The sequence below is a fragment of the Agrococcus sp. UYP33 genome, assembly GCF_054060915.1.
Map to the genome: position 1 here is coordinate 1,445,557 of NZ_JBSSDR010000001.1, position 57,671 is coordinate 1,503,227.

Annotated in this window: 53 protein-coding genes (1 of these 53 running past the window's edge); 50 read left to right on the forward strand and 3 right to left on the reverse strand. The window is 72.7% G+C overall.

All coding sequences use genetic code 11. The annotated features are described in order from the left end of the window. The 28 genes from rpoC to ACVWW9_RS07265 form a co-directional block, all read left to right on the forward strand. Positions 1 to 3,004: the 3' portion of a DNA-directed RNA polymerase subunit beta' gene (rpoC, locus tag ACVWW9_RS07130; RefSeq protein ID WP_354256584.1), read on the forward strand. The gene continues 884 nt to the left of window position 1, outside the view; only the last 3,004 of its 3,888 coding nucleotides appear in the window; its start codon lies off the left edge, out of view; it ends in the stop codon at positions 3,002 to 3,004. 167 nt (positions 3,005 to 3,171) lie between these two features. Continuing rightward, on the forward strand, positions 3,172 to 4,758 hold the full coding sequence (locus ACVWW9_RS07135; RefSeq protein ID WP_456514951.1) for a hypothetical protein: 1,587 nt from the start codon (positions 3,172 to 3,174) through the stop codon (positions 4,756 to 4,758). 172 nt (positions 4,759 to 4,930) lie between these two features. Beyond that, a complete protein-coding gene (locus ACVWW9_RS07140) occupies positions 4,931 to 11,014 on the forward strand; it encodes an Ig-like domain-containing protein (RefSeq protein WP_456514952.1) in 6,084 nt (2,027 codons plus the stop codon). A gap of 43 nt (positions 11,015 to 11,057) precedes the next feature. Then, positions 11,058 to 12,026, forward strand: coding sequence for an AAA family ATPase (locus tag ACVWW9_RS07145; RefSeq protein WP_456515413.1), 969 nt, complete (start codon positions 11,058 to 11,060; stop codon positions 12,024 to 12,026). Further along, positions 12,023 to 13,423, forward strand: a complete 1,401-nt coding sequence (locus ACVWW9_RS07150) for a DUF58 domain-containing protein (protein ID WP_456514953.1) — start codon at positions 12,023 to 12,025, stop codon at positions 13,421 to 13,423. The genes ACVWW9_RS07145 and ACVWW9_RS07150 overlap by 4 nt, the downstream gene beginning before the upstream one ends. Then, positions 13,420 to 15,735, forward strand: a complete 2,316-nt coding sequence (locus ACVWW9_RS07155; protein ID WP_456514954.1) for a transglutaminase family protein — start codon at positions 13,420 to 13,422, stop codon at positions 15,733 to 15,735. Before ACVWW9_RS07150 ends, ACVWW9_RS07155 begins: the two co-directional genes overlap by 4 nt. Beyond that, positions 15,732 to 17,282, forward strand: coding sequence for an RDD family protein (locus tag ACVWW9_RS07160; protein ID WP_456514955.1), 1,551 nt, complete (start codon positions 15,732 to 15,734; stop codon positions 17,280 to 17,282). Before ACVWW9_RS07155 ends, ACVWW9_RS07160 begins: the two co-directional genes overlap by 4 nt. Next, positions 17,279 to 18,106, forward strand: coding sequence for a PP2C family protein-serine/threonine phosphatase (locus tag ACVWW9_RS07165; protein WP_354256567.1), 828 nt, complete (start codon positions 17,279 to 17,281; stop codon positions 18,104 to 18,106). The genes ACVWW9_RS07160 and ACVWW9_RS07165 overlap by 4 nt, the downstream gene beginning before the upstream one ends. Then, positions 18,103 to 19,605, forward strand: coding sequence for an FHA domain-containing protein (locus ACVWW9_RS07170; RefSeq protein WP_456514956.1), 1,503 nt, complete (start codon positions 18,103 to 18,105; stop codon positions 19,603 to 19,605). Before ACVWW9_RS07165 ends, ACVWW9_RS07170 begins: the two co-directional genes overlap by 4 nt. Beyond that, positions 19,602 to 21,107, forward strand: a complete 1,506-nt coding sequence (locus ACVWW9_RS07175) for a serine/threonine-protein kinase (RefSeq protein ID WP_456514957.1) — start codon at positions 19,602 to 19,604, stop codon at positions 21,105 to 21,107. Before ACVWW9_RS07170 ends, ACVWW9_RS07175 begins: the two co-directional genes overlap by 4 nt. Then, positions 21,100 to 21,828 carry an FHA domain-containing protein gene (locus ACVWW9_RS07180; RefSeq protein ID WP_425453410.1) on the forward strand — a complete coding sequence of 243 codons (729 nt, stop codon included), beginning with the start codon at positions 21,100 to 21,102 and terminating at the stop codon, positions 21,826 to 21,828. The genes ACVWW9_RS07175 and ACVWW9_RS07180 overlap by 8 nt, the downstream gene beginning before the upstream one ends. Positions 21,829 to 21,838: 10 nt before the next feature. Then, positions 21,839 to 26,410, forward strand: a complete 4,572-nt coding sequence (locus tag ACVWW9_RS07185) for an FtsK/SpoIIIE domain-containing protein (protein WP_456514958.1) — start codon at positions 21,839 to 21,841, stop codon at positions 26,408 to 26,410. A 70-nt stretch (positions 26,411 to 26,480) separates the two neighbouring features. After that, a complete protein-coding gene (locus ACVWW9_RS07190) occupies positions 26,481 to 26,768 on the forward strand; it encodes a WXG100 family type VII secretion target (protein ID WP_123697022.1) in 288 nt (95 codons plus the stop codon). A 163-nt stretch (positions 26,769 to 26,931) separates the two neighbouring features. Then, entirely contained in the window at positions 26,932 to 27,219 is a 288-nt protein-coding gene (locus ACVWW9_RS07195) for a WXG100 family type VII secretion target (protein WP_123697022.1), read from the forward strand. A 168-nt stretch (positions 27,220 to 27,387) separates the two neighbouring features. Next, on the forward strand, positions 27,388 to 27,696 hold the full coding sequence (locus ACVWW9_RS07200; RefSeq protein ID WP_354256555.1) for a hypothetical protein: 309 nt from the start codon (positions 27,388 to 27,390) through the stop codon (positions 27,694 to 27,696). Positions 27,697 to 27,717: 21 nt separating this feature from the next. Then, positions 27,718 to 28,938, forward strand: coding sequence for a hypothetical protein (locus ACVWW9_RS07205; RefSeq protein WP_354256552.1), 1,221 nt, complete (start codon positions 27,718 to 27,720; stop codon positions 28,936 to 28,938). 43 nt (positions 28,939 to 28,981) lie between these two features. Beyond that, a complete protein-coding gene (locus ACVWW9_RS07210; RefSeq protein ID WP_456514959.1) occupies positions 28,982 to 29,587 on the forward strand; it encodes a hypothetical protein in 606 nt (201 codons plus the stop codon). Beyond that, positions 29,584 to 30,375, forward strand: coding sequence for a hypothetical protein (locus tag ACVWW9_RS07215; RefSeq protein ID WP_456514960.1), 792 nt, complete (start codon positions 29,584 to 29,586; stop codon positions 30,373 to 30,375). Before ACVWW9_RS07210 ends, ACVWW9_RS07215 begins: the two co-directional genes overlap by 4 nt. After that, positions 30,372 to 30,992, forward strand: a complete 621-nt coding sequence (locus ACVWW9_RS07220) for a hypothetical protein (protein ID WP_456514961.1) — start codon at positions 30,372 to 30,374, stop codon at positions 30,990 to 30,992. The genes ACVWW9_RS07215 and ACVWW9_RS07220 overlap by 4 nt, the downstream gene beginning before the upstream one ends. Positions 30,993 to 31,249: 257 nt before the next feature. Then, complete coding sequence (rpsL, locus tag ACVWW9_RS07225) at positions 31,250 to 31,624, forward strand: 30S ribosomal protein S12 (protein ID WP_021010916.1); 375 nt, start codon at positions 31,250 to 31,252, stop codon at positions 31,622 to 31,624. Further along, positions 31,624 to 32,094 carry a 30S ribosomal protein S7 gene (gene rpsG / locus ACVWW9_RS07230; protein WP_123697027.1) on the forward strand — a complete coding sequence of 157 codons (471 nt, stop codon included), beginning with the start codon at positions 31,624 to 31,626 and terminating at the stop codon, positions 32,092 to 32,094. The genes rpsL and rpsG overlap by 1 nt, the downstream gene beginning before the upstream one ends. Positions 32,095 to 32,185: 91 nt before the next feature. Continuing rightward, the gene (gene fusA, locus ACVWW9_RS07235) at positions 32,186 to 34,300 is read left to right on the forward strand and encodes an elongation factor G (RefSeq protein ID WP_123697028.1); all 2,115 of its coding nucleotides are present in this window, start codon (positions 32,186 to 32,188) and stop codon (positions 34,298 to 34,300) included. A gap of 150 nt (positions 34,301 to 34,450) precedes the next feature. Next, entirely contained in the window at positions 34,451 to 35,644 is a 1,194-nt protein-coding gene (gene tuf / locus ACVWW9_RS07240; protein WP_123697029.1) for an elongation factor Tu, read from the forward strand. 88 nt (positions 35,645 to 35,732) lie between these two features. Then, on the forward strand, positions 35,733 to 36,497 hold the full coding sequence (locus ACVWW9_RS07245) for a hypothetical protein (protein WP_456514962.1): 765 nt from the start codon (positions 35,733 to 35,735) through the stop codon (positions 36,495 to 36,497). A 48-nt stretch (positions 36,498 to 36,545) separates the two neighbouring features. Further along, positions 36,546 to 36,971: a DUF1801 domain-containing protein gene (locus ACVWW9_RS07250; RefSeq protein WP_354256535.1), complete on the forward strand. Its 426-nt coding sequence runs from the start codon at positions 36,546 to 36,548 to the stop codon at positions 36,969 to 36,971. A 68-nt stretch (positions 36,972 to 37,039) separates the two neighbouring features. After that, complete coding sequence (locus ACVWW9_RS07255) at positions 37,040 to 37,606, forward strand: dTDP-4-dehydrorhamnose 3,5-epimerase family protein (protein WP_456514963.1); 567 nt, start codon at positions 37,040 to 37,042, stop codon at positions 37,604 to 37,606. Next, positions 37,599 to 37,829, forward strand: coding sequence for an SCO4848 family membrane protein (locus ACVWW9_RS07260; protein WP_456514964.1), 231 nt, complete (start codon positions 37,599 to 37,601; stop codon positions 37,827 to 37,829). The genes ACVWW9_RS07255 and ACVWW9_RS07260 overlap by 8 nt, the downstream gene beginning before the upstream one ends. 103 nt (positions 37,830 to 37,932) lie before the next feature. Then, positions 37,933 to 38,595, forward strand: a complete 663-nt coding sequence (locus ACVWW9_RS07265) for a hypothetical protein (RefSeq protein WP_456514965.1) — start codon at positions 37,933 to 37,935, stop codon at positions 38,593 to 38,595. A gap of 18 nt (positions 38,596 to 38,613) precedes the next feature. On the opposite strand, the gene ACVWW9_RS07270 is transcribed toward ACVWW9_RS07265, so the two are convergent. Further along, entirely contained in the window at positions 38,614 to 39,525 is a 912-nt protein-coding gene (locus ACVWW9_RS07270) for a LysR family transcriptional regulator (RefSeq protein WP_456514966.1), read from the reverse strand. Between the two features lie 70 nt (positions 39,526 to 39,595). Between ACVWW9_RS07270 and ACVWW9_RS07275 the strand changes: the two genes are divergently transcribed. Continuing rightward, a complete protein-coding gene (locus ACVWW9_RS07275) occupies positions 39,596 to 40,828 on the forward strand; it encodes an MFS transporter (RefSeq protein ID WP_456514967.1) in 1,233 nt (410 codons plus the stop codon). Here ACVWW9_RS07275 and ACVWW9_RS07280 read toward each other — a convergent pair. Then, the gene (locus ACVWW9_RS07280; RefSeq protein ID WP_456514968.1) at positions 40,825 to 41,646 is read right to left on the reverse strand and encodes an IclR family transcriptional regulator; all 822 of its coding nucleotides are present in this window, start codon (positions 41,644 to 41,646) and stop codon (positions 40,825 to 40,827) included. The genes ACVWW9_RS07275 and ACVWW9_RS07280 overlap by 4 nt on opposite strands. Positions 41,647 to 41,772: 126 nt before the next feature. Between ACVWW9_RS07280 and hutH the strand changes: the two genes are divergently transcribed. From hutH to ACVWW9_RS07310, 6 genes are all read left to right on the forward strand, one after another. Next, complete coding sequence (gene hutH, locus ACVWW9_RS07285) at positions 41,773 to 43,416, forward strand: histidine ammonia-lyase (RefSeq protein WP_456514969.1); 1,644 nt, start codon at positions 41,773 to 41,775, stop codon at positions 43,414 to 43,416. Beyond that, positions 43,416 to 45,074 carry a urocanate hydratase gene (hutU, locus tag ACVWW9_RS07290; RefSeq protein ID WP_456514970.1) on the forward strand — a complete coding sequence of 553 codons (1,659 nt, stop codon included), beginning with the start codon at positions 43,416 to 43,418 and terminating at the stop codon, positions 45,072 to 45,074. The genes hutH and hutU overlap by 1 nt, the downstream gene beginning before the upstream one ends. 12 nt (positions 45,075 to 45,086) lie before the next feature. Then, on the forward strand, positions 45,087 to 46,289 hold the full coding sequence (gene hutI, locus ACVWW9_RS07295; protein ID WP_456514971.1) for an imidazolonepropionase: 1,203 nt from the start codon (positions 45,087 to 45,089) through the stop codon (positions 46,287 to 46,289). Positions 46,290 to 46,353: 64 nt separating this feature from the next. Then, positions 46,354 to 47,499: a type III polyketide synthase gene (locus ACVWW9_RS07300; RefSeq protein ID WP_456514972.1), complete on the forward strand. Its 1,146-nt coding sequence runs from the start codon at positions 46,354 to 46,356 to the stop codon at positions 47,497 to 47,499. Between the two features lie 11 nt (positions 47,500 to 47,510). Beyond that, positions 47,511 to 48,242 carry a methyltransferase domain-containing protein gene (locus ACVWW9_RS07305; RefSeq protein WP_456514973.1) on the forward strand — a complete coding sequence of 244 codons (732 nt, stop codon included), beginning with the start codon at positions 47,511 to 47,513 and terminating at the stop codon, positions 48,240 to 48,242. Further along, positions 48,239 to 49,354, forward strand: coding sequence for an FAD-dependent oxidoreductase (locus ACVWW9_RS07310; RefSeq protein ID WP_456514974.1), 1,116 nt, complete (start codon positions 48,239 to 48,241; stop codon positions 49,352 to 49,354). Before ACVWW9_RS07305 ends, ACVWW9_RS07310 begins: the two co-directional genes overlap by 4 nt. Here the strand turns inward: ACVWW9_RS07310 and ACVWW9_RS07315 are convergent. Beyond that, positions 49,335 to 50,306, reverse strand: coding sequence for an arginase family protein (locus ACVWW9_RS07315; protein WP_456514975.1), 972 nt, complete (start codon positions 50,304 to 50,306; stop codon positions 49,335 to 49,337). The two genes, ACVWW9_RS07310 and ACVWW9_RS07315, sit on opposite strands and share 20 nt — an antisense overlap. A gap of 135 nt (positions 50,307 to 50,441) precedes the next feature. On the opposite strand from ACVWW9_RS07315, the gene ACVWW9_RS07320 reads away from it, so the two are divergent. The 15 genes from ACVWW9_RS07320 (at position 50,442) to rplE (ending at position 57,670) form a co-directional block, all read left to right on the forward strand. Beyond that, positions 50,442 to 50,699, forward strand: coding sequence for an Rv0909 family putative TA system antitoxin (locus ACVWW9_RS07320; protein ID WP_123697043.1), 258 nt, complete (start codon positions 50,442 to 50,444; stop codon positions 50,697 to 50,699). A 390-nt stretch (positions 50,700 to 51,089) separates the two neighbouring features. After that, positions 51,090 to 51,398 (forward strand): 30S ribosomal protein S10, encoded by a 309-nt coding sequence (gene rpsJ, locus ACVWW9_RS07325; RefSeq protein WP_021010896.1) that lies wholly within the window; start codon positions 51,090 to 51,092, stop codon positions 51,396 to 51,398. Between the two features lie 8 nt (positions 51,399 to 51,406). Further along, positions 51,407 to 52,057 (forward strand): 50S ribosomal protein L3, encoded by a 651-nt coding sequence (gene rplC / locus ACVWW9_RS07330; protein ID WP_354256492.1) that lies wholly within the window; start codon positions 51,407 to 51,409, stop codon positions 52,055 to 52,057. Between the two features lie 2 nt (positions 52,058 to 52,059). Further along, positions 52,060 to 52,734: a 50S ribosomal protein L4 gene (gene rplD / locus ACVWW9_RS07335; protein WP_354256489.1), complete on the forward strand. Its 675-nt coding sequence runs from the start codon at positions 52,060 to 52,062 to the stop codon at positions 52,732 to 52,734. Then, positions 52,731 to 53,030, forward strand: a complete 300-nt coding sequence (gene rplW / locus ACVWW9_RS07340; RefSeq protein WP_123697046.1) for a 50S ribosomal protein L23 — start codon at positions 52,731 to 52,733, stop codon at positions 53,028 to 53,030. Before rplD ends, rplW begins: the two co-directional genes overlap by 4 nt. A 19-nt stretch (positions 53,031 to 53,049) precedes the next feature. After that, positions 53,050 to 53,889: a 50S ribosomal protein L2 gene (rplB, locus tag ACVWW9_RS07345; protein ID WP_123697047.1), complete on the forward strand. Its 840-nt coding sequence runs from the start codon at positions 53,050 to 53,052 to the stop codon at positions 53,887 to 53,889. A gap of 12 nt (positions 53,890 to 53,901) precedes the next feature. Next, positions 53,902 to 54,183 (forward strand): 30S ribosomal protein S19, encoded by a 282-nt coding sequence (gene rpsS / locus ACVWW9_RS07350; RefSeq protein WP_123697048.1) that lies wholly within the window; start codon positions 53,902 to 53,904, stop codon positions 54,181 to 54,183. Between the two features lie 25 nt (positions 54,184 to 54,208). Continuing rightward, positions 54,209 to 54,577: a 50S ribosomal protein L22 gene (gene rplV / locus ACVWW9_RS07355; protein ID WP_123697049.1), complete on the forward strand. Its 369-nt coding sequence runs from the start codon at positions 54,209 to 54,211 to the stop codon at positions 54,575 to 54,577. Beyond that, positions 54,577 to 55,299 carry a 30S ribosomal protein S3 gene (gene rpsC, locus ACVWW9_RS07360; protein ID WP_123697050.1) on the forward strand — a complete coding sequence of 241 codons (723 nt, stop codon included), beginning with the start codon at positions 54,577 to 54,579 and terminating at the stop codon, positions 55,297 to 55,299. Before rplV ends, rpsC begins: the two co-directional genes overlap by 1 nt. Positions 55,300 to 55,302: 3 nt before the next feature. Next, on the forward strand, positions 55,303 to 55,722 hold the full coding sequence (gene rplP / locus ACVWW9_RS07365; RefSeq protein ID WP_123697051.1) for a 50S ribosomal protein L16: 420 nt from the start codon (positions 55,303 to 55,305) through the stop codon (positions 55,720 to 55,722). Then, entirely contained in the window at positions 55,722 to 56,057 is a 336-nt protein-coding gene (gene rpmC / locus ACVWW9_RS07370) for a 50S ribosomal protein L29 (RefSeq protein ID WP_123697052.1), read from the forward strand. The genes rplP and rpmC overlap by 1 nt, the downstream gene beginning before the upstream one ends. Further along, complete coding sequence (rpsQ, locus tag ACVWW9_RS07375; protein WP_123697053.1) at positions 56,057 to 56,341, forward strand: 30S ribosomal protein S17; 285 nt, start codon at positions 56,057 to 56,059, stop codon at positions 56,339 to 56,341. Before rpmC ends, rpsQ begins: the two co-directional genes overlap by 1 nt. Before the next feature lie 26 nt (positions 56,342 to 56,367). After that, the gene (gene rplN, locus ACVWW9_RS07380) at positions 56,368 to 56,736 is read left to right on the forward strand and encodes a 50S ribosomal protein L14 (protein ID WP_123697054.1); all 369 of its coding nucleotides are present in this window, start codon (positions 56,368 to 56,370) and stop codon (positions 56,734 to 56,736) included. Between the two features lie 3 nt (positions 56,737 to 56,739). Beyond that, on the forward strand, positions 56,740 to 57,111 hold the full coding sequence (gene rplX, locus ACVWW9_RS07385; protein ID WP_123697055.1) for a 50S ribosomal protein L24: 372 nt from the start codon (positions 56,740 to 56,742) through the stop codon (positions 57,109 to 57,111). Next, positions 57,104 to 57,670, forward strand: a complete 567-nt coding sequence (gene rplE / locus ACVWW9_RS07390) for a 50S ribosomal protein L5 (RefSeq protein WP_456514976.1) — start codon at positions 57,104 to 57,106, stop codon at positions 57,668 to 57,670. Before rplX ends, rplE begins: the two co-directional genes overlap by 8 nt. Position 57,671 lies beyond the last annotated feature (1 nt).

Genomic DNA, 57,671 nt, shown 5'->3' on the forward strand with positions numbered 1-57,671 from the left:
CCTCAAGGTCGTGAACTCGTTCCTGCAGACGGGCAACAGCCCGGCCGCGATGGTGCTCGACGTCGTCCCGGTCATCCCGCCGGAGCTGCGCCCGATGGTGCAGCTCGACGGTGGCCGCTTCGCGACGAGCGACCTGAACGACCTCTACCGCCGCGTCATCAACCGCAACAACCGACTCCGCCGCCTGCTCGACCTCGGTGCTCCCGAGATCATCGTGAACAACGAGAAGCGCATGCTGCAGGAGGCGGTCGACGCCCTGTTCGACAACGGCCGCCGCGGCCGTCCCGTCACGGGCACCGGCAACCGCGCGCTGAAGTCGCTCTCCGACATGCTCAAGGGCAAGCAGGGCCGGTTCCGCCAGAACCTGCTCGGCAAGCGCGTCGACTACTCGGGCCGCTCGGTCATCGTGGTCGGCCCGCAGCTGCAGCTGCACCAGTGCGGCCTGCCGAAGCAGATGGCGCTCGAGCTGTTCAAGCCGTTCGTCATCAAGCGCCTCATCGACCTGGGCCACTCGCAGAACATCAAGCACGCGAAGCGCATGGTCGAGCGGTCGAAGCCGCAGGTCTGGGACGTGCTCGAGGAGATCATCCGCGAGCGCCCCGTGCTGCTGAACCGCGCGCCCACGCTGCACCGCCTCGGCATCCAGGCCTTCGAGCCGCTGCTCGTCGAGGGCAAGGCCATCCAGCTGCACCCGCTCGTGTGCTCGGCGTTCAACGCCGACTTCGACGGCGACCAGATGGCTGTCCACCTGCCGCTGTCGGTCGAGGCGCAGGCCGAGGCCCGCGTGCTCATGCTCGCGTCGAACAACATCCTGAAGCCGTCCGACGGCCGTCCGGTGACCCTGCCGACCCACGAGATCGTCTCGGGCCTGCACCACCTGACGACCCTCAAGCCGGAGGGTGTCGGCAAGGGCCGTGCGTTCTCGTCGGTCGCCGAGGCGATCATGGCGATGGACCAGCACTCGCTCGACCTGGGTGCCCCCGTGCGGATCCGTCTGCACGGCCTGGTCTTCCGCGACCAGGACCGCCCCGAGGGCTTCGTCGACGGCGAGCCGTTCCTGCACGAGACGACCCTGGGTCGCGCGCTCTTCAACGAGCTGCTGCCCGCGGACTTCCCGTTCGTGGCGGAGGTCGCGGCGAAGCCGGTCATCTCGCTCATCGTGAACGCGCTCGCAGAGCGCTACCCGAAGACCGTGGTGGCGGCGACGCTCGACAAGATCAAGGACGCCGGCTTCTACTGGGCCACGCGCTCCGGCATCACCGTCGCGCTCTCGGACGTCATCACGCCGGCCCGCAAGGGCGAGATCGTGGCGGCCGCCGAGGCCTCGGCGAGCAAGGTCCAGGGCAAGTTCGAGAAGGGCCTCATCACCGACTCGGAGCGTCGCACCGACCTCACCGAGCTGTGGACCAAGGCCACGAACGAGGTGCAGAAGGCCACGCAGGAGGCGTTCGACGAGAACAACTCCATCTACCGCATGGTCACCGCCGGCGCGAACGGCAACTGGATCCAGGTGCGCAACATCACCGGCATGCGCGGTCTCGTGACCAACCCGAAGGGCGAGGTCATCCCGCGTCCGATCATCTCCTCGTACCGCGAGGGCCTGACCGTGGCGGAGTACTTCATCGCCACGCACGGTGCCCGCAAGGGCTCGGCCGACACGGCGCTCCGCACGGCCGACTCCGGCTACCTGACGCGTCGCCTCGTCGACGTGTCGCAGGACGTCATCATCCGTGAGGACGACTGCGGCACCGAGCGCGGCCTCGAGGTGCCGATCGCCGAGGTCATCGACGGCCAGCTGACGCTGCACGAGAACGTGGAGTCGGCGGTCTACGCCCGCAACCTCGCGGTCGACGTCGTGGCGTCGGATGGCACCGTGCTCGCCACGGGCGGCTCCGACATCGGCGACCGCGAGATCCGCGCGTTCGTCGAGGCCGGCATCGAGCAGGTCAAGGTCCGCTCGGTCCTGACGTGCGAGTCCGCGGTCGGCGTCTGCGCCCACTGCTACGGCCGCTCGCTCGCGACCGGCAAGCTCGTGGACATCGGCGAGGCGGTCGGCATCATCGCCGCCCAGTCGATCGGCGAGCCCGGCACGCAGCTCACGATGCGCACGTTCCACACCGGCGGCTCCGTCGGCGCGAGCGACATCACGCAGGGTCTGCCCCGCGTGACGGAGCTCTTCGAGGCTCGCACCCCGAAGAACTCCTCGCCCATCGCCGAGGCCGCTGGTCGAGTGCGCATCGAGGAGGACGAGAAGTCGAAGCGCATCGTGCTCACGCCCGATGACGGCGACGAGGAGTTCGCCTACCCGGTGCTCCGCCGCGCGACCCTCGAGGTCGCCGACGGCGATCGCGTCGAGCAGGGCCAGCAGCTGCAGGTCGGCTCGGTGGACCCCAAGGAGGTGCTGCGCGTGCGCGGCGTCCGCGAGGTGCAGAAGCACCTGGTCTCGGGCGTCCAGGACGTGTACCGCTCGCAGGGTGTGCCGATCCACGACAAGCACATCGAGGTCATCGTCCGCCAGATGCTCCGCAAGGTCACGGTCGTCGACCACGGCGAGACGAGCCTGCTGCCCGGTGAGCTGGTCGACCGCTCGAAGTACAACGAGATCAACCGTGCCGCGCTGACCGAGGGCCTCAAGACCGCCTCGGCGCGCCAGGAGGTCATGGGCATCACGAAGGCGTCGCTCGCGACGGAGTCGTGGCTGTCGGCCGCCTCCTTCCAGGAGACGACCAAGGTGCTCACCGAGGCGGCTCTGGCCGGCAAGCGCGACCCGCTGCTCGGCCTCAAGGAGAACGTCATCATCGGCAAGCTCATCCCCGCGGGCACCGGCCTGTCGCGCTACCGCGACGTCACGGTCGAGGCCACCGAGGAGGCGAAGGCGGAGCGGTACCCGAACCGCCTGTTCGCCGACGCGGGCAGCGTCGACGAGGCCGACCTGTCGTACCTCGACTTCGACGCCTTCACCGGCGGCGAGCTGGGCGAGCAGGAGCCGGGGCAGTACGTCTAGGCAGCACCGCACGACCTGAGGTCAGCGAAGGGCCGCACCCGCGAGGGTGCGGCCCTTCCGCGTGCCGCCAATCGCGTCCCCCGGCGGTGCGCCGCCCGCCGACGCCGTCGACGTCCCCCTACAATCGGCCGACGACGCGGCACCGTGCCGCCGCAGGAGGTAGGACCATGAGCGACGAGCAGCCGACGTCCTGGCGCGACCGCTTCTTCGGCAGCGGCCCTGCGCCCGAGCGGGCGACGGAGCCCACGGGCCAGGATGCAGGAGCCGGTCACGTGGCCAACCCGGCCGGGCACGACGACGCGCCCGCCGAGGACACCAGCACCCAGCCGCTCCGCGCCGCGGACGGCGGAGCGCACGACGCCGAGATCGCATCGACCTCGGTCGACGAGCACGACGACCACCAGCCGCTCGTCGAGCACCAGGGCGACGCCCGCGCCGCCGACAGCCCCATCGAGCCCACCGTCATCGCGCCCTCGACCCTCCGCGGACCGTCGCACTCGGCGGCCCACCCCGACGACACCGCACGCGTGCAGCCCCAGGGCGACGCGGCGACGAGCTCGCTCGAGCGTCCGGAGATCGCGCAGGTCCACCACGCGGACGAGCCGAGCGCCGACGTCACGCACGCCGAGGACGCGCCCACCGAGGCCATCGCCACGGATCCTGTCGCGACCGAGCCGCCCGCGCTCGTCGAGCCGCGCCGCCCGTCCTTCGGCCTGCGCCGCCAGAGCGGCCACGATGCCGACGCCGGCCTCGGCGCCACCGAGCACGGCGCCACCGACCACGACGTCACCGACCGCGGCGTCACCGACCGCGGCACCACGGACCGCGGCACCACCGACCCCGCTGCCGTCGCCTCGCTCGCGGGCCTCGCCGCGGCGGGCGGCGCAGCCGCGGGCGGCGCGACCGCCGCCCGCCCGCGCGAGGAGCGCGAGTTCGTCGAGCCGGAGCCGACGCAGGCCATCGACCAGCAGCCGCGCGACGAGCGGCTCGGCGATCGCAGCGACGACGCCACGCGCCCGATCGGCACGCGGGGCACCGACGGCGATGCCGCGGGCGACACCCGCGTGCTCGAGGCGCAGGAGCCGGCGACCGAGACCCGCCCGCAGCGCTTCGGCATCGTGCGCGACGACACGCCCGCCGCGCTCGGCGCCGACGACAGCACCGTCGCGGCCCCCGCGGCCGCCGGCACGCCGGTCGTGCTCGTCGAGGAGCCCGTGCCGCCGCGCCGCAAGGGCGCGCGCGCCGTCGGCTTCGCCGTCGCGCTGCTCGCGACGCTCATCTTCGCGATCCTGTTCGCGGCCGCCTTCTTCGCCGTCGGCTACCTCTTCGACCGCGCGTTCGACGCGACCGAAACGCTGCAGACGCTCTGGCTGCTGCCCTCGTACCTGCTGCCGGTCATCGTGTTCTTCCTCGGCTACTGGCTGCTGACGCTCATCGTGAACCGCGCCGGCTGGTGGGCGCACGTGCTCGGCGGCTTCATCGTCGCGCTGCTCGTGTACGTCGCGCACCTGGCGGGCGCCTACATGGAGACGCAGGGCGGCTGGGCGGGCTACACCGCGCTGCCTGGCATCGACGCGCGGGCGCTCAGCGAGCTCCTGCTCGCGCCGCTCTCGGTGCTGGCGTTCGTGCTGGCCCGCGAGGTGCCGATCTGGGTCGGCGGCATCGTCGCCCGGCGCGGCCGCAAGGCTCGCGAGCACAACCGCCAGGCCATGGACGACTTCAACGCGGAGAACGCCGACCGGCTCTCGCGCTGAGCCGCTCGCGGGACGGGATCCCGCCTCGTGACACGCTCCGCGTGCAAGAGTCGCAGAAGTTCATGCGGCGCATCGATGCTCCGGACACCTCTCGTCTGACAGACTGTGCGCGAGCCTGTGCGCACCCCAGCGCCGGCTCTGGATCTCGGGTCACGACGAGAGGGAGAGCAGCTTGCTCCGGTGGGTCACGCGCCATCGCAAGTCGACGGCAGCCGGTGCGCTCGTCACGGCGGTCTCCGTCGCGCTCGGGATCATCGCGTTCACGTACGACGGCTTCACGACCACCGACGTCGACCTCAACGACGGCGGCGTGTGGGTCACGAAGCAGGACTCCCAGCAGCTCGGCCGGATCAACGTGCAGGCGGAGGAGCTCGACGCCGGCCTGATCTCGCCGACCGCAGACTTCGACGTGCTGCAGGACGACACCGCGGTCCTCCTCCACAACCGCGAGGCGTCGTCGGTCATGATCGTCGACCCGGTGCAGGTCGTCACCGGTGCCGTCGTGCAGCTGCCGCCGCAGGGCGAGATCGCGCTGAACGGCGGCACCGTCGTCATCGTCGACCCGGCCGACGGCGACCTGTGGGCGATGCCCTTCGCCGACATCGGCGGCTACTCGGCCGAGAGCACCGAACCGCTGCTCGAGCTCGGCGAGGGCGCGGCCGCGACCGTCGACCGCGACGGCACCGTGCACGCGGTCTCGCCGCGCGACGGCCAGCAGCTGTCGATCGCCGTGCTCGAGGAGGGCGGCCTCGGCGAGCCGACCGTGCGCGACCGCGGCGAGCTCGCCGGCATGCAGGACCCGGTCGTCAGCGCCGTGGGCAGCGAGGCGGTCGTGCTCGACACCGCCACCTCCACGCTCCTCGTGCCGGGCGGCGCCGTCGAGGCGCCGGCGGACGCGAAGCTGCAGCTCGTCGGCGACGCCTCCGACCGCGTGATCCTCGCGACGCCGACGTCGCTCATCCGCCAGCCGCTCGGCGGCGGCGAGGCCGAGGTGCAGCAGCGCCAGGGCGGCGGCGAGGCCGTCGAGCCCGTGCAGCTGGGCGGCTGCGTCTACGCGGTGTGGCCGGGCAGCTCGACCTTCCTGCGCGACTGCGCGGACGACGCGCGCGACCTCGACCAGCCGGTCGACGGCATGGACGGCTCTCCGGTCGCGTTCCGCATCAACCGCGACCAGGTCGTGCTCAACCAGTTCGTGCAGGGCAACTCGTGGCTGCTCGCCGACACCCTCGTGCTCGTCGACAACTGGCAGGACCTCGTGCCGCCGCAGTCGGAGGAGCAGAGCGACGAGGAGGACTCCGAGTCGACCGAGGACCTGCTCACCAACCAGCCGCCGCCCATCAACGAGGAGAACACCGACCCGATCGCGAACGACGACGACTTCGGCGCGCGCACGGGTCGCTCGACGATGCTGCCGGTGCTCTGGAACGACTCCGACCCGGACGGCGACGTGCTCACCGCGCGCGTGCTCGGCGAGCTGCCCTCCGGCGTGCAGATCGCGCCGGTCGCCAACGACTCGCAGCTGCAGGTCGAGCTGCCCGCTGACTTCGCACCGGCATCCTTCACGGTCGATTACCGGGTCGCCGACGGGCGCGGCGGCGAGGACGACGGGCGCGTGACCGTGCGGGTGCGCGGCGAGGGCGAGAACTCGGTGCCCGAGCCGATGCGCGAACAGGCGTTCGCGGTCGAGCAGGGCGGTGAGTACGAGTACCAGGTGCTGAGCGAGTGGGTCGACCCCGACGGCGACGACATGTACCTGCGCGGCGCGACGACCGACTCGGGCGACACGATCCAGACGGATCCGTCGGGTCGCCTCATCTACACCGCGACGGGCGAGGTCGGCATCCAGACCGTCGTCGTCACCGTCTCGGACGGCCGCGCCGACACGACCGCCGAGATCCTCGTCGACGTGCGCGAGCGCGGCGATGCACCGCCGCTCGCGAACGCCGACTTCGTCTCGACCGTCGAGGGCCGCGAGGCGACGGCGCGGCCGCTCCTCAACGACTTCTCGCCGTCCGGCAGGCCGCTCCGCCTCGCATCCGTCGAGCCGAACCCGAGCATCGAGACCACGGTCGACCTCGACTCCGGCACCATCCGCGTCACCGGCGGTCCGGTCGGCAGCCACTACCTCACCTACCTCGTCGCCGACGGCGCGCTCTCCAGCACGGGCCGGATCCGCGTCGACATCCGCACGCCCGACGACGAGGCCCGCCCCGTCGCGGTGCGCGACACCGCGCTGCTGCCGCAGCAGGGCTCGACGCTCGTCGACCTGCTCGCGAACGACGTCGACCCGGCGGGCGGCGTGCTCGTCGTGCAGCAGTTCACGATCGAGAGCGCCGCGCCCGTCACCGTCGAGCTGCGCGACCGGCGCATCGTCAGCATCGTCGACAACCGGCTCGAGGCGCCGTTCCAGTTCACCTACACGGTGTCGAACGGCCGCTTCTCCGAGACCGGCACCGTCGAGGTGATCCCGGTGACGCCGCCCACCCAGCCGCGCCCGCCGAAGGCCGTCGACGACCAGGCGACGGTGCGCGCCGGCGACTACGCGACCGTCGACGTGATCGGCAACGACTTCTCGCCGGACGGCACGCCGTTCACGATCGAGCGCATCGTCGAGACGAGCTTCGCGAGCGAGGAGGAGGGCGTCGCGTTCCTCTCGGAGGGCAAGCTGCGCGTCCACGCGCTCGAGGGCGCGCCCACCCGGGCGACGGTGACGTACGAGATCGCCGACGGCTTCGGCAACCGCGACTCCGCGACCGTCGCGATCACCATCGTGCCGCGCGAGGCCGAGCAGAACACGCCGCCCGCGCCCGAGACGGTGACGTCGCGCGTGCTCGCCGGCTCGACCGTGCGCATCCCGATCCCGCTCGACGGCATCGACCCGGACGGCGACGGCGTCGAGCTCGTCGGCTACGACACGGCGCCCGAGGGCGGCCTGATCCTGCGCACGATCGGCCCCGACTACTTCGACTTCGAGGCCTTCCCGGGCAGCGCCGGCACGGTGGAGTTCACCTATCGGGTGCGCGACCGCTGGGGCGCCGACGGCACCGCGACCGTCGTGATCGGCATCGCGCAGGCCGCGGACGTCAACCAGACGCCCTTCGCGCAGCCCGACCTCGTGACCGTCCGCCCCGACCGCGCCGTGGCGATCGCCGTGCTCGAGAACGACTCCGACCCCGATCAGGACGCGCTCACGCTGCAGTCCGACCGGCTCGAGCTGCCGACCGAGCTCGAGGGCGCCGTCGTGAACGGCGAGCGCAGCACCGTCGACCTCCGCTCGCCGTCGGAGCCGGGCGTCTACCAGTTCACCTACGGCGTCGTGGATGCGCGCGGCGCGTCGACGACCGGCACCGTCATGCTCACGGTCGCCGAGGACGCCGAGCTGCAGCCGCCGGTCGCCCGCGACGACCCGCTGCCGCGCGACGACCTCCAGGTCGACGTGCCGCTCGACGTGCCGGTGCTCGAGAACGACCTCGACGCCGACGGCGACCCGAGCGACCTCGAGCTCTCGGTCGTCACCGGCCCCGGCCGCGTGGTCGGCGACACGATCCAGGTCACGCCGAGCGACGCCTTCCAGGTGGTCACCTATCGCGCGACCGACCTCGACGGCCTCACGGCGGAGGCGTTCGTCTCCGTCCCGCCCGTGCGCGACCGCGCGCCCTTCCTCACCTCCGCGGAGCCCGTGCAGGTCGGCTCCGGACTCGAGCTCCTCATGGAGCTGCGCGAGTACGTCACCGTCTCGACCACGAACACGCCGCGGGTGACAACCGGCGAGAAGGTCACGGCGGTCAACAGCGACGGCAGCGGTCTCATCGTCGACAACGACACCCTGCGCTTCCAGTCGCCCGCGGGCTACGTCGGCCCCGCGTCGATCACGTTCGAGGTGACCGACGGCACCGGGCCCGACAATGGCAACCTGGCGACGCTGACGATCCCGATCGAGGTCGTGCCGTCGAGCGTCGTCCCGCCCACCTTCGCGGGCGCCGTCGTGCGCGCCGAGGCCGGCGAGGGCGCCGCGACGTTCGACCTGCGCGACGCCACGTCCGACCCCGACCCCGGCGATCTCGAGGCGATGCGCTTCGAGGCGCGCGGCGGCTCGATGGCCGGCGTCGAGGTGTCGCTCTCCGACGGCGTCTTCTCGGCGACCGCGGCCGTCGACACGCCTCCCGGCGGCAGCGGCTCGTTCCAGATCGCCGTCATCGACCCGCACGGCAACGAGGCGCCCGGCACGGTCGTCGTCGAGGTGGTCGCGACCACCCGCCCGCTCGCGCAGACGACTCCCGACTCCGGCGAGGCGACGGCGAGCATCGCGCTCACGACCGACGTCATCGAGAACGACTTCAACCCGTACAAGAACGAGGGCCTCCCGCTGCGCGTCGTCGCCGCCGAGGTCGTCGCGGGCCAGGGCCAGGTCTCGCACACCGATCGCGAGGTGACCGTCACCCCGGGCGCCGACTTCTCGGGCGTGCTGACCGTGCGCTACACGGTCCAGGACGCGACCGAGCGCATCGAGCGCCAGGTCACGGGCACGCTGACGCTCAACGTGAAGGCGCGGCCGGACGCACCGCCGCGCCCGAACGTCGACGCGGTCGGCGACTCGCAGGTGACGCTCACGTGGGCGCCGCCGTCGGCGAACGGTGCGCCGATCACCGGCTACATCGTGCGCTCGACCGACGGCGCGATCAGCTTCCCGTGCCCGGCCACGACGTGCACCATCACGGGGCTCGTGAACAACACGACCTACACGTTCCAGGTCGTCGCGCAGAACGAGGTCGGCGACTCCGACCCGTCGGCGGCGTCGAACGAGGCGCGGCCCGACGTTCGGCCGGAGCAGCCCGCACCGCCGAGCGTCGTCCGCGGCGACACGCAGGTGATGCTGTCGTGGGAGCCGCCGGTGAACCGCGGCTCGCCCATCCAGAGCTACACCGTCGAGATCTCGCCGCCGGCGCCCGGTGGCGTCGTGCAGCAGCAGGCGGCAGGCACGAGCCACACGTGGACGGGGCTCACGAACGGCGTCGCCTACCAGTTCCGCATCCAGGCCGTGAACCTCGCCGACGAGCCGAGCGACTTCTCCGCGTACTCGCAGTCGGTCACGCCGGCCGGCCCGCCGATGCAGGTGCAGGGCGTCAGCGCGACGCCCAACCGCGACGTGCCCGGCGAGGTGCAGATGCGCGTGCAGTGGACGGCGCCGGATGCGAACGGCGCACCGATCACCGGCTACACCGTGACGCCCTCGAACGGCGCGGCAGCTGCGCAGGTCACCGGCACGACCGCGAGCTTCCGCTTCGACGCGACGGGCGAGAACGTGACGTTCACCGTGACGGCGACGAACGACGCGGGCACGAGCCAGCCCTCGGCACCGTCGGCGCCCGTGCGCGTGTTCACCGCGCCCGCCGCGCCGTCGAACGTCAGCGCGACGGACGGCGACACGAACTCGGTCGTGACCTGGACGCCCGGCAGCTCGAACGGGCTGCGCGAGAACGAGGTGGCGTACCAGACGCGCGGTGGCGGCGCCGGGGCGCAGAGCTTCGGGCCCGGCGGCACCTACACCGGGATGAACAACAACGGCGGCCCCTACACCTTCGAGGTGCGCGCGTTCGCGGTCGTCGACGGCGTGGAGTACTCGAGCGGGTGGACGCCCGCGGGCAACCAGGTGCGCCCGTTCGGCGCCATCGGCAACCCGAGCGCGGGCGTCGCCGGCAGCGAGCAGCGGCAGATCACCTTCAGCTGGAGCTCGCCGCCCGCCAACGGCCGCGCCCTCACCACGGAGATCCGGATCGACGGCGGGCAGTGGCGCGCGGTGGCCGCGAGCGGCCGCGAGACGGTGCAGGGCCAGCCGAGCTCCGACCACTCGATCGACGTCCGCGTGACCTCTGCGGCCTTCCAGGCGGGCAACGACCCGCTGCCGGGGCACGGCACCCAGCGCACGACCGCGGGCGCGAGCGGCCGGATCCCCGACCTGCCCGAGCCGGTCCTGGGCCTCAGCCGTGGCGGCAACGTGACGGCCCCCAACGGCCAGACGGGCACGAACTACGTGCTCGACTGGACCAACCTGATCCCCGGGCAGCAGTACCGGTACGAGTGCTACTCCACCTCGAGCGGCATGTTCCGCGACGGCAACTGGGTCGCCCCGTCCGCGAACGGGACGTCGCCCCGCAACGTCTACACCTTCTGCATGTCCGGCTACGACGGCCAGGGCTGGATGGTGCTCTACGCCAACGGCAAGAGCTGGAGCACCGGAAGGGTGGACTGGCCGTGATGCACAGCTTGACCGATCGAGAGGAGCGCCCGTGAGCGCATCGATGACCCGCGAGCAGGCAGCCTGGTTCGCAGAGACGTTCACCCGACTCGTCGACAACGTCGGCACCGTCGTGCTCGGCAAGGACGCGGTCATCCGGCTCGCCTTCACGGCGATGCTCGCGGAGGGGCACCTGCTGCTCGAGGACGCGCCCGGCACCGGCAAGACGCAGCTGGCGAAGTCGATGGGCGCGACCGTGCAGGGCACGAACCACCGCATCCAGTTCACGCCCGACCTGCTGCCCTCCGACGTCACCGGCGTGACCGTCTACGACCAGAAGACGGGCGAGTTCGAGTTCCACAAGGGACCGATCTTCGCGTCGATCGTGCTGGCCGACGAGATCAACCGCGCGAGCCCGAAGACGCAGTCGGCGCTGCTCGAGGTCATGGAGGAGGGGCGCGTCACCGTCGACGGCACGCCCTACAGCGTCGGCAGGCCGTTCATGGTGATCGCCACCCAGAACCCGATCGAGCAGGCCGGCACCTACCGGCTGCCCGAGGCGCAGCTCGACCGCTTCCTCATGAAGACGTCGATCGGCTACCCCGGCCGCGAGCAGACGGTGCGCATCCTCGCCGGCTCCGCGAACCGCAACGCGTCGTCGACCGTGCAGCCCGTCATCACCACGGGCGCGATCGCCGAGATGATCGACCTCGCCGCGACCGTGCACGTCGACGACGCGGTGCTCGACTACGTCGCGCAGCTCTCGGAGCACACGCGCGAGTCGAAGGACACCCGTCTCGGCGTCTCGGTGCGCGGCGCCATGGCGCTCGTGCGCGCCGTCAAGGTGCTCGCGGCGAGCAAGGGCCGCGCGTTCGTGCTGCCCGACGACGTCAAGGAGCTCGCGCAGCCCGTCTGGGCGCACCGCATCGTCATCGACCCCGAGGCCGAGTTCTCGGGCGTCACCGGCGACCGCATCATCGACCGCGCCGTCGCCGACGTCTCGGCGCCCCAGGACCGGCAGCACGCTGCATGACGCAGGCGCCCCCGCGGGCGACCTCGACCCCCGCACCTGACCCCGACACCGGCACGTCGACCGGCTCGTCCGTCCGGACGGCCCTCGGCACGACCGGTCCGTCCGACACCACCCGCCTGCGGCGGGTGGCCGAGCGCGACCGGACGCCGCTGCAGCGCGCGCGCGATCGGCTGGTCGGCGAGGAGTCGGTCGTGGCGGCGGGCGCGAAGCGGGCCACCGGCTGGGTGCGCCGCGTCATCTGGCCGGTGCTCGAGCCGATCACGGGCTTCGGCTGGGCGGTGCTCGTCGGCACGATCGGCACCCTCGTGCTCGGCATCGCGCTCGGCTGGAAGGAGCTCATCGTCATCGGCATCGCCGGGGCGCTGCTGCTGCTCGCCGCGATCGCCTTCATCATCGGCCGCAACCGGTACCGGATCGAGCTCGACCTCGCCTACACGCGCGTCGTGGTGGGCGAGCGGGCGCTCGGCCGCATCGAGATCCACTCCGCGTCGCAGAAGCCGCTGCTGCCCGCGACGATCGAGGTGCCGGTCGGCCGGGCGCTCGCCTCGTTCCACCTGCCCAGGATGCGTCCCGGCGACGTGCACGAGGACGTCTTCGCGATCCCGACGAGCCGCCGCACGATCCTGCAGGTCGGCCCCGTGCGCTCGGTGCGCGGCGACCCCGTCGGCCTGCTGCGCCGGCAGGTGAAGTGGACCGACCCGGTCGAGCTGTACGTGCACCCGAAGACGGTGCAGCTCGACGAGACCGCGCCGGGCCTCATCCGCGACCTCGAGGGCATCACGACTCGCGACCTCACGAACAGCGACATCGCCTTCCACGCGCTGCGCGACTACGTCGCCGGCGACGACCGCCGCTACATCCACTGGAAGTCGTCCGCCCGCACCGGCCAACTGATGGTCCGGCAGTTCGAGCAGACGCGCAGGAGCGTGCTCGCGCTCGGGCTCTCGACCGCGGTCGACGACTACGCCGACCCGCTGGAGTTCGAGACGGCCATCTCGATCCTCGGCTCGGTCGGGCTGCAGGCGGTGCGCGACGAGACGGACCTCGTCGTGCGCACCTCGCGCGGCACGCTGCCCGCCACGACCGGCAAGCGGCTGCTCGACGCGCTCTCGGGCGTCGACTGGTCGCCGCGGCACGACCGCTTCCTCGACCTCGCGGCCACGATCGCGCGCGAGCACGCCGGCGCCTCCGTGATCATGCTGCACGCCGGCGCGACGGTCGATCCCGCGCTCGTGCGTCGCGCCCGCACGCTGCTGCCGGCGCAGGCGCGCGTGATCGTCTTCACCGTGGTCAAGGGCGCGAAGCCGCGCCTGCAGCCGATCGGCGACGTCTCGCTCGCCACGCTCGGCTCGGTGAGCGACCTGCCGCGCATCATGCGAGGGGTGGGCCTCCAGTGAGCGACGCGCGCCCCGGGCGGCTGCTGCCGCGCAGGCCCATGCACGCGGCGATCGACTGCGCCGCCATCCTCCTCGTCATGCTCGCGGCGACCCTCTCGTTCGGTCCCGTGTTCGGCGGCACCGCCTACCTCCTGGCGGGGCTCGGCGCGGCAGTGCTCGGCATCGGGGTGGGCGTCGCCACGTCGCTGCGCCCGCTGCGCGGCTGGCTCATGACCGTCGCGGGCGTCATGCTCGTGCTCGTCGTCTTCGGCCCCGCCCTGGCCGTGCCGCGCTCGACGATCGCCGGGGTGATCCCGACGCTCGAGGCGTGGCGCGAGCTGCTGCTCGGCGTCGTCTACTCCTGGAAGGGCCTGCTGACCGCGGAGCCGCCCGCCGAGGGCTTCCCGAGCCTGCTCGTCGTGCCGTTCCTGACGATGCTCGTGTGCTCGACGCTCGCGACGGTGCTGGCGCTGCGCCTCCGCCGCGGCGCACCGCTCGCGATGCTGCCGGGCGTCGTCGCGCTCGTCGTCGGCATCGCCTTCGGCACGAAGATCGCGTTCTGGCCGGTCGTGCTCGGCATCGTCGTCGCGGGCGTGATCGTCGCCTGGTGCGCTTGGCGCCGCGCGGGATGGCGCACCGGGCTCAACGAGGAGGTCGAGGTCACGAACGACACGCGGCACCGCGGTCGCGCCCGTCGCGAGCGCACCCGCGGCGCCGTCGCGATGATCGCGGGCTCGCTGCTCGTCGCCGGCCTCGTCAGCATCCCGATCCAGCCGCACGAGCGCGCGGTGCTCCGCGACGTCGTCGAGCCGCCCATCGAGCTCGCCGAGTACCCGAGCCCGCTCGCCGGCTACCGCAACTGGCTCAAGAGCTTCGAGGACGAGACGCTCCTCACCGTCACCGGCATGCCGGAGGAGAGCCGGCTGCGGCTCGCGACCTTCGACCACTACGACGGCACCGTCTTCGCCGTCGCGGGCGCGCGCGAGTCGAGCGGCTCGGGCTCCTTCGCCCGCATCGGCGACGAGGTGCTCGTGCAGCAGTCGGGCGACCCGGCCACCGTGCGCGTCGAGGTGCAGGACTACTCCGGCATCTGGGTGCCCGACGTCGGCTTCATCCAGTCGCTGCGGTTCGAGGGCGCGCGCGCCGACGACCTGCAGGGCTCGCTCCACTACAACGGCCAGACGGGCACGGCGATCGCGCTCGACGGCCTCGGCACCGGCGACGCCTACGAGCTCGAGGCGATCGTGCCCGCGCAGCCGTCGCCCGAGGAGCTCGAGCGCGCGACGGTCACCGACCTCCAGGTGCCCGAGCCGGCGATCGTCCCCGACCTGCTGCAGGCGTGGGTCGTCGAGCACGGCGTCAGCGGCCGCACGCAGCTCGAGAACATCCAGACGATGCAGCGGCTCATGCAGGCAGGCAGCTTCAGCCACGGGCTCGAGGACGACACCATCCCGTCGCTCGCCGGTCACGGCGCCTCGCGCGTGCAGTCGATGTTCGAGCAGGAGGTGCTCGTCGGCGACGACGAGCAGTACGCCGTCGCCTTCGCGCTCGCGCTGTCGCGCATCAACGTGCCGTCGCGCGTCGTGATGGGGCTGTACCCCGACGACGGGTTCCCGGGCGGCGACCAGCCGGTCGAGCTCACGGGCGGTGACATGCACGCGTGGGTGGAGGTGCCGTTCGAGGGCCTCGGCTGGGTGCGCTTCGACGCCACCCCGCCCGAGGACCAGGACAACATCCAGCCGGAGCCCGAGCCGCAGCCGGAGCCGAAGCCGCAGGTGCTGCAGCCGCCGCAGCCGCCCGAGGAGCCGGCGGAGATGTCGCCGGACACCGTCGCCGACGAGGGTCAGGAGGACGACGAGGAGCTCGAGGACGAGTCGTGGACGCTGTGGCTGTGGATCGCGGGCGGTGTGCTGCTGCTGCTCGTGCTGCTGCTCCTGCCGTTCCTCGTCGTCGGGGCGCTCAAGGCCGCTCGCCGCAAGCGCCGCCGCCGCGCGGAGCGCGAGAGCGACCGGCTGTCGGGCGGCTGGCACGAGGTGATCGACGAGGCGGTCGACCTGGGCCTGCCGGTGCCCGCCGGCGTCACCCGCCGCGAGGTCGCCGCAGTGGTGGAGGATCGCTACCCTCGATCGAGAGCGACCGAGATCGGCGACTTCGTCGATGAGGGCGTCTTCGGCCCCGGCGATCCCGACGCGGCCGAGGTCGACGCCTTCTGGCTCGACGTCGAGCGCAGCGTCAAGGGGATGCGGGCCGAGACGTCGGCGCGGCGACGACTGCTCGGCAGGCTGTCGCTGCGGTCGTTCGCCCGACGGAGGAGAGAGCGGAGACGCCGATGATCTGGGAGATCGACGAGGGCCGGAAGGTCGTCGAGGGCCTCGACGAGGACGGCCGGCCCGACCCGGCCTACGCCGCGGCGCTCGGGCTCAAGCCGGCGCCGCTCGGCCGTCGAGCGCTCGCCACGACCATCGAGCTCGCGATCTTCAGCCTGCTGCAGCTGCCGTATTGGCTCGTGGCGCTGCCCGCGCTCATCAAGGTCGCCACCGGGGCGCTGCAGCCCTACGGGCTCGCGAGCCACCCGGACCTCGTGTGGATGATCGTCGCGACCGTCGCGTCCGCCGTGCTGACGATCGCGTTCGTCGTGGTCCAGCTCGTGCTCCACGGCCGCAGGGGCGTCACGCTCGGCAAGGCGCTCACCGGCATCCGCAGCGTCAACGTCGCGACGCTCGCCCGACCGGGCATCGGCCGGGCCGTGCTGCGCGGCCTGGTGCTGTGGGCGGTGTTCCTCGTGCCGGTCATCGGGCCGGTGCTGTTCTTCATCTCGCCGCTCCTCGACCGCGAGAAGCGCGGCCGCGGCTGGCTCGACAAGGTCGGCGGCACCTGGTTCGTCGACGTCAACGACGGCCTCGACCCGTACCACGACAAGAAGATGCGCATCGCGCGGAAGACGGTCTCCGCGGCGCCGGAGGCGGCGAAGTCGCAGCTCCCGTCGCTCGCCACCCCGGCCGACAGCCTCGCGCAGGCCTACCGACCCGGCGCGCGCATCAGTTCCGGCGTCGTCGGCGCCGCGAGGCCGCAGCAGCTCGGCACCGAGCAGGTGGGGCTCGCGTCGCAGCCGGCCGCCGACCTGCCGTCGCACACCGTGCCGGGCATGCCAGCGGGCGGCGCGCGGCTCGGCGGCTACCGCCCCGGCGAGCTGAGCGGCGCGGCCGCGCCGCAGCCGGCGACGCCGCAGGCATCCGCGCCCGCCGCAGCCTCGGCGCCGCAGCCGTCCGCCCCGCAGCCGTCCGCCCCGCAGCCGTCGGCGCAGCAGCCGTCGGTGCCGCTCGGCGGCCCGATCATCGACAGCGCGCCCGGCTTCGCGCGCCCGGCGCCGGCCGGAGTGCCTGCGGCCGCGGTCCCGGCCGCGACGCCGAGCGCTGCGCCCGCCGCGAGCACGATCCGCGACGAGACCGTCATCGAGCCCGACATCGACGACGTCGACGACCGCACGGTGCGGCGCGTCGAGATCGCCGACGACGACGACCTCGAGGCGACCCGCGCCAGGTCCGCCGGTCGCCCTGCCGTCGCCACGCTCGCGTTCGACACCGGCGACCGCTTCGCGCTCACCGGTGCCGCGCTCGTGGGGCGCAACCCGTCGCCGAGCGCCGGGGAGGTCGTCGAGCACCTGCTGCCCTTCGCCGACGACACCCGCACGGTGTCGAAGACCCACGTGCTCGTGACCGTCGCGCCGCTCGCGGTCGTCGACCGCGCATCCACGAACGGCTCCGCCGTCGTGCGCGGCGGCGTCGAGCGCCAGCTCGAGCCCGGCACGCCGTTCGCCCTCGTGCCCGGCGACGTCGTGCGCTTCGGCGACCGCACCTTCACGATCGAGGGGGCTGCATGAGCGCCATCGGGGAGTTCCGCTTCAGCCACCCGTCGATCTCGCTCCGCTGGGCGGGCGCGACGCACGCCGGCATGCGCCGGACGGTGAACGAGGACTCCGTCTTCGCGTCGTTCCCGGTCTTCGTCGTCGCCGACGGGATGGGCGGCCACGCGGCCGGCGACGTGGCGAGCGCGCTCGCGGTCGAGGCCTTCCGCAGCCTCAAGGGCCGCACGCTCGCCGACGTCGAGTGCGTCGAGGCGGCGGTCGAGCACGCGTTCGAGCAGGTGAGCGCGCGCGCGGCCGACGAGGAGATCGGCGGCACGACGCTCTCGGGCTCGGTGCTCGTCGACGTCTCGGGCGTCGCGCACTGGCTCGTGCTCAACATCGGCGACTCGCGCACCTACCTCTACGAGCAGGGCAGCCTCGAGCAGGTCACGATCGACCACTCCGTGGTGCAGGAGCTCGTCGAGACCGGCGCGCTGCGCCGCGCGGACGCACGCCGCCACCCGCACCGCAACGTCATCACCCGCGCGCTCGGCGCCGGCGAGCGGCAGCCCGCCGACGCGTGGCTGCGCCCGGCGGAGCGGGGGCAGCGCCTGCTGGTGTGCTCCGACGGCCTCACCGGCGAGGTCGACGACGCCGAGATCGCCGAGATCCTCGGCGATGTCGCGTCGCCCGCCGCCGCAGCCGCGCTGCTGCTGCGCCGGGCGCTCGACGCCGGCGCCCCCGACAACGTCTCGATCGTCGTCGTCGACGTGGACGCCGTGGCGATCGCCGACGAGGACCTGTTCGACACGCACGTGCCGGATCTCGACGACACCGTCCCCAGGGAGGCCCGCCCGTGAGCGCTCGGATCGAGTACGCCCCGGGGGAGGCCTGGTGCATCGCCGCCGGTCGCGTCGTGCTGGTGTGCGAGCGTGACCTGCCGGCCGTGCGGGCGAGGGCGCTGCACGACGCCGTGGCGGCCGTCGAGTCGCTCGAGGGGCTGCGCGCCGTGCTCGACGCCGAGCCGGCCGCCCTGCTCGGGCTCGTCGACCTCGACGACCGCCGCGCGCTGCTGCGGCGCCACGGCGTGCCCGCGACCGCCGACGATCGGCAGCTGCCGGACCGGTTCGGCGCTGACTGGGCGCTCGACGACGCCGACCCGGCCGCGACGATCACCGCGGGCGGCCTCGGTGCGCTCGCCGGCGACGTGCTGCCGCTCGACGGCGGCGTCGTGCGCGTCGCGGCCGTGCGCGCCGCCCCGCGACCCCCGGCTGCCGACGCGCAGAGCGCGCCGCCGGAGGCCGAGGCCGAGCCGCGCACCGGCGCCTTCGGCGAGACGCTGCCGCCCGCCGCGGCGCCGCAGCGCGTCGAGCCCGCGCGGGTCGAGCCCGAGCGGGTCGAGCCGGAGCGCGTCGAGCCGGAGCGCGTCGAGCCGGAGAGCGTCGAGCCGGAGCGGGCCGAGCCTGAGCCGATCGAGCCGGCGCCCGCGCCTGCGCCCGAGCCGGATCCTGCGCCGGAGCCGGAGCAGGAGCCGGAGCCGGAGCCTGCGCCCGAGCCCGAGCCCGAGCCCGAGCCCGAGCCCGAGCCCAAGCCCGAGCCCGAGGCGCCGCGTGCCGCCGAGCCCAACCCCATCGGCGGCCTCATCGACTCCGTGCCCGGCTTCATCCGGCCCGCAGTCGACCTGCGCGCCGCCGCGCCCGAGACCCGGCCGGCGCCGGCCGCACCCGCGCCCGCAGCGCCGCCGGCGCCGCTCGCCGCCGGCGACCACGACGGCATGACGATCACCGCCGAGCAGGCGCGCCGGCTGCAGGAGGAGCGGGCGCGCGCCGCCGCACCCGTGCCGCAGGCCGCGCAGCCCGCGCAGCCGAGCGCTCCCGCGACCGGTCCGCTCGTGCTCTCGACGCTGTGCCCGAACGGGCACGTGAACGCGCCGGGCACGGTGCAGTGCGCGCAGTGCGGCGCGGCCGTCGCCGACGGCTCGGCCGCGCAGCGCCCCCGCCCGGAGGTCGCCGTCGTCGTGCTGCCCGCGGGCGAGCGCGTGCCGCTCGGCAGGGGCGTCGTGCTGGGGCGCCGACCGCGCTCCCGCCGCGCGCCAGACGGGCGCGTGCCGCGGCTCGTGACGGTCGAGAGCGCGAACGAGGACATCTCGCGCAGCCACCTCGAGCTGCGCGTCGACGACTGGAACCTCGTGGGCGTCGACCTCAGCTCGACGAACGGCACGCTGCTGCTGCGCGAGGGCGCGGCGCCGCAGCGGCTGCGGCCGGAGGTCGCGACCATCCTGCAGCTCGGCGACCGCCTCGACCTCGGCGACGGGGTCGTCGTCACGATCGAGCCGGCGTCGAGCGGGCAGACCTCGTGAGCCCGAAGCGCGCGCCCTCGGCGCCCCCGGCGCTGCCGGGCTACGACTACGTGTCGCTGCTCGGCTCCGGCGGCTTCGCCGACGTCTTCCTGTACCAGCAGCTGCTCCCGTCGCGGAAGGTCGCGATCAAGGTGCTGCTGCCCGATGCGGTCAACCGCGAGCTGATCGAGAACTTCCGGCACGAGGCCAACGTCATGGCCCAGCTGTCGACGCACCCGTCGATCGTGACGATCTACGGAGCCGCCGTCGCGCCCGACGGCCGGCCGTTCCTCGCGATGGAGTACTGCCCGAAGCCGAACCTCGGCGTGCGGTACCGCCGAGACCGCTTCGCGGTGCCCGAGGTGCTCTCGCTCGGCGTGCAGATCGCGGGTGCCGTCGAGACCGCGCACCGCGCGGGCATCCTCCACCGCGACATCAAGCCCGCGAACATCCTGGTGACGGCCTACAACCGGCCGGCGCTCACCGACTTCGGCATCGCCACGAGCGCCGGCGCCGGCGATGACGCGAGCGGCATGTCGATCCCGTGGTCGCCCCCCGAGGCCTTCCAGGACCCGCCGGCCTCGAGCCCCGCGTCCGACGTCTTCTCGCTCGCCGCGTCGCTCTGGACGCTGCTCGCAGGCAGGACGCCCTTCGAGCTGCCCGGCGGCAGCAACACGAGCGTCGACCTCATCGACCGCTGCCAGCGCGGCGACATCTCGCCGCTCGCCCGCCACGACGTGCCGCCGCGGCTCGAGGCCGTGCTCGCCTCCGCGATGGATCCCGATCCCGCCCGCCGCTACGCGACGGCCGTGGCCTTCGGGCGCGCGCTGCAGCAGGTCGAGGCCGAGATGGCGCTGCCCGTCACGCCGCTCGACGTGCTCGACGACGCGCTCGAGCCCGACGCGGTCGACGAGGAGGACGGCGGCGCCACGCGCATCCGCGGGGTGGTCTCGATCGACCCGCATGCAGACTCGCCGAGGGCGAGTCTGGCGGCCGGCGCGCAGGCGCTTCCCGATGCGACGATCCGCCGGCCGCGTCCCGGCCAGCAGGTGCCCGGCCCGTCCGGGGCTGACGCGGCCGCGGCCGCCGAGTCGGCCGCCCCGACCTCTGCGAGCCGCCGGCGGACGCTCGCCACGATCATCGGCAGCGCCGTCGTGGTGCTCGTCGGCGGCGGCATCGTGTGGATGGCGCTCGCCGCGGGCGGACAGGCGCCGCCGCCCGCCGACCCCACGCAGACGGTCGCCGGCCCGCAGACCGCGCAGCGGCCACCTGCCCCGATCGCGGTCGCCGGCGAGGTCACCGGCGAGACGGTCGTCTTCCGGTGGACGAACCCGCAGCCGCAGGAGGGCGACGCCTTCCAGTACCGCTACGAGCGCAGCGGCGCCGACCCGGTGACCTCGACCGTGCCGTCGCCGTCGGTGACGCTCGAGCGCGACCCCGACGGGGAGTCGTGCATCCTCGTGAGCCTCGTGCGCGCCGACGGGCGCGCCTCCACCGACACGAGAGGGTGCGTCGATGGCTGACCCGGCGCCGCAGCTGCAGCTGGAGTTCGCGGGGGAGTGGATGACGCTCGACCCCGATCGCCCCTTCGTCATCGGCCGCGAGGGCGACCTGACCGTCGACGACAACCAGTACCTCCACCGGGCGTTCCTCGAGCTGCGGCACGTCGACGGCCTCTGGTGGCTGTCGAACGTCGGATCGCGGCTGTCGGCGACGATCTCGAGCGGCAGTGGCGCCGTGCAGTCATGGCTGTCGCCCGGCGCGCGCCTGCCGATCGTCTTCTCCGAGTGCTCGATCGTCTTCACCGCCGGCCCCACGACCTACGAGATCGGCGTGCACTCCGACGACGCCGCGTTCGCGATGTCGACCGAGCACCGCCGCCGCTCCTCGGGCGAGACGACCGTCATGCCGGTCGGCCTCACCGAGCTGCAGAAGCTGCTCATCGTGGCGCTCGCGGAGCCGATGCTGCGGCGCGACGGCGTGGGCGTGAGCGAGCTGCCCTCGAGCGGCGCCGCTGCCGAGCGGCTCGGCTGGACGATGAGCCGCTTCAACCGCAAGCTCGACAACGTCTGCGACAAGCTCGACCGGATGGGCGTGCAGGGGCTGCGGGGCGGGGTCGGCAAGCTGGCGAGCAACCGCCGCGCCCGGCTCGTCGAGTACGCCGTCTCGTCGCAGCTCGTCACCCGGAGCGACCTCGCGCTGCTCGACGACCCCGCGCTCCGCGCGGCGGACGACCAGGACTGATCGGAGCCACGTGAAGGTCAAGCTCACCCTGCACCGGACGGCGACGGGTCCCACCGACGTCGTCATCACGGCCGACTCGACCGCGACCGTCGAGGACGTCGCGCGCCAGATCGCGCTCGCGGACCCCGCGCGCTCGATCCCGTTCGCCGACACCGACACGCTCTCGCTCGCGGTCGCCCCGCCGACGGAGCAGGCGCTCGTGCAGCTGCAGCCCGACGCGCTCATCGGCGAGGCGCCGATCGGCTCGGGCTTCCACACCCAGGTCGTCAACCTCGGTGCCGGCGGCGTGCGCCGCGGCGGGCCCGCGGGCAGCGCGCTCGAGGTCGTCGCGGTGCTGCGCGCCGTGAGCGGCCCGCTCGCCGGGCAGGAGTTCCAGCTCGGGCGCGGCCACGCCACCATCGGCCGCGACGCGTCGAACGACATCGTGCTCGCCGACCAGCTCGTCTCGAAGCGCCACGCGCGCATCGAGGTCGGTGCGCACATCGAGGTCGTCGACCTCAACTCCGCGAACGGCGTGCTCGTCGACGGCGGCCTCGTCTCGCGCCTGCGCGTCGTCCCCGGTGCGCGCTTCACGATCGGCGACACCGAGCTGACCGTGTCGCTCGCGGGCGCCTTCGACGCATCCGGCCCCGACCCCGTGCTCGAGCGCGGCGGCGCCCTGATGTTCAACCGGTCGCCGCGCGTCGAGGCGCGCTACCCGGGCACCGACTTCAAGGGCCCGCGGATGCCGAAGGAGATCATCCAGCGGCTCTTCCCGTGGCCGATGCTCGTCACCCCGATCCTGCTCGCGGGCGCGATGTTCGCGATGACGAACAACCCGCGCTCGATCATCATCGCCCTCATGACGCCGCTCATGCTGCTCGGCAACTTCATCAACATGAAGACGCAGAACGGCCAGAAGCAGAAGTTCGAGGTGCAGATGTTCGAGTCGCGGTACGAGGAGCTCGAGGAGCTGCTCTACCGCGAGAAGCCCAAGGAGGAGCAGGTGCGCGGCATGGAGGTGCCGCCCGTCGCCGAGGTCTTCGAGCACGCGATGCGGCTCGGGCCCATGCTCTGGACGCGCAGGCCCGAGCACTGGAACTTCCTCTCCGTGCGGCTCGGCACGTGCCGCGCCGAGTCGCGCAACTCCATCAAGGAGGAGGAGATCCAGGACGGCCTGCCCGAGTACGTCGAGCGGGTCGACCGGCTGCGCGAGCGCTACCGCTACGTCGACGACGTGCCGATCGTCGAGTCGTTCTCGGCCGTCGGATCGATCGGCATCGCCGGCCCGAAGTCGCTCACCGCGGATGCGCTGCGCGGCTTGGCCGTGCAGCTCTACGGCCTGCACGCGCCGAACGAGCTCGTGACCGTCGCGATCTGCGACGCGGCGTGGACGAGCGAGCTCGAGTGGATGAAGTGGCTGCCCCACACGACGAGCGAGACGAGCCCGTTCAGCCAGATGCCGCTCGCCGACTCCTCGACGGCCGGCACCGCGCTGCTCAACGCGCTCGAGGAGCTCGTGCTCGGCCGGTCGAAGCAGGCCGCGCCCGATCGCAAGACCCCGTTCGACGAGGACTGGGACCCGATGCGCTACGGCTCCGACGTCGAGCGCGCCGCGAAGGACACCGTCACGAGCATCCAGACCTCGGTCGTGCTCGTGGTGACGAACGACGCCCCCGTCGACCGGCCGCGCCTCACGCAGATCCTCGAGCGCGGCGCCGCGGTCGGCGTCTACGGCGTGTTCGTCGCGCCGACCGTCGAGTCGCTCCCCGCCGTGTGCCGCAGCTTCGTCGACGTGAGCGGCGGGCTCGAGGCGGCGCGCGTCGGCACCGTGCGCTCGGGCGTCGACTACGAGGGCGTGCGCGTCGAGGGCGTCTCCGGCGAGTACATGCAGATGTTCGCGAAGCGCCTCGCCCCGGTGGTCGACGCGAGCATCGTCATCAACGACTCCTCCGACATCCCCGAGCAGGTGTCGTTCCTGTCGCTCGTCGGCCCGGACCTCGCCGAGGAGCCCGGCGCGGTCATCGACCGCTGGCGCCAGAACAACACCATCCTCGACCGCTCGGGCGGCGCGAAGCCGCGGCTCAAGAAGTCGGGCACCCTGCGCGCCATCATGGGCCAGGGCGCGACCGACGCGATGACGCTCGACCTGCGCACGCAGGGCCCGCACGCGCTCGTCGGCGGCACGACCGGCTCGGGCAAGTCGGAGTTCCTGCAGGCGTGGGTGCTCGGCATGGCGGCGGCGCACAGCCCCGACCGCGTCACCTTCCTCTTCGTCGACTACAAGGGCGGCTCCGCCTTCGCCGACTGCGTCGAGCTGCCGCACTGCGTGGGCCTCGTCACCGACCTCAGCCCGCACCTCGTGCGCCGCGCGCTCACGAGCCTGCGCGCCGAGCTGCACCACCGCGAGCACCTGTTCAACCGCAAGAAGGCGAAGGACCTGCTCGAGCTCGAGAAGCGGCAGGACCCGGAGACGCCGCCCGCGCTCGTGCTCGTCGTCGACGAGTTCGCGGCGCTCGCGGGGGAGGTGCCGGAGTTCGTCGACGGCGTCGTCGACATCGCCCAGCGCGGCCGCTCGCTCGGCATCCACCTCATCCTCGCGACGCAGCGCCCCGCCGGCGTGATCAAGGACAACCTGCGCGCGAACACGAACCTGCGCGTCGCGCTGCGGATGGCCGACGAGTCGGACTCCAAGGACGTCGTCGACGACACGATCGCGGCATCCTTCCCGCCCTCGATCCCCGGCCGCGGCATCGCGAAGACCGGACCCGGCAGGCTCGTGCCCTTCCAGGCCGCCTACGCGGGCGGCTGGACCCGGCCCGACGAGGTGCAGGTCGCCGACGTGAAGGTGGCGGAGCTGCGGTTCGGCTCCGAGCAGCGCTGGGAGCCCGAGACCGTGCCGGAGTCGGACTCGCACGACGAGGACCTCGGACCCAACGACCAGAAGCGCATCGTGCGCACGCTCATCGCGGCGACCCAGCAGGCGCGCATCCCCGCGCCCCGGCGGCCCTGGCTCGACGACCTCGCCGCGACGGTCGACCTGCGCGACCTGCCCATCGAGGGCGACGCGAAGATCGTGCTCGGCAAGGCCGACGTCCCGGAGCGCCAGCGCCAGGACCCGGTGCACTTCCTGCCCGACCGCGACGGCTCGATGCTCGTGTACGGCACCTCCGGCTCGGGCAAGTCGACGCTCCTGAAGACGATCGGCACGGCCGCCGGCATGCGGCCGGAGCTCGGCAGCGCCGAGGTCTACGGCCTCGACTTCGCCTCGGGTGCGCTCAAGTCGCTCGAGGTGCTGCCGCACGTCGGCTCGATCATCGCCGGCGACGACGCCGAGCGCGTGCAGCGGCTGCTGCGCTCGCTCGGGCGCGAGCTCGACCGCCGCGGCAAGGCGTTCGCCGCCGCGAACGCCGCGAACCTCACGGAGTACCGCGACCTCGTCGACCCCGGCGCGTCGCGCATCTTCCTACTGCTCGACAACTTCCCGCAGTTCAAGGCCGACTGGGAGGTCACGAGCGCCCGCTCGCCCTTCTACCAGGTGTTCATGCGCATCCTCGGCGAGGGCCGGCCGCTCGGCATCCACGCGATCGCCACGGCCGACCGCTCGGGCGCCGTGCCCACCGCGGTGAGCTCGAACATCTCGCGCCGCGTCGTGCTGCGGCTCTCGGACGAGTCGGGCTACATGCTCGTGGGCGCGCCCAAGGACGTGCTCGACGACCGGTCCGCGCCGGGCAGGGGCATCGTCGACGGCCTCGAGATGCAGGTGGCGGTGCTCGGCGGCACGCCCAACGTCGCCGAGCAGTCGAAGCTCATGGCGCAGCTCGCGCAGTCGCTGCGCGAGCACGGCGCGAAGGACGTCGAGGAGATCGGCGCCCTGCCCACCCGGCTCGCCCTCGAGCAGCTGCCCGACAGCGTCGACGAGCTGCCGGTCCTCGGCGTCGCGGAGGACACGCTCGCGGCGCGCGACTTCGATCCCATCGGCACGTTCATCGTCGCCGGCCCTCCTGGGTCGGGCAAGACGAACGCCATGAAGGCGCTCGTCGTGGCGATGGAGCGCTTCGACCCTGAGGTCAAGCTGTTCCACTTCGGCGGCCGCCGCTCGGTGCTGCAGGACTGGCGCCCGTGGGTGCGCAGCGTCACCCGGCCGGATGCGGCGAAGGAGCTCGCGAAGGAGCTCGCCGAGATCGTCGCCGACGAGACGATCCCTGGCCGGATCATGATCGTCGTCGAGAACGTGCCGCAGTTCGCCGACTCCGACGCGGAGCGCGCGCTCAAGGAGCTCTTCCAGGCGATCAACCGCAGCGACCACCTGCTCGTCGGCGACGCCGACGTCACGCAGGTCACGGGCGGCTACGGCTTCATCGGCGACTTCAAGGCCGGACGCAAGGGCATCATCCTGAAGCCCGACGCCTACGACGGCGACTCGGTCTTCAAGGTGCCGTTCCCCAAGGTCAAGCGCTCGGATTTCCCGGAGGGCCGCGGCATCTTCGTGCAGCAGGGGCGCGCCGTCACGGTGCAGCTGCCGCTCGTGCCGGAGAGCGCCGCGCGGCCGCCCGCGCCGATCGTCGAGCATGGGGAGTCCTCCCCATTGAGCGTGCACTGAGCACCGCATAGCGTGATCGCGGATGGTCCGGCTGGGCCATGGATTCGGCAACGATGAAGGGATCGGACCAATGAGCGACTTCGGCGCTTCCTACGCAGAGATGGAGTCGGTGGCGGGCAAGCTCGACACCGGCCGCGAGGACATCTCGGGGGTCCTGAAGGACCTGAAGAGCCAGGTGGACACCCTGCTGGGCGAGGACTTCAAGACGCAGCACGCGTCGGGCAAGTTCGGCGAGGGCTACGAGGAGCTGACGACGGGCCTGGAGCAGGCCATCGAGGGCATCTCGGACATGGGCGAGGCGCTGCGCGGCATGATGCAGGCGATCCAGTCGCTCGACGAGCAGATGGCCGGCAGCTGACGCCAGCACGACCACGAGGGGCCCGGCAGCGATGCCGGGCCCCTTCCGTCTGCCCGCCCGAGGCATGGGCACCTCTCCCCATGGCACTTTCAGTGAGGATTCCGTACGTTATGGGCAGGTGGTCCGGTCGGGCCCCGGAGGACGATTCGATGAGGAGACGGCTATGAGCGACTTCGGCGCTTCCTACGCAGAGATGGAGTCGGTGGCGGGCAAGCTCGACACCGGCCGCGAGGACATCTCGGGGGTCCTGAAGGACCTGAAGAGCCAGGTGGACACCCTGCTGGGCGAGGACTTCAAGACGCAGCACGCGTCGGGCAAGTTCGGCGAGGGCTACGAGGAGCTGACGACGGGCCTGGAGCAGGCCATCGAGGGCATCTCGGACATGGGTGAGGCGCTGCGCGGCATGATGCAGGCGATCCAGTCGCTCGACGAGCAGATGGCCGGCAGCTGAGCCGACGCACGCAGCGAGCGGGGGCCGGCCGGGTGGCCGGCCCCCGCTCTCGCGGCTGAGGCGGCGCGACCGCGCGACGTGGGGAGTCCTCCCCATCGCGACATATCCTCAGCTCGCTTAGGTTGAGATGGACGAGAGCGCGACCGCCGTGCCGACCAAGGGGAGACCATGACCGACGTGCTGATCACGTTCGACGAGCTGCTCGCGCTCCGCAAGCAGCTCGACTCGATCATCGCCGAGCTCGAGGGTGCCGGCGACCGGTCGAGCGAGCTCGAGGCGGCCATCGGGCGGCCCTTCGGCCGCGGCGACCTGCGCGACCGGGCCGGCGACTTCGAGAGCCGCTGGAACGACAAGCGCGTCGACCTCGCGCGCGACATGACGAAGGTGCGCGACCACGTGCAGGGCGTGCTCGAGGGCTTCGCGAAGTTCGACGAGGAAGCCGCGCTGGAGCTCGAGTCCGCGGACGCCGCGGCCTGACCTGAGATCGAGGAGACCACCATGGTGCACGCAGGACCGCAGTCGCCCAAGGGCCGCTGGATCGAGTACGTCGAGGGCGACGCCGGCCACATCGTGGAGCGGGGCAACAGCATCACCGCGCTCGGGCAGTCGATGCTCTCGAGCGCCACGATGCTCGAGCAGGTCAAGAGCGGAGCCGACGGCCAGAAGGGCCTCGCCGTCGAGAAGCTCCGCGAGGTCGTCGGCGACACGCACGGGCTGCTGCGACAGGCGGGCGAGCTCTACGAGCCGACCGGGCCCGTGCTCGTCACCTACGGCGAGGCGCTCGGCGAGGTGCAGCCGAAGCTGCGGTCGCACGTCGACACGTGCGCCGACCTGTGGGCGACGTTCTCGTCGCTGCCCGGCTCGGTCGAGCCGCGCGGCACCGGCGGCTGGTTCCAGCCCGAGGACGACAGCCCCGAGGCGAAGGAGCAGGCCGAGGAGGACGCGGCGAAGCTCGCGGCGTACGAGGCCTGGGAGACCGAGGCCGGGCTGTGGGACGCCGACTACGACACGTGGGAGGACGCGTTCGACACCGCCGCGAAGGGCATCGGCGACGTGCTCGAGGGCAAGGTGAAGGACGGCTTCTGGGACGACGTCGACGGCTTCGTCGCGGGCCTGCAGAAGGCGCTCAGCTGGGCGGGCCTCGTGGTCGGCGTGCTCGCGATCATCGTCGGCGGGCCGATCCTCGCGCTCATCGGCGCCGTGATCGGCGTCATCGCGCTCGCGCTCACGATCTACCAGAAGGTGCGCGGCGACGCCGGCTGGCTGCAGCTCGGCCTCGCGATCGTCGGGGTGCTGCCGTTCGGCAAGCTCGGCAAGATCTTCGGCGGCAAGTTCAGCTTCGCCGACGACATGTTCGGCGGCGTCTTCGGCAAGACGGCGTGGAGCGCCGCGGGATCGCAGGCGAGAGAGCTGGGCTTCGCCTACCTCTTCGCCGGGCGCGGCGCGAGCGGCCTGCTCGGCGGCCTGAAGCAGTTCGCGACGGGCAACAACCCGAACGGCTTCGGCGACGTGATGGCGCGCCTCATCACGGGCCGCGACGTCGCCGCGTACGAGAAGCTGAGCGCCGGCGCGACGGGCGTGCTGCCCGCGCTCGCGACGGCCGCCGACCTCATGCACGGCCTGATGGGCGTGCCGCTCAAGTACGACGGCTGGGTGTCGCTCTTCACCGGCCATGAGACGATCAAGAAGCAGTACCCCGCGTTCGACATCCTCTGGTGATCGGCCGCGCACGACGGAGGGCGGACGAGTGAGCACATGGCGGATGTCGGCGAGCACGATCGCTCCCGGGTGGCTCGGGATGCCCGCGCTCGACGGCGATGACGACGCGCAGGACTGGGTCGCGGCGCGCACCGACGGGCTCCGCACCGCGTTCGGCGGCCGCTGGACGCCAGAGCTCGAGCAGGTCGTCCCCGCGCTGCTGACCGCCGGGCTCGCCCGCCGCAGCGCGGACGACCTGCTGTCGTGGCAGGTCTGGCCCGGCGCGATGCCCGTCTTCGCCACCGTGCACGCGCGCATCGTCGCGAGCGCGGCGATCCCCGACTGGCGCGCGTCCGGGGCGTCGGTCGCGCCCTTCGAGAGCGCGACGCTCGGCCCCGGCGTGCAGGTGAGCGGGACCGCCTCGCTCGACGACGTCCGCCCGGGCACGACGGCCGCCTTCGTGATCCACGCGTTCGACGACGGCGAGTCGACGGTCGTCGTCTCGGTCGAGCCGACCCTCGCCGAGGTGCTCGCGCTGTCGATGACGGGCCTCGTGGGGCTCATCGACCGCATCGAGGTCGAGCGTCCCGACGGCAGCGCGTTCCGCTCGACGCCCCCGGCGGTCTTCGTCGCGGACGGCGGCTGGCCGATCGAGGAGGGCTCGGCATGAGCCTGCGCCACGAGACCGCCGCCGCGTGGGCCGACGACCTCTCCGCCGCAGCGGAGCCGCGCCTCGGGATCCTCGAGGCGTACGCCCTGCAGCGCCACCCCGCGGCGCTCGAGCACATGGGGGAGGACGGCGCGGGCCTCGCGCGCGTCGCCGCGGCCAAGGGCAGCGGCATGGCGGGCCTCTGGCTCATGCTCCCCGCGCTGCTCGCCCTCATCGCTCCGCTCATCGGCCTCGCCGCGATCCTCGGCGACCCGCTCGGCTTCCACCGCATGGATGCCTCCACCTCGGTGCCGATCGCGGGCGTGTGCTTCGCGATCGCCGCGGTCGTGCAGGCCGTGGCCATCGTCTGGTGGCTCCGCAGCCGCCGCGAGCGACAGGGCACGCTGCTGCTGCTCGCCTTCGGCACGGCCGTCCTCGGGGCGACCACCTGGTGGGTGATGGGCACGGCCTCGTCGCTCCAGGGGTTCGGCGGCGCGGCGACGTGGCGCATCCCGGTGCTCGTGGCCGGTGCCCTCGCCCTGGTGTTCGGCCTGCTGCTGCTCGCGCTCGGTCGCGCGCCGAGCGATGACGCCGAGCGCGACGCAGCGCTGCGCGCGCACGACGGCGACGCCCTGCGCGCGGCGCTCGCGCGCATCCCGGACGCCGAGCTCCAGCAGATCCTCGCGGACCGCGATGCTGCGATCGAGCTGCTCGCCGAGCGCGGCAGGCTGCCTCGCCCGATCGCCGACCGCGCCCGGCAGGGCGAGCTCGGCACCCTGCACCGCCTCGACCAGGAGCTCCAGCGATGACCGACACCGACCTGCGGGCAGCGCTCGGCGTCGCGCCCGAGCCCGACTTCGAGCTCGACCTCCCGCCCGGCTGGGCCCGGCATCGGCCCGACCAGGCGCAGCAGGACGCGATGCTCGCCGGCATCCGCACGCGCGCGATGCAGGCGCACCGCCCCGAGCTGCTCGCGCAGGCCAGCGGGATGCTGCGCGACTCCTTCGAGATGATGCGGCGTGGCGACGTCGTGGCCTTCTTCACGCCGTCCGAGCAGAGCGAGGAGACCCTCTGGGCGCCCGCCTCGATGCTCGCCTCCGTGCGACGCGCGCAGCCGGACGTCTCGCTCGACGACGTCGTCCGCCACGCGATCCGCGAGCTCGGCGCGACGGCGCTCGACGACGCACGCCGCATCGTGCGGTTCGAGCGCGACCAGCTCGAGACCGTCGGCGAGGAGTCGCTGCGGGTGCTGACGGTCGTCTACCTCACGCCCATGCCCGGCACGCAGCGGCGCAAGGCGCTCCAGCTCACCGCCACGATCGGCAGGCCGCTCGACATGGACGCCGACGACCCCGCGATCGACGGCCTGCGGCTGCTGTTCGACGCGTGCGCGTCGACCCTGCGCTGGGTGCGACCCGCCGCCTGACCCGCGAGGTCCCGCCGACGCTTGACCGTGCATGCGCGGTGGCCCTATCCTTGATCGGGTGTGCGCACGTGCGCGCCCTGCGTCATGCGCGGGGAGCGAGCGGGCCGCACTGGGCCGCGGACCAGAGTCCGCGATCCCCCACGGCATATCCACCACCCGCGAGGAGTGCGCGAGAGCGCGCGGTGGATCACCGATGGTGCCGGCGATGCCGGCGAACCACATCGAACCGCTGTCACCGTGCAGCAGGAAGAAGCAACGTGCCCACCATCCAGCAGCTGGTCCGCAAGGGTCGGTCGCCGAAGGTCTCGAAGACCAAGGCGCCCGCACTCAAGGCGAACCCCCAGCAGCGCGGCGTCTGCACCCGCGTCTACACCACCACCCCGAAGAAGCCGAACTCGGCGCTGCGCAAGGTCGCCCGCGTGAAGCTCTCGAACGGCACCGAGGTCACCGCCTACATCCCCGGTGAGGGCCACAACCTCCAGGAGCACTCGATGGTGCTCGTCCGCGGCGGTCGTGTGAAGGACCTCCCCGGTGTGCGCTACAAGATCGTGCGCGGCGCGCTCGACACCCAGGCCGTGAAGAACCGCAAGCAGGCTCGCAGCCGCTACGGCGCGAAGATGGAGAAGAAGTAGTGCCTCGCAAGGGTCCCGCCCCCAAGCGCCCGGTCGTTGCTGACCCCGTCTACGGCGCACCGATCGTCTCGCAGCTCGTCAACAAGATCCTCCTCGACGGCAAGAAGGGCCTCGCCGAGCGCATCGTCTACGGCGCGCTCGCCGGCGTCGGCACCAAGTCCGGCCAGGACGCGGTCGTCGTGCTCAAGAAGGGTCTCGACAACATCCGTCCGACCCTCGAGGTGAAGTCGCGTCGCGTCGGCGGCTCGACCTACCAGGTCCCCGTCGAGGTCAAGCCGCACCGCGCGAACACGCTCGCGCTGCGCTGGCTCGTCTCCTACGCCAAGGCGCGTCGCGAGAAGACCATGACCGAGCGCCTGCAGAACGAGATCCTCGACGCATCGAACGGCCTCGGCGCCGCGGTGAAGCGTCGCGAGGACACGCACAAGATGGCCGAGTCGAACAAGGCCTTCGCGCACTACCGCTGGTGATCGTCCGCTGACGAGGGTCCCGGCCCCGGCCGGGGCCCCCGTCCGCGCGACACCCCCAAACCCCGCTCCATCCACTCATCGGAGGAACCCTGTGGCACAGGACGTGCTCACCGACCTGAACAAGGTCCGCAACATCGGCATCATGGCCCACATCGATGCCGGCAAGACCACGACGACCGAGCGCATCCTGTTCTACACGGGCGTCAACCACAAGATCGGCGAGACGCACGACGGCGCGTCGACCACCGACTGGATGGAGCAGGAGCAGGAGCGCGGCATCACGATCACGTCGGCCGCCGTGACCTGCTTCTGGGACAAGAACCAGATCAACATCATCGACACGCCCGGTCACGTCGACTTCACCGTCGAGGTGGAGCGCTCGCTCCGCGTGCTCGACGGCGCGGTCGCCGTGTTCGACGGCAAGGAGGGCGTCGAGCCCCAGTCCGAGACCGTCTGGCGCCAGGCCGACAAGTACGACGTGCCCCGCATCTGCTTCGTCAACAAGATGGACAAGATGGGTGCCGACTTCTACTTCACGGTCGACACGATCATCAACCGCCTCGGCGCTCGTCCGCTGGTCATCCAGCTGCCGATCGGCTCCGAGAGCGCCTTCGAGGGCATCGTCGACCTGGTCGAGATGAACGCGAAGACCTGGCGCGGTGACGCCAAGGGTGACGTGAAGATGGGCGCCGAGTACGCCATCGAGGAGATCCCGGCCGACCTCAAGGAGAAGGCCGACGAGTACCGCAAGGCTCTGCTCGAGACCGTCGCCGAGACGGACGACGCCCTCATGGAGAAGTACTTCGAGGGCGAGGAGCTCACGGTCGCCGAGATCAAGGCCGCCATCCGCAAGATGACGGTCGCCTCGGAGATCTACCCCGTGCTCTGCGGCTCCGCGTTCAAGAACCGCGGCGTGCAGCCGATGCTCGACGCGGTCGTGGACTACCTCCCGACGCCGCTCGACGTGCCCGCCATCCCGGGTCACGACGTGCGCGACGAAGAGGTCATCATCGAGCGCCACGCCGACCGCGACGAGCCCTTCGCGGCGCTCGCCTTCAAGGTCGCCGTGCACCCCTTCTTCGGTCGCCTCACGTACGTGCGCGTCTACTCGGGTCACGTCGACTCGGGTGCCGCGGTCGCGAACTCGACCAAGAGCAAGAAGGAGCGCATCGGGAAGATCTTCCAGATGCACGCCAACAAGGAGATCCCGGTCGACTCGATGACCGCCGGTCACATCTACGCGGTCATCGGCCTCAAGGACACGACGACCGGCGACACGCTGAGCGACCCGGCCAACCAGGTCGTCCTCGAGTCGATGACGTTCCCGGAGCCCGTCATCGAGGTCGCCATCGAGCCGAAGACGAAGGCCGACCAGGAGAAGCTCTCCCTCGCCATCCAGAAGCTGGCGGAGGAGGACCCGACCTTCCGGACCGAGAACAACCCCGAGACCGGTCAGACGGTCATCAAGGGCATGGGCGAGCTCCACCTCGACATCCTCGTCGACCGCATGAAGCGCGAGTTCAAGGTCGAGGCCAACGTGGGCAAGCCCCAGGTGGCCTACCGCGAGACCATCAAGGGCACGGTCGAGAAGTACGACTACACGCACAAGAAGCAGACGGGTGGCTCCGGCCAGTTCGCCAAGGTGCAGATCAAGCTCGAGCCGATGGACCTGTCGGGCGAGGAGACCTACGAGTTCGTGAACGCCACCTCCGGCGGTCGCGTGCCCCGTGAGTACATCCCCTCGGTCGACGCGGGCATGCAGGACGCGATGCAGGTCGGCGTGCTCGCCGGCTTCCCGACGGTCGGCGTCAAGGCGACGCTGCTCGACGGTGCGGCGCACGACGTCGACTCCTCGGAGATGGCGTTCAAGATCGCCGGCTCGATGGCCTACAAGGAGGCAGCGCGCAAGGCTCAGCCGGTGCTCCTCGAGCCGCTCATGGCGGTCGAGGTGCGCACGCCGGAGGAGTACATGGGCGACGTCATCGGCGACCTGAACTCGCGTCGCGGGCAGATCCAGTCGATGGAGGACGCCCAGGGCGTGAAGGTCGTCAAGGCCCTCGTGCCGCTGTCGGAGATGTTCGGCTACGTCGGCGACCTGCGGTCGAAGACGTCCGGCCGTGCCGTCTACTCGATGGAGTTCTCGACCTACTCCGAGGTCCCCCGGGCCGTCTCGGACGAGATCGTCCAGAAGAGCAAGGGCGAGTGACGCCCGGGGCGGCCGAGAGGCCGCCCCGGCGCACCGCCGCTCGCCTCGGTTTCACCTTGACCGAGGTCGCAAGTACCATAAACACACACCACCCGAACGCTCTGCCGCGACGCGGCGGCGCACTCATGAGAACAGTCCTAGGAGGACACAGTGGCTAAGGCCAAGTTCGAGCGGACCAAGCCGCACGTCAACATCGGAACGATCGGTCACGTCGACCACGGCAAGACGACGCTGTCGGCTGCGATCTCGAAGGTCCTGGCAGACAAGTACCCGTCGGCCACCAACGTGCAGCGCGACTTCGCGTCGATCGACTCCGCTCCCGAGGAGCGCCAGCGCGGCATCACGATCAACATCTCGCACATCGAGTACGAGACGCCGAAGCGCCACTACGCGCACGTCGACGCTCCTGGTCACGCTGACTACATCAAGAACATGATCACGGGTGCTGCCCAGATGGACGGCGCGATCCTCGTGGTCGCCGCCACCGACGGCCCCATGGCGCAGACGCGCGAGCACGTGCTGCTCGCCAAGCAGGTCGGCGTGCCGTACCTGATGGTCGCGCTCAACAAGTCCGACATGGTGGACGACGAGGAGATCCTGGAGCTCGTCGAGCTCGAGGTCCGCGAGCTGCTCTCGAGCCAGGGCTTCGACGGCGACGACGCTCCCGTCGTGCGCGTCTCGGCGCTCAAGGCGCTCGAGGGCGACGAGGCCTGGACCCAGGCCATCGTCGACCTGATGGACGCCGCTGACGAGAACATCCCGGACCCGGTCCGCGACCGCGACAAGCCGTTCCTCATGCCGATCGAGGACGTCTTCACGATCACCGGCCGTGGCACGGTCGTCACGGGTCGCGCCGAGCGCGGCACGCTCGCGATCAACTCCGAGGTCGAGATCGTCGGCATCCGCCCGACGCAGAAGACCACGGTCACGGGCATCGAGATGTTCCACAAGCAGCTCGACGAGGCATGGGCCGGCGAGAACTGCGGTCTCCTGCTCCGTGGCACGAAGCGCGAGGACGTCGAGCGCGGCCAGGTCGTCGTGAAGCCGGGCTCGGTCACGCCGCACACGAACTTCGAGGGCACGGCGTACATCCTCGCCAAGGACGAGGGCGGCCGCCACAACCCGTTCTTCACGAACTACCGCCCGCAGTTCTACTTCCGCACCACCGACGTCACGGGCGTCATCTCGCTGCCCGAGGGCACCGAGATGGTCATGCCCGGTGACACCACCGACATGACGGTCGAGCTGATCCAGCCGATCGCCATGGAGGAGGGCCTCGGCTTCGCCATCCGCGAGGGTGGCCGCACGGTCGGCGCCGGTACGGTGACGAAGATCATCAAGTAGTCATCCGACTGCGCTCGGAGGGGGTCAGGCTTCGGCCTGGCCCCCTTCGTCGTGCGCGGCCGGCGCCGCCCACGGCTAGCATCCGGATGTGGAGCGCGACGAGTTCGATGCATTCTCGACCCGGCTCGCGGACTGGGCGGCCGACGCCGACGACGTGCTCGGCCTCGTGCTCGTCGGCAGCACCGCCGCAGCCGGGCACGAGTCGGACGCGTGGAGCGACCACGACTTCTTCGTCATCGCCGAGCCGGGCGCGGTGGAGCGGCTGCGCGCGACCGCGGCGTGGCTCCCGAGCCGGCGCTCGTCGATCGCGCTGCACGAGCGCGACACCGAGCACGGCGCGTGGGTCGTCTACGACGACGGGCACCTGCTCGAGTACGCGGTGTTCACGCCCGCCGAGCTCGCCGCGAGCCGCAGCGGTGCCCACCGGGTCGTCGTCGACCGCGTCGGGGACCTGCCGGCGCGCATCCGCCCGACCCTCGAGCCCGTGCCCCGTGATCCCGCGACGCTCGCGACCGCGCTGCACCGCGCGCTGCTCGTCGGCGGCGGGCGCGCCGCGCGCGGCGAGCGCCTCGCCGCGCGGCGGCACCTCGTCGACGCCGCCGGATCGCTGCTCGCGCTCGCGCAAGCGCTCGAGCTGCCGCTCGGGCCCGCCGACCCGCACGACCCCTGGCGGCGGGTGGAGCTGACGCGTCCCGAGCTCGCGGCGGCGCTCGACGCGCTGCTCGCACGAGCCGATGCCGTCGCGGCGCTGGAGCTCGCCGAGCTCGCCGAGCGGATCGCGGGCGGGGAGCGGTGGTGGCCGGGGCCGCTCGCCGACGCCGTGCGCGGGCGGCTCGCGACGATGCGCGGCTGAGCCCCGGCGGGACTGGACGCGGACGCCGCACGAGCGGAGGATGGAGCCGTGGCAGAGCAGCGGACGAGGCCGACCGACGTCAGCGTGCACGAGTTCCTCGACGCGGCGCAGCCCCCGCGACGCGTCGACGAGGGCCACCGCCTCGCGGCGATCATGCAGGAGGAGACGGGCGCGGAGCCCGTCATGTGGGGGCCGACCATGATCGGGTACGGCTCGTACCACTACGTGTCGCCGTCCCGGACGTCGACGACCGAGGGCGACTGGCCGAAGGTGGCCTTCTCGCCGCGCAAGGCCGCCATCTCGCTGTACGGGCTCAAGGACCTGCCGGACGGCGCCGCGCTGCTGCCGGAGCTCGGCGCGTACACGGAGGGCGCGGGCTGCGTCTACGTCAAGCGCCTCGAGCAGGTGGACGAGGACGTGCTGCGGCGGCTCATCCGGATCGCCTGGAGCAGGACCGACGACCCTGCTCGATGACGAGGCGGCCGCTGACCAGCCGGCCGGTGCGACGCCGGGCGGCCGCGCGACTGCCATAGCCTGGACGCGTGGTGGAGATCATCGAGTTCGAGACGCAGGAGACGACCATCGAGGGCCTCGCCCTCATCCGCATGAAGCAGGTGATCGAGGACCGCGGCACGGTGCGGGAGTTCTTCCGCGCCTCCGCGTTCGAGGCGGCCGGCATCCCGCTGCCCGCCTTCCGGCAGGTGAACGTCACCGAGACGAACCCGGGCGCGATCCGCGGCATGCACGGCGAGGCGATGGTGAAGCTCATCGCGATCGCCCACGGCAGCGCGTGGGGCGCATGGGTCGACGCCCGGCCCGAGTCGCCGACGCGCGGCGCCGTCTTCCAGACCGCGCTCGAGCCCGGTGTGCAGATCATCGTGCCGGAGGGCGTCTGCAACGGCTTCCAGTCGACCGGCGACAGCCCGACGCAGTACGTCTACTGCTTCACCGCGGAGTGGGTGCCCGGCATGACCGGCGTCGCCATCACGCCGCTCGACCCTGCGCTCGGCATCGACTGGCCGCTGCCCGTCGACACCGGCGATCGCTCGCGCATCAGCGAGAAGGACCTCGCCGCGCCGACGCTCGCCGAGGTGCTCGCCCGTGGGTGACCCGGTCGGCGTCGCCGGCGCCGTGCTGCTGCTCATCGGTGCCGCCTTCAGCGCGGTCGTCTGGCCGGCGTTCCTGCGCCGCATCGCGGCCGACCCGCGCTCGCGCGACGCGGCGGGGAAGCCCACGCGCTTCCTCACGGTGCACCTGACGCTCATCGGGACGGCCCTCGTCATCGCCGTCGCGCAGGCGGTCGTCGGCATCTGGTGGCTCGCCTCGCGCTGATCGGCGGCCCGACCGCGGACGTCCATGGCGCGTCCAGCGCGCATCCGGTTGGCTGGGGGACAGTCGGCGCAGCCGCGTCGGCCAGCTGACGAGAGGTGCGACCATGGCAGACAGCCCGATCCGCGATGGCGGCGACCAGCCGCTCGACGACGAGAAGCCGCTGCGCACGGCGACCGACGGCGCGACCGCGGGTGCCGACGGCGAGACGGCGACCGACCGCGCGACGACGCGCGTCGGGCACGGCGAGCACGGCGACGCGCCCCTGCCCGGTGGTGACGCGGCCGGGCCGCTCGACGGCGCGGACGAGCCGGGGCCGGACGGCGAGCAGCCGCCGGTGCCCACCGGGGGAGAGCCGCCCGCTCCGGACCCGAACGTGCAGTACGACGGCCAGGCCGACTTCACGGCGGAGGCGACGGGCGAGCGCTACACGCGGTCGGTGCAGGAGGGGCTCGACGCGATCGACGAGCACAAGGCCCGCATCGCCGAGCTCGAGGCAGAGCGCGACGGCGCGCCCGACGTGCCTGGCGAGCCGCTCCAGCCGGGGCCCGGCGCGCCGGACGTGCCCGGCGGTCCCGACCCGAGCAGCCCGGAGGCGCCGGAGGTCCCGGTGCTGCCCGATGCCCCTGGTGCGCCCGGTGCGCCCGCGACGCCCGGTGCGCCCACCGGTCCCGACGCCCCGCAGGGTCCTGGCGTGCTGCGGCCGCCGTCGGGCGGCGACGACCCCAGCGGGCTCGACGACCCCTACGACGGCGGCGTGCCCCGCTGACCGGTCGCCCGGCGCTGCTCACGCGGCGCCGGGCACCCGTCGCGCCGCGGCCTCGACGAGCGCGCGCAGCAGCTCCTGCACGGCCGGCTCCTGCGGGTCCGCGACGACGGCGCCGATCTCGCGCCGCGCGAGCGGATGGCGCACCGGCACCTCGCGCGCGCCGTCGTCGATGCGCGCGGGGCTCGGGGGCAGCACGGCGACGCCGAGCCCTGCCGCGGCGAGGCCGCGCGCCGCGCGGTAGTCGCCCACCTCGAACGCCGGCTCCGGCACCTCGCCCGCCGAGGCGAAGAGCGACTGGACGGCGTCGTGGATGCCGAAGCCCGGCGCGAGCATGATCTGCGGCCAGGCGCGCAGCGCCTCCACCGACACCTCGTGCATGCCGGCGAGCGGATGGTCGGGGGCGGCGACCGCGACGAGCGGCTCCGCGTAGAGCATCGTCACGGCGCCGTGGGATGGCGGCGGGCTCGCCACGACGGCGATGTCGGCGGTGCCGCCGGCGAGCGCCTCGAGGCACGTCGCGCGGGAGCCGTGGAGCAGCCGCAGCGCGACCGCGGGCCAGCGCGCCCGGAACCGTCGGATCGCCTCGGGCACGAGCCGCTCGCCGAGCATCGTCTGGAACGCGATGCCGAGCTCGCTCGCGCCGATCTCGCCCGCCCGGGCGATCGCCGAGAGGGCGTCGTCGATCGATCGCAGGGCCGCCTCCCCGGCGTCGGCGAGCGCGTCGCCCGCGGGCGTGAGCGCGACGCCCCTGCCCTCCCGCCGCACGACCGCGGCGCCGACCACGCCGGCGATCCGCTGCAGCGCTCTCGTCGCGCTCGGCTGCGGGATGCCGAGCTCGTCGGCCGCGGCAGTGACGGTGCCGGTGCGCCGCACGGCGACGAGCACGGGCAGGTCGCGCAGCAGGCGTGCGTCGTGCGGCTCGGCATGCATGTGCTCAGCGTATGGGATGCCCGCCGAGCGGCATTGGTCATGCGCCTGACGATGGCTTAGCGTCGGAGCCGTGACCGCCGCATCCGCCACCCTCGAGCGTCCCGCGGCGGCGATCACGCCCCGCAGGCTCACCGTCGCGCTCCTGGCGCTCGGGCTCGCGACCTTCACGCAGCTCTACGCGATCCAGGGAGCGCTGCCCCAGCTCGCCCGCGAGCTGGGCGCGAGCCCCTCCGAGGCTGCGCTCACCGTCTCGCTCGCCACCGCCGGCCTCGCGGCCTCCGTGATCCCGTGGGCGTTCGCGGCCGACCGCTTCGGCCGGCTCGCGATGATGCGGCTCGCGGCGATCGGTTCGATCGTGCTCTCGGCGGCGGTGGTCCTCGCGCCGACCACGGAGGTGCTGCTCGCCGTGCGGTTCGTGGGCGGTGCGATGCTCGGCGCGGTCCCGGCGCTGAGCGTCGCGGTCGCGTACGAGCGGCTGAGCGGTCGCGCGGCCGCCGCCGTCGCAGCCGCGTACATCGCCGGCACCTCGGTGGGCGGCGCCGCCGGCCGGCTGGTCGTCGGTCCGCTCGCGCCGCTCGTCGGATGGCGCTGGGCCGTGCTCGTGGTCGTCGCGGTCGGCACCGCGGCGATCGTCGTCTTCCTGCTGGCCATCCGGGGCAGGACCGAGGGGCCGCCGCCCGCGGCCGAGCCGCGCCGCCGCCGCATGGCCGAGGCGCTCCGCGGGCCCGGCCTGCGGTCGCTCTACCTGCAGGCGTTCCTGCTCGTCGGCGTGCAGGTGGGCGTCTACAACTACCTGGCGTTCCGCCTCGAGGCACCGCCGTACGCGCTCGCCCCCGCGGTCGCGTCGCTCATCTTCGTCGCCTACGCGGCCGGCACGATCGGGTCGCGCTCGTCGAGCTGGGTCGCCGGCCGCATCGGGGCGCGCGCGACGATGCTCGCGGGCCACGGCACCATGCTCGTCGGCCTCGCGCTGCTCGCGCTGCCGCCGCTGCCGGTCGTGATCGTGGGCCTCGTGCTCGCGACGCTCGGCTTCTTCCTGGCGCACGCCACCGCCGCCTCGCAGGTCGGGGCGCGGGCGAGCGCGGTCGCGAGGTCGCAGGCGGGCGCGTTCTACACGATCGGCTTCTACGTCGGGTCGGCGGTCGTCGGCTGGGCGCTCGGGCTGCCCTTCGAGGCCGCCGGCTGGCCCGCGCTCACGGCGTGCGCGATGGGGCTCGTCGTCGTCTCGCTCGTGCTGTCGCTCGTCGCCGCGCGCGCGGAGCGCTCCGAGCGCCGCGCGATGCAGGCGGCCTCGGCCCGCTAGGACCCGGCCAGCGCGGACCCCTCGGGCTGCGTCGCCTCGAGCCCCGCCCGCGCCGCGCCGAGGCGGCGCCCGAGCTCCGCCGCCGCGGCGGCGCACCGCTCGCCGAGCGCCGCCCACGCGGGGCCGTCGACAGGCCCCGCGTCCAGCAGCCGGAAGGTGAGGCCGACCGACGCGGCCGGCACGCCCGCCGCGTCGAAGGCCGCGGCGGCCACCGAGCCGTAGGCGGGGTCGACCTCGCCCTCCTCGGTCGCCCATCCGCGCCGACGCACCGCGGCGAGCATCGTCGTCAGCGCTGCGCGCGTCGCCGGCCGCTCGCCGGCCAGGTCGCGGTCGTGCGGCAGCAGCGCGCGCACCTGGTCGTCGCCGAGCGCCGCGAGCATCGCGCGGCCGGTCGCCGTGCGCACCGCGGGCAGCCGCACGCCGACGCGCGACACGGTCGCGGGGGAGCGCCTGCCCTCGCCGCGGCCCGCGTAGGCGACGTCGCTGCCGGCGAGCACCGCGAGGTGGCTCGTCGCCGGCACCGTCGCGGCGGCGACGAGCCGGTCGAGGATGGGCTGCGCGAGCCGCTCGAGCCGCGTGGCGGCCGCGACCCTCGAGCCGATCTGCTGCACGCGCGCGCTCGGTCCCCACGCACCGAGCTCCGGGTAGTGCACGAGGAAGCCCTCGTCGCGCATCACCTGCAGCAGCTGGTAGGCGCTCGAGCGCGGCAGCCCGAGCTCGCGCGCGATCGTCGCCGCGCGCACGGGCCCCGCCTGCTCGGCCAGCAGCGACAGCACGCGCAGCGCGCTCCGCGCCGCCGGCATCCTCGCCACCGCCATCCGCCCCTCCGTCCTCGCCGCCCGGCCGTCGCCCGGTGGACAGCGAGCGTAGCCGAGTCTGAGATCTCAGACGGCAATGGACGCGGAGCCGATGCGGCGGCGAGCGCGCGGCAGTGGAATGGGGGCATGCCAGTGATCATCGGAGACGCCCCCCTCAGCAGGCACGACGTCGTGCAGGTCGCCCGCTTCGACGCGGAGGTCGTGCTCAGCACCGCGGCGCTCGAGCGCATCGACGCGGCCCGCGCCGTGATCGACGACCTCGCCGCCGACGTGCGCCCCCACTACGGCATCTCCACCGGCTTCGGCGCGCTCGCGAACACCGCGATCGCGCCGGCCGACCGCACGCGCCTGCAGCAGTCGCTCATCCGCTCGCACGCCGCCTCGAGCGGCGAGCCGGTCGAGCGCGAGGTGGTGCGCGGCCTCATGCTGCTGCGGCTGCAGACCCTCGCGACCGGCCGCACGGGCATCCGCCGCGCGACCGCCGAGCTCTACGCGGCGATGCTCAACGCGGGCATCACGCCGGTCGTCGGCGAGTACGGCTCGCTCGGCTGCTCCGGCGACCTCGCGCCGCTCTCGCACGTCGCGCTCGCCGCGATGGGCGAGGGCATCGTGCAGGTCGATCGGCCGGGTGCGGAGCCCGGCACGAGCGAGGTGGTGACGATGGATGCGGCAACGGCGCTCGCGGAGGCAGGCCTCGCGCCCGTCGTGCTCGCCGAGAAGGAGGGCCTCGCGCTCGTCAACGGCACCGACGGCATGCTCGCGATGCTGTGCCTCGCGCTCGCCGACCTCGACCGGCTGCTCGACACCGCCGACCTCGCGGCCGCGATGAGCGTCGAGGGCCTGCTCGGCACCGACGCCCCGTTCGCGGCAGACCTCATGGCGCTCCGGCCGCACGCCGGCCAGGCGACGAGCGCCGCGCAGATCGGGGCGCTGCTGCGCGGCAGCGCGATCGTCGCGAGCCACAAGGGGCCGGAGGACACCCGCGTGCAGGACGCCTACTCGCTGCGGTGCGCGCCGCAGGTGCACGGCACCGCGCGCGACACCGCGGCGTACGCCGAGCGCGTCGCCGAGGTCGAGCTCGCGAGCGCGATCGACAACCCGGTCGTCATGCCGGACGGCCGCGTCGTCTCGAACGGCAACTTCCACGGCGCGCCGATCGCCGCCGTGCTCGACTTCCTCGCCATCTCGATCGCGGACGTCGCATCGATGAGCGAGCGGCGCAGCGACCGGTTCCTCGACCCGTCGCGCTCCTTCGGGCTGCCGCCGTTCCTCGCCGACGACCCCGGCGTCGACTCGGGGCTCATGATCGCGCAGTACACGCAGGCAGGCATCGTGTCCGAGCTCAAGCGGCTCGCCGTGCCCGCATCCGTCGACTCCATCCCGTCGAGCGCGATGCAGGAGGACCACGTCTCGATGGGCTGGGGCGGCGCGCGCAAGCTGCGCCGCGCGATCGACGGGCTCGAGCGCGTGCTGGCGATCGAGGTGATGACCGCGGCCCGCGGCATCGAGCTGCGCGCCGAGCCGCCGGGGGAGCGCACGGGCGAGGCGATCGCGCTGCTGCGGCAGCACGTGCCCGGGATCGGCCCCGACCGCTTCCTGGCCCGGGACATCGAGATCACGCGGCTGCACGTCTGGAACGGGGCGGTGCTGCTCGCGGCAGGGCTGACCGACCGCATGCGCTCCTGGGCCGCCGACGGCGACGAGGCCTTCCGCGCTGGGCGCACGACCGCCGCGACCGACACCGACACGAACGACGAAGGAGACCGATGATGGACGGCGCACGCGAGGTCCGAGCCCACCGCGGCAGCGAGCTGCACACGAAGGGCTGGCAGCAGGAGGCCGCGCTGCGGATGCTCATGAACAACCTCGACCCCGAGGTGGCCGAGCACCCCGACGAGCTCGTCGTCTACGGCGGCACCGGTAAGGCGGCCCGCGACTGGGCGTCGTTCGACGCGATCGTGCGCGAGCTCACGACGCTCGAGGACGACGAGACGCTGCTCGTGCAGTCGGGGCGCCCCGTCGGCGTGATGCGCACGCACGCGTGGGCGCCGCGCGTGCTCATCGCGAACTCGAACCTCGTGGGCGACTGGGCGACGTGGCCCGAGTTCCGCCGCCTCGAGGCCGAGGGGCTCACGATGTACGGGCAGATGACGGCCGGCAGCTGGATCTACATCGGCACGCAGGGCATCCTGCAGGGCACGTTCGAGACGTTCGCCGCCGTCGCGCGTGCGCTCGGCCGCGACAGCCTGGCAGGCACGATCACGCTCACCGCCGGGCTCGGCGGCATGGGCGGCGCGCAGCCGCTCGCCGTCACGATGAACGACGGCGTCGCCATCTGCGTCGACGTCGACCCGAGCCGCATCGCGAGGCGCATCGAGCACCGCTACCTCGACGTCGAGGCGAGGACGATCGAGGATGCGCTCGCGCGCGCCGTCGAGGCGCGGGACGCCGGCACGCCGCTCTCGATCGGCCTGCTGGGGAACGCCGCCGACGTCGTGCCGGAGCTGCTCGCCATGGGGGCGCCGATCGACATCGTCACCGACCAGACGAGCGCGCACGACCCGCTCGCCTACCTCCCGAGCGGCGTCGCCTTCGAGGACTGGGACGCCGAGCGGCGGCGCGACCCCGAGGGCTTCACCGAGCGTGCGCGCGCCTCGATGGCGCGCCACGTCGAGGCGATGGTCGGGTTCCAGGCGGCGGGGGCCGAGGTGTTCGACTACGGCAACTCGATCCGCGCGGAGGCGCGGCTCGGCGGCTACGACGACGCGTTCGCGTTCCCCGGGTTCGTGCCGGCGTACATCCGCCCGCTCTTCTGCGAGGGCAAGGGCCCGTTCCGCTGGGCCGCGCTCTCGGGCGACCCCGAGGACATCCGCCGCACCGACGAGGCGATCCTCGAGCTCTTCCCCGACGACGCGCACCTCGCGACGTGGATCCGGATGGCGCAGGAGCGCGTGCAGTTCCAGGGGCTCCCTGCCCGCATCTGCTGGCTCGGCGCCGGCGAGCGCGACCGCGCGGGGCTGCGCTTCAACGAGATGGTCGCCGACGGCACGCTCTCGGCGCCCGTCGTCATCGGCCGCGACCACCTCGACTCCGGCTCGGTCGCGAGCCCCTACCGCGAGACCGAGGCCATGCGCGACGGCTCCGACGCGATCGCCGACTGGCCGCTGCTCAACGCGCTCGTCAACACCGCGTCCGGCGCGAGCTGGGTCTCGATCCACCACGGCGGCGGCGTCGGCATCGGCCGCTCGATCCACGCCGGGCAGGTGACCGTCGCCGACGGCTCCGAGCTCGCCGCCGAGAAGCTCGCGCGCGTGCTCTCGAACGATCCCGCGATGGGCGTCATCCGCCACGTCGACGCCGGGTACGACGAGGCCGCGACGTTCGCCGCCGAGCACGACGTGCGCGTGCCGATGCGCGATCGCGCGTGAGGCGGCGCTGACGTGGCGAGCACGCTCCTCACCGGCATCGGCGAGCTGACGACGAACGACGACGAGCTCGGCCGGATGCACGACGCGGCCGTCGTGGTCGACGGCGACCTCGTCGCGTGGGTCGGCCAGGCATCCGCCGCGCCGGCCGCCGACGAGCTCGTCGACGTCGGCGGGCGAGCGGTGCTGCCCGGCTGGGTCGACAGCCACACGCACCTCGTGTTCGCGGGAGACCGCACCGCCGAGTTCGAGGCCCGCATGGCGGGGGAGGCGTACGCGGCCGGCGGCATCGGCGTCACGGTCGCCGCCACGCGCGCGGCGACCGACGCCGAGCTCGCCGCCAACCTCGACCGGCTCGCCGACGAGGCGCTGCGCGGCGGCACCACCGCGCTCGAGACGAAGACCGGCTACGGCCTCACGGTCGCCGACGAGCTGCGGTCGGCGCGCATCGCCGCGGGCCGCGCAGACTCGGTCACGTTCCTGGGCGCGCACCTCGTGCCCGCGGAGGCGTCGGACGACGAGGCCTACGTCGACCTCGTCGTCGGCGACATGCTCGCGGCCGTCGCGCCGCACGTCGACGCGGTCGACGTCTTCTGCGAGCGGGGCGCCTTCGACGAGCGGCAGTCGCGGCGCGTCCTCGAGGCGGCGCGCGCCGCCGGGCTCGCGCTGCGCGTGCACGGCAACCAGCTCGGCCCCGGCCCCGGCGTGCGGCTCGCGGTGGAGCTCGGCGCGCTGAGCGTCGACCACGTCGCGTTCCTCGACGAGGAGGAGGTGCTGCTGCTCGCCGAGAGCTGGCACGGCGGCCGCGGCACGGTCGCGACCGTGCTCCCCGCGTGCGACCTCTCGACGCGCATGCCGCTCGCGCCCGCGCGCCGGCTGCTCGACGCCGGCGCGGTCGTCGCGATCGCCACGAACTGCAACCCCGGCACGTCCTACACGACCTCGATGGCGTTCTGCGTCGCGACCGCGGTGCTGCAGATGGGGCTCACGATCGAGGAGGCGGTGCGCGCGGCGACGCTCGGCGGCGCCGTCGCGCTCGACCGCGATGCGCCGCGCATCGCGCCGGACGGCCGCGCGCTCGCGCCGCTCGGGCGCATCCGACCGGGCGCTCGCGCCGACCTGCAGGTGCTCGACGCGCCGTCGATCGCGCACCTCGCCTACCGGCCGGGCGTACAGCTCGTGCACGCGCTCTGGCGGGCGGGCGAGCGGGTGGTGTGATCGGGAGCGGCGCACGCTCGCCGCGTCCAGGGCCGCTCCAAAGGTGCACCACTACGCTCGCGACATGACCGTGAGCCTCAGAGGACTGTCGACGGCCGTGCCGGCGACGCAGCTCGTGCAGACCGACGTCCAGGAGGTGTTCGGCTCGCAGCCGGGGCTGTCGCGGCTCGCGCAGCGCATCGTCTCGACCTCGTTCGGGCTCTCGGGCATCGAGCGCCGCTACACGGTGCTCGAGGAGCTGACGCTCCACGGCCCGCCCGCCGAGGACCCCGCCTTCTACGACCGCGCGAGCGGCCTGCTGCTCGACCCCGGCACGCGGCTGCGCAACGACGTCTACGCCGAGCACGCCTCCCGGCTCTACGTCGAGGCGGGCGGCGCGGCGATCGCCGCGGTGCCGGGCATCGAGGCGGCCGACGTGACCCACGTCATCACGGTCTCGTGCACCGGGTTCTACGCGCCCGGGCCCGACTTCGTCATCGCGCGCGACCTCGGCCTGCGCGCCGGCGTGCAGCGCTACCACCTCGGCTTCATGGGCTGCTACGCCTCGATGCCCGCGCTGCGGCTCGCGACGCAGCTGTGCCAGGCCGACCCCGAGGCGGTCGTGCTCGTCGTGAGCGTCGAGCTGTGCACGCTGCACCTGCGCACGTCGAACGACCCCGACACCATCGTCGCGACCTCGCTCTTCGGCGACGGCGCAGGAGCAGGCATCGTGACCGCGCGCGAGCTCGAGCCCGGCGAGCGCGGCTTCGCCCTCGACGCCTTCGCGACGCGCACGACGCCGCAGGGCGAGGGCGCGATGGCGTGGCGCATCGGCGACCACGGCTTCGAGATGGTGCTGTCGAACGCGGTCCCGTCGCTCATCGGCGAGCACGTGACCGGAGCGATCGAGCCGCTGCTCGAGTCGGAGCCGCCGCTCGTCGACGCGCTGCGCGACGGCGCGGTGGGCGGCGCGATCGACCACTGGGCCATCCACCCCGGCGGGCGCAGCATCCTGGACCACGTCGAGTCGACGCTCGCGCTGTCCGAGTCGCAGCTCGTGCCGGCGCGCGAGACGCTGCGCGACTTCGGCAACATGTCGAGCGCGACCGTGCTCTTCGTGCTCGACCGCATCCTGCGCGACCCGGGTGCCGCCGACGGCGACCGCGTCGCGGCGATGGCGTTCGGCCCGGGCCTCACGGTCGAGTCGGCGCTGCTCACCGTCCGAGGCTGAGCGGGGCCGACGTGCCGCTCGGACGGCTGCGCGCGCGCGACGAGGACGCGCGCGAGCTCATGGACGACCCGGGCTGCGACCCGGCGATGCTCGCGCGCACCTACGCGCGCTTCGACCTCGTCAACGCCGTCGTGTCCGGCCGACGCGCGATCTACCGCCGCTGGATCCGTCCGCGCCTGCGCGCGGGTGGCCCCGTGCGGCTGCTCGACGTCGGCACCGGCGGCGCCGACCTGCCGCGCCGGATGCTGGAGTGGGCCGCACGGGACGGCGGCGCCCTCGAGGTGGTGGCGATCGACCCGGAGCCGCGCGCGATCGCCTACGCCCGGGCGCAGCCCGCGGTGCCGGGGCTCGAGCTGCGGCAGGCCGCGACGGGCGACCTCGTCGCCGACGGCGAGCGCTTCGACGTCGTCGTCTCGAACCACGTGCTGCACCACCTCTCGTCCCGCGAGCTCGGCGCGCTGCTCGCCGACTCGGAGGCGCTGCTCGCCCCCGGCGGCGTCGCGGTGCACGCCGACATCGCGCGCTCCGCGCTCGCCTACGCGGGCTTCGCGGCCGGCACGCTGCCGTTCGAGCCCACGCTGCTGCGCGGGTCGTACATCCGCGCGGACGGCCTGACATCGATCCGGCGCAGCCACACGCCCGCGGAGCTCGCGGCCGCGGCGCCGCCGGGCTGGAACGTGCGGCGGGGTGTGCCGTTCCGGCTCGAGCTCGTGCGGGCGCAGCCCGTCCGGTCCCGGCCGTGAGCGACCACGACGTCGCGATCGTGGGCGGCGGCGCGGTCGGGCTGCACCTCGCGTGCCTGCTCGCGCAGCGCGGCACCGACGTCGTCGTGCTCGAGCGGCGCACCGAGCCGTCGCGGGCCTCGCGCGCGATCGGCATCCATCCGCCCGGGCTCGCCGCGCTCGACGCCGCGGGCATCGGCGGGGCGGTCCGCGACGAGGCGACCGAGATCCGCTCGGGCGTCGCGCTCAGCCGGGGCAGGCTGCTCGCCCGCGTGCGCTTCGGCGGCCAGCCCATCCTCGCGCTGCCCCAGCACCGCACCGAGGCGCTCCTGCGCGAGCGGCTCCACGCGCTCGCCCCCGGGGCGCTGCGCACCGGCGTCGAGCTCGCCGGGCTCGACGACGACGGCGAGCGGGTCGCGCTCGCGACGCGCGGCGATGGCGCGGTCCTCGCGCGCTGGGCGGTGGGCGCCGACGGGATCCGCAGCACGACCCGGCAGCTGCTCGGCATCCGGATGCTGCCGCGCCGCGGCGTCGGCGGCTACGCGATGGCCGACGCGCCCGACGCCACCCGCGCGGGTGCGACGGCGATGCTGCACCTCGAGCCCGGCGGCATCGTCGAGTCGTTCCCGATGCCGGGCGGGCAGCGGCGCTGGGTCGCGCGGCTCGACGCACCCGAGCCGGGGATGACGACGGCGCAGCTGCAGCGCATCCTCGAGCAGCGCGTGCCGGAGCCGCCGCGGCTGCCGGCCGACGCCGCGACGAGCGCCTTCCTCGCGCGCCAGCGCCTCGCGGAGCGCTTCGTGCGCGGTCGCGTCGTGCTCGTGGGCGACGCCGCGCACGAGGTGAGCCCGATCGGCGGGCAGGGCATGAGCCTCGGCTGGCTCGACGGGCTCGCGCTCGACGCGGCGCTCGCCCGCGCCGGGACCGCGCACACCGGGGCGGTGCTCGCCGCCTACGAGCGCGCGCGCCGCCGCGCCGCCGAGCGCGCGATGCGGCGCGCGGCGTGGAACATGGCGATGGGCGCGCCCGCGGGCCGGGCGGAGCTCGAGGCCCGGCTCGCGCTGGTGCGCGCGCTCGCCGTGCCGCCCGGGAGCGCGGCCGTGCGGGCGGCGTTCACGATGCGGGGGCTGTGACCGCTCGCCCCGCGAGGCCCGCGAGGCCCGCGAGCGACTCGAGCACGCACAGGGCCGTGAGCCGCACCGTGCGGCCGTCCTCGGCGTCGGCGGTCGCGTCGACCTCGGTCAGGTCCACGGAGCGCACCGCCCCGTGGCCGACGATGGCCCGCACGAGGGTGCGCAGCTGCCAGGCGCTCAGCCCGCCGGGAGTCGAGGCCGGGCAGCCGGGCGCCACCGAGCGGTCGCACGCGTCGACGTCGACGTCGAGGTGCACCGGTCCGCCGGCGGCCGCGGCGATCGACACCGCGCGCGCCGCGATCGCCGCGAGCGGCTGCTGCTCGAGCTCGTCGCGGGAGATGGTCGTGATGCCCGCGTCCCGCGCGCGCTGCACGTACTCGGCGGAGTTCGCGAAGTCCTGGATGCCCAGCTGCACCACGCGCCGCCCGTCGAGCCCCGCCTCGAGCAGGCGGCGCACGGGGGAGCCGTTGCTGCGCCCGTCGCGCAGGTCGTGGTGGGCGTCGATCGTGATGAGGCCGGCGGTGCCGATCGACGCGCCCCAGCTCCCGAGCGCCGCGGGGACGGTGGCGGCGTTGTCGCCGCCGATCGCGATCACGAGCCGCGCGCGGCCCGCAGCGCGCGCGACGAGCGCGGTCGCGGCGTCCTCGTCGCGGTCCGGGTCGACCGCGTCGCCGGCGTCGGCCACCCGCAGCGCGTCGACCTGCGTGCCTGCCGCGTGCGGCGAGTAGCGCCGCAGCGCCTCCCGCACCGCCGCCGGGGTCGCGTGCGCGCCGGTGGGGCTGAGCGAGGTCGCGTGCGTGCCGATGCCGAGGACGACGGCGTCGAGCCGCTCGTCGCCGTCGTCGAGCGCCGGCCACGCGCCCGCTCGCGGCCAGCGGGGGTCGTGGGCCAGGGGAGTGGCCAGCGGAGTGGCCGCGGGCGTGGCCGGGGCTGTGGGCGGGGTCGGCGACATGCCGCGAGCGTACCGATGGCTCGCGCCGGGCCGTGATGCCGCCCAAGCGCTGGGCCCGCTCACTGGCGCCGCAGAGGCTCGTGTGGTTCGGTGTCCTCACGCCGCGACCGTCGCGAGCGTAGGCAGGAGGCGTGCATGGGCATCGGCGATCTCGTGAACAAGGCGAAGGAAGCGCTCAGCAGCGAGCAGGGCGAGCAGACCAGCGACCGGATCATCCAGGGCGCAGGCGACGGCTTCGACAGGCTCAGCGGCGGGCGCTTCGCCGACCGCACCGACTCCGTGCAGGAGCACGCGGACCGGTTCCTCGGGCAGGGCGGCGCGGACGCCGCGCTCCCGCAGGACGACGCAGACGCTGCCACGGTGCAGCCGCAGGACGACGCACCGCGCCACTAGCACGCGGACGACCGAGGGGCGGGGTGCGAACCCCGCCCCTCCGCATGTCCGGGCACGGCCGCGGCCGACGCCCCGCGCGGCGACCGCCGCGCCAGCACTGCCGACTCGGCGCGACACGCCCGGGTTGCACGAGCATCCGCATCCGTGCGAGAATCGACAGGTTGCAAACGCGGCGTCTCACGCCGCTCACTGCCCTGGCAGTGCACAGGACGATCACGATCCTGGGCCGCGGGCAGCCGACACAGAAGAACTTCGCCGAACTCGAGCATGGCATGTCCGTGCTCGGTGCGGTGCGCGCCCCTCGCGGGCATTGACAGAAGAACAGCGGTGCATCGACAGGTGCGTTGCGAGCAGCCCTCCCAGGCTGCGTCGACAGGAAGAGAGTCAGCCATGGCGGGACAGAAGATCCGCATCCGACTGAAGTCGTACGACCACGAGGTCATCGACTCCTCGGCGCGCAAGATCGTCGACACCGTGACCCGTGCGGGCGCGACGGTTGTGGGCCCGGTGCCCCTCCCGACCGAGAAGAACGTGGTCGTGGTGATCCGGTCTCCTCACAAGTACAAGGACAGCCGCGAGCACTTCGAGAAGCGCACGCACAAGCGACTCATCGACATCATCGACCCGACGCCGAAGGCGGTCGACTCGCTCATGCGCCTCGACCTGCCCGCTGACGTCAACATCGAGATCAAGCTCTAAGGAACGCAATGTCGAAGATCACGACGACTCGCGGCCTGCTCGGCACGAAGCTCGGGATGACCCAGGTCTGGGATGAGCAGAACAAGCTCGTCCCCGTCACGGTGCTCGAGATCACGCCGAACGTGGTCACGCAGATCCGCACGCCCGAGAAGGACGGCTACGCAGCCATCCAGATCGCCGCCGGCCAGATCGACCCGCGCAAGGTCAACCAGCCCGCTGCCGGCCACTTCCAGGCCGCCGGCGTCACGCCGCGCCGCCACCTCACCGAGGTCCGCACCGACAACGCCGACGCGTTCGAGCTCGGCCAGGAGCTGAGCGTCGACCTGTTCGCCGCCGGCCAGAAGGTCGACGTCATCGGCACGTCGAAGGGCAAGGGCTTCGCCGGTGTCATGAAGCGCCACAACTTCGCCGGCGTCTCCGCATCGCACGGTGCGCACCGCAACCACCGCAAGCCCGGCTCGATCGGTGCTTCGTCCACGCCCAGCCGCGTCTTCCGCGGCATGCGCATGGCCGGCCGCATGGGTGGCGAGCGCGTCTCGGTGCTCAACCTCACGGTCCACTCGATCGATCTCGAGCAGGGCCTCATGCTCGTCAAGGGCGCCGTCCCCGGTGCCCGCGGCCGACTCGTGTTCGTCCGCAACGCTGTGAAGGGAGCCTGAGCATGACCACCCAGGTCGCCATCGTCGACGCCGAGGGCAAGCAGGCAGGCTCGGTCGAGCTGCCCGCGAGCATCTTCGACGTCCAGACGAACGTTCCGCTCATCCACCAGGTCGTCGTCGCGCAGCTCGCTGCCGCACGCCAGGGCACGCACTCGACCAAGGGTCGTGGCGAGGTCTCCGGTGCCGGCCGCAAGCCGTTCAAGCAGAAGGGCACCGGCCGCGCTCGTCAGGGCTCGATCCGCGCCCCGCAGATGACCGGTGGTGGCATCGTCCACGGACCGACGCCGCGTGACTACTCGCAGCGCACCCCCAAGAAGATGATCGCCGCCGCGCTCCTCGGCTCGCTGTCGGACCGCGCTCGCGGTGGCCGCCTGCACGTCGTCGAGTCGTTCGCGACGGAGGGCACGCCCAAGACGCGCGTCGCCGTCGAGATGCTCGCAGCGCTCGGCGTCGCGAAGAACATCCTCGTCGTGCTCGACCGCGCCGAGGAGGGTGCCTCGCTCGCCGTGCGCAACCTCCCCGAGGTGCACGTGCTCACGTGGGACCAGCTCAACGCCTACGACGTGCTCGTGAGCGACGACCTCGTCTTCACGAAGGCCGCCTACGAGGCGTTCGTCGCCGCCAAGTCCCCCAAGGCCCCGAAGGCCGATGAGGCAGAGAAGGACGAGAACCGATGAGCGGCTACAACAAGGACCCTCGCGACATCATCATCCGCCCGATCGTGTCGGAGAAGAGCTACGCCCTCATCGACATGGGCAGCTACACGTTCGAGGTGGACCCGCGCGCCACGAAGACCGAGATCAAGCTCGCGATCGAGAAGATCTTCGGCGTCAAGGTGGAGCGCGTCAACACCCTCAATCGCGTCGGCAAGACGCGCCGTACCCGCTTCGGCACCGGCAAGCGCAAGGACGTCAAGCGCGCCATCGTCAAGCTGAAGTCCGGCTCGATCGACATCTTCACGACTGTCGGCTAGGGACGGAAGGAACAAGACCATGGCCATTCGCAAGTACAAGCCGACGACCCCCGGTCGTCGCGGCTCATCCGTCGCAGACTTCGCTGAGATCACCCGATCGACGCCCGAGAAGTCGCTGCTGCGCCCGCTCCCCAAGACGGGCGGTCGCAACAACAGCGGTCGCATCACGACGCGTCACATCGGTGGCGGTCACAAGCGCCAGTACCGCGTCATCGACTTCCGTCGCAACGACAAGGACGGCGTCAACGCCCGCGTCGCGCACATCGAGTACGACCCGAACCGCACGGCGCGCATCGCGCTGCTGCACTTCGAGGACGGCACGAAGCGCTACATCATCGCGCCGAACAAGCTCAAGCAGGACGACATCGTGGAGTCGGGCGCAGGCGCCGACATCAAGCCCGGCAACAACCTGCCGCTGCGCAACATCCCCACGGGTACGGTCATCCACGCGATCGAGCTCCGTCCGGGTGGCGGCGCCAAGCTGGCCCGCTCGGCCGGCGCCTCGGTGCGACTCGTCGCCAAGGACGGTCCCTACGCGCAGCTCCGCCTGCCGTCGGGCGAGATCCGCAACGTCGACGCACGCTGCCGCGCCACGATCGGCGAGGTCGGCAACGCCGAGCAGTCGAACATCAACTGGGGCAAGGCCGGTCGCAAGCGCTGGCTCGGCGTCCGTCCGACCGTCCGCGGTGTCGCGATGAACCCGGTCGACCACCCGCACGGTGGCGGCGAGGGCAAGACGAGCGGTGGTCGCCACCCCGTCAGCCCGTGGGGCCAGTCCGAGGGTCGCACCCGCCGGCCGAACAAGCCGAGCGACAAGCTCATCGTCCGCCGCCGCTCGACCGGCAAGAAGAAGCGCTAGTAGGAGAGTCCGATGCCCCGCAGCCTCAAGAAGGGTCCGTTCGTCGACGACCACCTCCTCATCAAGGTGGTTCGCCAGAACGAGGCCGGCAGCAAGAACGTCATCAAGACCTGGTCGCGCCGCTCGATGATCGTGCCGGCCATGCTCGGCCACACGATCGCCGTGCACGACGGTCGCAAGCACATCCCGGTCTTCGTCACCGAGACGATGGTCGGTCACAAGCTGGGCGAGTTCGCGCCCACCCGCACCTTCCGTGGACACGTGAAGGACGACAAGAAGGGTCGTCGCCGCTAAGGCGGCGGCGAAGAAGGAGAAGGCAATGGTTGAGTCGATCGCTCGCGTTCGTCACATCCGCGTGACCCCTCAGAAGGCCCGCCGTGTCGTCGACATGATCCGCGGCAAGCAGGCCGAGGAAGCCCTCGCGATCCTGAAGTTCGCCCCGCAGGGCGCCTCGGAGCCGGTGTACAAGCTCGTCGCCTCGGCGATGGCGAACGCCCGGGTCAAGGCCGACGCGACGAACGAGTTCCTCGACGACGCCGACCTGTACGTGTCGCGCGCATTCGTCGACGAGGGCACCACGCTCAAGCGGTTCCAGCCGCGTGCACAGGGTCGCGCGTTCCGCATCAACAAGCGGACGAGCCACATCACCGTCGTGCTCGCGACGCCGACCACGGAGGACGAGAAGTAATGGGACAGAAGGTCAACCCGTACGGCTTCCGCCTCGGCATCACCACCGACCACGTGTCGCGCTGGTTCGCCGAGTCGACCAAGCCGGGGCAGCGCTACGCCGACTACGTGGCCGAGGACATCCGCATCCGCAAGATGCTGTCCACGAGCCTCGACCGCGCCGGCGTCGCCCGCATCGAGATCGAGCGCACCCGCGACCGCGTCCGCGTCGACATCCACACCGCCCGCCCGGGCATCGTGATCGGCCGCCGCGGCGCCGAGGCCGAGCGCATCCGCGCCGACCTCGAGAAGCTCACCGGCAAGCAGATCCAGCTGAACATCCTCGAGGTCAAGAACCCCGAGGCCTCGGCACAGCTCGTCGCGCAGGGCATCGCGGAGCAGCTCAGCGCTCGCGTGGCGTTCCGCCGCGCGATGCGCAAGGGCCTGCAGTCGGCGCAGCGCGCCGGCGCCAAGGGCGTCAAGATCAAGGTCTCCGGCCGCCTCGGCGGCGCCGAGATGAGCCGCAGCGAGCAGTACCGCGAGGGCCGCGTCCCGCTGCACACGCTCCGCTCGAACATCGACTACGGCTTCTACGAGGCCAAGACCACCTTCGGTCGCATCGGTGTGAAGGTCTGGATCTACAACGGTGAGCTCACCAACCGCGAGCTCGCTCGCGAGCAGGCGAACCAGAAGCCGCAGCGCGAGCGTCGCGGCCCCCGTCGCGACGCACCAGTGGAGGCGTAAACCATGCTGATTCCCCGTCGAGTCAAGCACCGCAAGCAGCACCACCCGAAGCGCAGCGGTCAGGCCACCGGTGGCACCAAGGTGTCGTTCGGCGACTACGGCATCCAGGCGCTCACGCCTGCCTACGTCACGAACCGTCAGATCGAGGCCGCACGTATCGCCATGACGCGCCACATCAAGCGCGGCGGCAAGGTGTGGATCAACATCTACCCGGACCGCCCCCTCACGAAGAAGCCCGCCGAGACCCGCATGGGTTCCGGCAAGGGCTCGCCCGAGTGGTGGGTCGCGAACGTCAAGCCCGGCCGCGTCCTCTTCGAGGTCGCCGGCGTCAACGAGGAGCTCGCACGCGAGGCGATGATGCGAGCCATCCACAAGCTGCCGCTCAAGGCACGCATCATCAAGCGCGAGGAGGCTGACGCATAATGGCGATCGGTTCCAAGGAGCTCATGCCCGCCGAGCTCGCAACCATGGACGACGAGCGACTCGTCGTCGAGCTGAAGCGGGCCAAGGAAGAGCTGTTCAACCTGCGCTTCCAGTCGGCCACCGGCCAGCTGGACGCCCACGGCCGCCTGCGCGCCGTGAAGCGCGACATCGCGCGGCTCTACACCGTGATCCGCGAGCGCGAGCTCGGCATCAGCGCCTCCCCGGCGCCCGTCGAGAAGGCAGCGGACAAGAAGAAGTCCAAGAAGGCCGACGAGGCCAAGAAGGCCGACGAGGCCACCACGGCCGACGCGGCCGAGAAGTCTGAGGAGCAGTGATGGCCACCGAGCAGCCCACGGGCGAGGCCGCCCAGCGCGGCTACCGCAAGTCGCGCATCGGCTACGTCGTCTCCGACAAGATGGAGAAGACCGTCGTCGTCGAGGTCGAGGACCGCGTCAAGCACCCGCTGTACGGCAAGGTGCTCCGCAAGTCGTCGAAGGTCAAGGCGCACGATGAGCAGAACGCCGCCGGCATCGGCGACCGCGTCCTGATCGCAGAGACCCGTCCGACGAGCGCCACCAAGCGCTGGCGCCTCGTCGAGATCCTCGAGAAGGCCAAGTAGGCCTCGGCCTCGAAGGAGATCCAGACATGATCCAGCAGGAATCCCGCGTCAAGGTCGCCGACAACACCGGCGCCAAGCAGCTCCTGACCATCCGCGTGCTCGGCGGCTCCGGCCGCCGCTACGCCGGACTGGGCGACACGATCGTCGCCACGGTCAAGGACGCCATCCCCGGTGGTGCGGTCAAGAAGGGCGATGTGGTCAAGGCCGTCATCGTCCGCACCGTGAAGTCCACCCGCCGTCCCGACGGCTCCTACATCAAGTTCGACGAGAACGCAGCAGTCATCCTGAAGAACGACGGCGACCCGCGCGGCACGCGCATCTTCGGTCCGGTCGGTCGCGAGCTCCGCGACAAGCGCTTCATGAAGATCGTCTCGCTCGCACCGGAGGTGATCTGACCCATGGCCAGCATCAAGAAGGGCGACCTCGTCGTCGTCATCGCTGGCGCGCGCGAGTCGCGCGGCGGCGACCGGGGCAAGACCGGTCGCGTGATCGAGGTCCTGCGCGAGCAGAACCGCGTGATCGTCGAGGGCGTCAACCTCGTCACCAAGCACATCAAGGTCGGCCAGACCAACCGCGGCACCCGCACGGGTGGCATCGAGACCCACGAGGCCCCGATCCACATCTCGAACGTGGCGCTCGTCGACCCCGAGTCGAAGAAGCCCACGCGCGTCCGTCGCGAGGTCACGTCGGTCGAGAAGAACGGCGTCACCACCACGCAGAAGATCCGCGTGGCGACGAAGTCGGGCAAGGAGATCAAGACCAATGACTGACACCGCAGTGCGCCTGCCCAGGCTCAAGCAGCAGTACCGCGAGACGATCGTGCCGCAGCTCCGCGCGGAGTTCGGCTTCGGCAACGTCATGCAGGTGCCCGGACTGACGAAGATCGTCGTCAACACGGGTGTCGGCGAGGCCGCGCGCGACTCGAAGGTGATCGAGGGCGCGATCCGCGACCTCACGCTCATCACGGGGCAGAAGCCGATGGTGACCGCAGCTCGCAAGTCGATCGCGCAGTTCAAGCTGCGCGACGGCATGCCGATCGGCGCGCACGTCACCCTCCGCGGCGACCGCATGTGGGAGTTCCTCGACCGTCTGCTGACGCTCGCCCTCCCGCGCATCCGCGACTTCCGCGGCCTGAGCCCGAAGCAGTTCGACGGCAACGGCAACTACACCTTCGGCCTCCAGGAGCAGTCCGTGTTCCACGAGATCGACCAGGACAAGATCGACCGCGTCCGCGGTTTCGACATCACCGTCGTCACGACGGCGAAGTCGGATGACGAGGGTCGCGCGCTGCTCAAGGCGCTCGGCTTCCCCTTCAAGACCGACTCCTGAC

Bases quoted from the DNA above. Each gene is read 5' to 3' on its own strand.
- ACVWW9_RS07135 (WP_456514951.1), top strand. From the start codon at position 3,172: ATGAGCGACGAGCAGCCGACGTCCTGGCGCGACCGCTTCTTCGGCAGC.
- ACVWW9_RS07145 (WP_456515413.1), top strand. From the start codon at position 11,058: ATGACCCGCGAGCAGGCAGCCTGGTTCGCAGAGACGTTCACCCGACTC.
- ACVWW9_RS07150 (WP_456514953.1), top strand. From the start codon at position 12,023: ATGACGCAGGCGCCCCCGCGGGCGACCTCGACCCCCGCACCTGACCCC.
- ACVWW9_RS07160 (WP_456514955.1), top strand. From the start codon at position 15,732: ATGATCTGGGAGATCGACGAGGGCCGGAAGGTCGTCGAGGGCCTCGAC.
- ACVWW9_RS07165 (WP_354256567.1), top strand. From the start codon at position 17,279: ATGAGCGCCATCGGGGAGTTCCGCTTCAGCCACCCGTCGATCTCGCTC.
- ACVWW9_RS07180 (WP_425453410.1), top strand. From the start codon at position 21,100: ATGGCTGACCCGGCGCCGCAGCTGCAGCTGGAGTTCGCGGGGGAGTGG.
- ACVWW9_RS07190 (WP_123697022.1), top strand. From the start codon at position 26,481: ATGAGCGACTTCGGCGCTTCCTACGCAGAGATGGAGTCGGTGGCGGGC.
- ACVWW9_RS07195 (WP_123697022.1), top strand. From the start codon at position 26,932: ATGAGCGACTTCGGCGCTTCCTACGCAGAGATGGAGTCGGTGGCGGGC.
- ACVWW9_RS07200 (WP_354256555.1), top strand. From the start codon at position 27,388: ATGACCGACGTGCTGATCACGTTCGACGAGCTGCTCGCGCTCCGCAAG.
- ACVWW9_RS07205 (WP_354256552.1), top strand. From the start codon at position 27,718: ATGGTGCACGCAGGACCGCAGTCGCCCAAGGGCCGCTGGATCGAGTAC.
- ACVWW9_RS07210 (WP_456514959.1), top strand. From the start codon at position 28,982: ATGTCGGCGAGCACGATCGCTCCCGGGTGGCTCGGGATGCCCGCGCTC.
- ACVWW9_RS07215 (WP_456514960.1), top strand. From the start codon at position 29,584: ATGAGCCTGCGCCACGAGACCGCCGCCGCGTGGGCCGACGACCTCTCC.
- ACVWW9_RS07220 (WP_456514961.1), top strand. From the start codon at position 30,372: ATGACCGACACCGACCTGCGGGCAGCGCTCGGCGTCGCGCCCGAGCCC.
- ACVWW9_RS07265 (WP_456514965.1), top strand. From the start codon at position 37,933: ATGGCAGACAGCCCGATCCGCGATGGCGGCGACCAGCCGCTCGACGAC.
- ACVWW9_RS07270 (WP_456514966.1), bottom strand. From the start codon at position 39,525: ATGCATGCCGAGCCGCACGACGCACGCCTGCTGCGCGACCTGCCCGTG.
- ACVWW9_RS07280 (WP_456514968.1), bottom strand. From the start codon at position 41,646: ATGGCGGTGGCGAGGATGCCGGCGGCGCGGAGCGCGCTGCGCGTGCTG.
- hutH (WP_456514969.1), top strand. From the start codon at position 41,773: ATGCCAGTGATCATCGGAGACGCCCCCCTCAGCAGGCACGACGTCGTG.
- hutU (WP_456514970.1), top strand. From the start codon at position 43,416: ATGGACGGCGCACGCGAGGTCCGAGCCCACCGCGGCAGCGAGCTGCAC.
- ACVWW9_RS07300 (WP_456514972.1), top strand. From the start codon at position 46,354: ATGACCGTGAGCCTCAGAGGACTGTCGACGGCCGTGCCGGCGACGCAG.
- ACVWW9_RS07315 (WP_456514975.1), bottom strand. From the start codon at position 50,306: ATGTCGCCGACCCCGCCCACAGCCCCGGCCACGCCCGCGGCCACTCCG.
- ACVWW9_RS07320 (WP_123697043.1), top strand. From the start codon at position 50,442: ATGGGCATCGGCGATCTCGTGAACAAGGCGAAGGAAGCGCTCAGCAGC.
- rpsJ (WP_021010896.1), top strand. From the start codon at position 51,090: ATGGCGGGACAGAAGATCCGCATCCGACTGAAGTCGTACGACCACGAG.
- rplC (WP_354256492.1), top strand. From the start codon at position 51,407: ATGTCGAAGATCACGACGACTCGCGGCCTGCTCGGCACGAAGCTCGGG.
- rplD (WP_354256489.1), top strand. From the start codon at position 52,060: ATGACCACCCAGGTCGCCATCGTCGACGCCGAGGGCAAGCAGGCAGGC.
- rplW (WP_123697046.1), top strand. From the start codon at position 52,731: ATGAGCGGCTACAACAAGGACCCTCGCGACATCATCATCCGCCCGATC.
- rplB (WP_123697047.1), top strand. From the start codon at position 53,050: ATGGCCATTCGCAAGTACAAGCCGACGACCCCCGGTCGTCGCGGCTCA.
- rpsS (WP_123697048.1), top strand. From the start codon at position 53,902: ATGCCCCGCAGCCTCAAGAAGGGTCCGTTCGTCGACGACCACCTCCTC.
- rplV (WP_123697049.1), top strand. From the start codon at position 54,209: ATGGTTGAGTCGATCGCTCGCGTTCGTCACATCCGCGTGACCCCTCAG.
- rpsC (WP_123697050.1), top strand. From the start codon at position 54,577: ATGGGACAGAAGGTCAACCCGTACGGCTTCCGCCTCGGCATCACCACC.
- rplP (WP_123697051.1), top strand. From the start codon at position 55,303: ATGCTGATTCCCCGTCGAGTCAAGCACCGCAAGCAGCACCACCCGAAG.
- rpmC (WP_123697052.1), top strand. From the start codon at position 55,722: ATGGCGATCGGTTCCAAGGAGCTCATGCCCGCCGAGCTCGCAACCATG.
- rpsQ (WP_123697053.1), top strand. From the start codon at position 56,057: ATGGCCACCGAGCAGCCCACGGGCGAGGCCGCCCAGCGCGGCTACCGC.
- rplN (WP_123697054.1), top strand. From the start codon at position 56,368: ATGATCCAGCAGGAATCCCGCGTCAAGGTCGCCGACAACACCGGCGCC.
- rplX (WP_123697055.1), top strand. From the start codon at position 56,740: ATGGCCAGCATCAAGAAGGGCGACCTCGTCGTCGTCATCGCTGGCGCG.
- rplE (WP_456514976.1), top strand. From the start codon at position 57,104: ATGACTGACACCGCAGTGCGCCTGCCCAGGCTCAAGCAGCAGTACCGC.